Origin of the sequence: Streptomyces sp. NPDC059861 (assembly GCF_042731435.1) — a bacterium.
Classification (GTDB): domain Bacteria; phylum Actinomycetota; class Actinomycetes; order Streptomycetales; family Streptomycetaceae; genus Streptomyces.
Genome location: NZ_JBHWJQ010000014.1, coordinates 112545 through 163183 on the forward strand (window position 1 = coordinate 112545; position 50639 = coordinate 163183).

43 protein-coding genes and 1 pseudogene (1 of these 44 only partly in view) are annotated in these 50639 nt (G+C 70.8%); 17 read left to right on the forward strand and 27 right to left on the reverse strand.

Annotated features, from left to right (window positions below; translation table 11 throughout):
• From ACFV6X_RS15325 to hemL, 4 genes are all read right to left on the reverse strand, one after another.
• Positions 1–464, reverse strand: the 5' portion of a protein-coding gene (locus ACFV6X_RS15325; protein WP_385382958.1) for a TlpA family protein disulfide reductase. Its footprint begins 142 nt before the window's first position; 464 of the gene's 606 nt are visible here — the first part of the coding sequence; its start codon is at positions 462–464; its stop codon lies off the left edge, out of view.
• Between the two features lie 66 nt (positions 465–530).
• Positions 531–1817, reverse strand: coding sequence for a hypothetical protein (locus tag ACFV6X_RS15330; RefSeq protein WP_385382961.1), 1287 nt, complete (start codon positions 1815–1817; stop codon positions 531–533).
• A gap of 117 nt (positions 1818–1934) precedes the next feature.
• Positions 1935–2615, reverse strand: coding sequence for a histidine phosphatase family protein (locus ACFV6X_RS15335; RefSeq protein WP_385382964.1), 681 nt, complete (start codon positions 2613–2615; stop codon positions 1935–1937).
• Positions 2612–3928 (reverse strand): glutamate-1-semialdehyde 2,1-aminomutase, encoded by a 1317-nt coding sequence (gene hemL / locus ACFV6X_RS15340; protein ID WP_385382966.1) that lies wholly within the window; start codon positions 3926–3928, stop codon positions 2612–2614. Before hemL ends, ACFV6X_RS15335 begins: the two co-directional genes overlap by 4 nt.
• Positions 3929–4209: 281 nt before the next feature.
• Between hemL and ACFV6X_RS15345 the strand changes: the two genes are divergently transcribed.
• A complete protein-coding gene (locus ACFV6X_RS15345) occupies positions 4210–4815 on the forward strand; it encodes a hypothetical protein (protein ID WP_385382969.1) in 606 nt (201 codons plus the stop codon).
• A 416-nt stretch (positions 4816–5231) separates the two neighbouring features.
• Here ACFV6X_RS15345 and ACFV6X_RS15350 read toward each other — a convergent pair whose 3' ends face one another.
• Together ACFV6X_RS15350 and ACFV6X_RS15355 are read right to left on the reverse strand one after the other, a co-directional pair.
• Complete coding sequence (locus tag ACFV6X_RS15350; protein WP_385382972.1) at positions 5232–7784, reverse strand: tachylectin-related carbohydrate-binding protein; 2553 nt, start codon at positions 7782–7784, stop codon at positions 5232–5234.
• Positions 7785–7862: 78 nt separating this feature from the next.
• Positions 7863–8357: a hypothetical protein gene (locus ACFV6X_RS15355; protein ID WP_385382975.1), complete on the reverse strand. Its 495-nt coding sequence runs from the start codon at positions 8355–8357 to the stop codon at positions 7863–7865.
• A gap of 356 nt (positions 8358–8713) precedes the next feature.
• On the opposite strand from ACFV6X_RS15355, the gene ACFV6X_RS15360 reads away from it, so the two are divergent.
• Together ACFV6X_RS15360 and ACFV6X_RS15365 are read left to right on the forward strand one after the other, a co-directional pair.
• Positions 8714–12637: a polymorphic toxin-type HINT domain-containing protein gene (locus ACFV6X_RS15360; RefSeq protein WP_385382977.1), complete on the forward strand. Its 3924-nt coding sequence runs from the start codon at positions 8714–8716 to the stop codon at positions 12635–12637.
• Positions 12634–13113 carry a hypothetical protein gene (locus ACFV6X_RS15365; RefSeq protein WP_385382980.1) on the forward strand — a complete coding sequence of 160 codons (480 nt, stop codon included), beginning with the start codon at positions 12634–12636 and terminating at the stop codon, positions 13111–13113. The genes ACFV6X_RS15360 and ACFV6X_RS15365 overlap by 4 nt, the downstream gene beginning before the upstream one ends.
• A gap of 146 nt (positions 13114–13259) precedes the next feature.
• Here the strand turns inward: ACFV6X_RS15365 and ACFV6X_RS15370 are convergent, their stop codons facing one another.
• The 4 genes from ACFV6X_RS15370 to ACFV6X_RS15385 all read right to left on the reverse strand — a co-directional run bounded on the left by ACFV6X_RS15370 (position 13260) and on the right by ACFV6X_RS15385 (position 17409).
• Positions 13260–14618 carry an ATP-binding protein gene (locus ACFV6X_RS15370; RefSeq protein ID WP_385382982.1) on the reverse strand — a complete coding sequence of 453 codons (1359 nt, stop codon included), beginning with the start codon at positions 14616–14618 and terminating at the stop codon, positions 13260–13262.
• 156 nt (positions 14619–14774) lie between these two features.
• Positions 14775–15482, reverse strand: a complete 708-nt coding sequence (locus ACFV6X_RS15375; RefSeq protein ID WP_385382985.1) for a response regulator transcription factor — start codon at positions 15480–15482, stop codon at positions 14775–14777.
• Positions 15483–15649: 167 nt separating this feature from the next.
• A complete protein-coding gene (locus tag ACFV6X_RS15380) occupies positions 15650–16300 on the reverse strand; it encodes an FMN reductase (protein ID WP_385382987.1) in 651 nt (216 codons plus the stop codon).
• Positions 16297–17409, reverse strand: coding sequence for an LLM class flavin-dependent oxidoreductase (locus tag ACFV6X_RS15385; protein ID WP_385382990.1), 1113 nt, complete (start codon positions 17407–17409; stop codon positions 16297–16299). Before ACFV6X_RS15385 ends, ACFV6X_RS15380 begins: the two co-directional genes overlap by 4 nt.
• Positions 17410–17710: 301 nt before the next feature.
• Here ACFV6X_RS15385 and ACFV6X_RS15390 point away from each other — a divergent pair.
• The 3 genes and pseudogenes from ACFV6X_RS15390 to ACFV6X_RS15400 form a co-directional block, all read left to right on the forward strand.
• Positions 17711–18073 (forward strand): annotated as a pseudogene (locus ACFV6X_RS15390) (helix-turn-helix domain-containing protein); the annotation flags it as partial.
• A 98-nt stretch (positions 18074–18171) separates the two neighbouring features.
• Positions 18172–18507, forward strand: a complete 336-nt coding sequence (locus ACFV6X_RS15395; protein WP_365446664.1) for a YnfA family protein — start codon at positions 18172–18174, stop codon at positions 18505–18507.
• A 265-nt stretch (positions 18508–18772) separates the two neighbouring features.
• A complete protein-coding gene (locus tag ACFV6X_RS15400) occupies positions 18773–19531 on the forward strand; it encodes an SDR family NAD(P)-dependent oxidoreductase (protein ID WP_385382993.1) in 759 nt (252 codons plus the stop codon).
• Between the two features lie 7 nt (positions 19532–19538).
• Here ACFV6X_RS15400 and ACFV6X_RS15405 read toward each other — a convergent pair whose 3' ends face one another.
• On the reverse strand, positions 19539–20732 hold the full coding sequence (locus ACFV6X_RS15405; protein ID WP_385382996.1) for an RtcB family protein: 1194 nt from the start codon (positions 20730–20732) through the stop codon (positions 19539–19541).
• Positions 20733–20900: 168 nt separating this feature from the next.
• Between ACFV6X_RS15405 and ACFV6X_RS15410 the strand changes: the two genes are divergently transcribed.
• From ACFV6X_RS15410 to ACFV6X_RS15420, 3 genes are all read left to right on the forward strand, one after another.
• The gene (locus ACFV6X_RS15410; RefSeq protein WP_385382999.1) at positions 20901–21779 is read left to right on the forward strand and encodes a DUF3558 domain-containing protein; all 879 of its coding nucleotides are present in this window, start codon (positions 20901–20903) and stop codon (positions 21777–21779) included.
• 109 nt (positions 21780–21888) lie between these two features.
• Entirely contained in the window at positions 21889–22728 is an 840-nt protein-coding gene (locus tag ACFV6X_RS15415) for a DUF3558 family protein (RefSeq protein WP_385383002.1), read from the forward strand.
• Positions 22729–22867: 139 nt separating this feature from the next.
• Complete coding sequence (locus ACFV6X_RS15420) at positions 22868–24169, forward strand: DUF2637 domain-containing protein (protein ID WP_385383005.1); 1302 nt, start codon at positions 22868–22870, stop codon at positions 24167–24169.
• 84 nt (positions 24170–24253) lie between these two features.
• On the opposite strand, the gene lysS is transcribed toward ACFV6X_RS15420, so the two are convergent.
• The gene (gene lysS / locus ACFV6X_RS15425) at positions 24254–25996 is read right to left on the reverse strand and encodes a lysine--tRNA ligase (RefSeq protein ID WP_385383008.1); all 1743 of its coding nucleotides are present in this window, start codon (positions 25994–25996) and stop codon (positions 24254–24256) included.
• A gap of 219 nt (positions 25997–26215) precedes the next feature.
• Between lysS and argS the strand changes: the two genes are divergently transcribed.
• From argS to ACFV6X_RS15445, 4 genes are all read left to right on the forward strand, one after another.
• Positions 26216–27982, forward strand: a complete 1767-nt coding sequence (gene argS / locus ACFV6X_RS15430) for an arginine--tRNA ligase (RefSeq protein WP_385383011.1) — start codon at positions 26216–26218, stop codon at positions 27980–27982.
• A 230-nt stretch (positions 27983–28212) separates the two neighbouring features.
• Complete coding sequence (locus ACFV6X_RS15435; RefSeq protein WP_385383014.1) at positions 28213–28965, forward strand: DUF4253 domain-containing protein; 753 nt, start codon at positions 28213–28215, stop codon at positions 28963–28965.
• Positions 28966–28996: 31 nt separating this feature from the next.
• Positions 28997–29251, forward strand: coding sequence for an EF-hand domain-containing protein (locus tag ACFV6X_RS15440; protein ID WP_365459493.1), 255 nt, complete (start codon positions 28997–28999; stop codon positions 29249–29251).
• A 62-nt stretch (positions 29252–29313) separates the two neighbouring features.
• On the forward strand, positions 29314–30789 hold the full coding sequence (locus ACFV6X_RS15445) for a glutamate--cysteine ligase (protein ID WP_385383017.1): 1476 nt from the start codon (positions 29314–29316) through the stop codon (positions 30787–30789).
• On the opposite strand, the gene ACFV6X_RS15450 is transcribed toward ACFV6X_RS15445, so the two are convergent.
• On the reverse strand, positions 30755–31099 hold the full coding sequence (locus ACFV6X_RS15450) for a hypothetical protein (protein ID WP_385383020.1): 345 nt from the start codon (positions 31097–31099) through the stop codon (positions 30755–30757). The genes ACFV6X_RS15445 and ACFV6X_RS15450 overlap by 35 nt on opposite strands.
• Positions 31100–31132: 33 nt before the next feature.
• Between ACFV6X_RS15450 and ACFV6X_RS15455 the strand changes: the two genes are divergently transcribed.
• A complete protein-coding gene (locus tag ACFV6X_RS15455) occupies positions 31133–31339 on the forward strand; it encodes a hypothetical protein (RefSeq protein WP_385383023.1) in 207 nt (68 codons plus the stop codon).
• A 345-nt stretch (positions 31340–31684) separates the two neighbouring features.
• Here the strand turns inward: ACFV6X_RS15455 and hemB are convergent, their stop codons facing one another.
• From hemB to ACFV6X_RS15485, 6 genes are all read right to left on the reverse strand, one after another.
• A complete protein-coding gene (hemB, locus tag ACFV6X_RS15460) occupies positions 31685–32683 on the reverse strand; it encodes a porphobilinogen synthase (RefSeq protein ID WP_385383026.1) in 999 nt (332 codons plus the stop codon).
• A 444-nt stretch (positions 32684–33127) separates the two neighbouring features.
• Positions 33128–34831, reverse strand: a complete 1704-nt coding sequence (locus ACFV6X_RS15465) for a uroporphyrinogen-III synthase (RefSeq protein WP_385383029.1) — start codon at positions 34829–34831, stop codon at positions 33128–33130.
• The gene (gene hemC / locus ACFV6X_RS15470; RefSeq protein WP_385383032.1) at positions 34828–35787 is read right to left on the reverse strand and encodes a hydroxymethylbilane synthase; all 960 of its coding nucleotides are present in this window, start codon (positions 35785–35787) and stop codon (positions 34828–34830) included. The genes ACFV6X_RS15465 and hemC overlap by 4 nt, the downstream gene beginning before the upstream one ends.
• Positions 35784–37502 (reverse strand): glutamyl-tRNA reductase, encoded by a 1719-nt coding sequence (locus ACFV6X_RS15475; RefSeq protein ID WP_385383034.1) that lies wholly within the window; start codon positions 37500–37502, stop codon positions 35784–35786. Before ACFV6X_RS15475 ends, hemC begins: the two co-directional genes overlap by 4 nt.
• Positions 37499–38266: a redox-sensing transcriptional repressor Rex gene (locus ACFV6X_RS15480; protein ID WP_385383036.1), complete on the reverse strand. Its 768-nt coding sequence runs from the start codon at positions 38264–38266 to the stop codon at positions 37499–37501. Before ACFV6X_RS15480 ends, ACFV6X_RS15475 begins: the two co-directional genes overlap by 4 nt.
• 290 nt (positions 38267–38556) lie before the next feature.
• Complete coding sequence (locus tag ACFV6X_RS15485) at positions 38557–38865, reverse strand: glutaredoxin family protein (RefSeq protein WP_385383039.1); 309 nt, start codon at positions 38863–38865, stop codon at positions 38557–38559.
• Between the two features lie 106 nt (positions 38866–38971).
• On the opposite strand from ACFV6X_RS15485, the gene ACFV6X_RS15490 reads away from it, so the two are divergent.
• From ACFV6X_RS15490 to ACFV6X_RS15500, 3 genes are all read left to right on the forward strand, one after another.
• Complete coding sequence (locus ACFV6X_RS15490) at positions 38972–39892, forward strand: HAD family hydrolase (protein ID WP_385383041.1); 921 nt, start codon at positions 38972–38974, stop codon at positions 39890–39892.
• Between the two features lie 1201 nt (positions 39893–41093).
• On the forward strand, positions 41094–41864 hold the full coding sequence (locus tag ACFV6X_RS15495; protein ID WP_385383044.1) for an ECF subfamily RNA polymerase sigma factor, BldN family: 771 nt from the start codon (positions 41094–41096) through the stop codon (positions 41862–41864).
• A gap of 246 nt (positions 41865–42110) precedes the next feature.
• The gene (locus ACFV6X_RS15500; protein WP_385383047.1) at positions 42111–43346 is read left to right on the forward strand and encodes a DUF5667 domain-containing protein; all 1236 of its coding nucleotides are present in this window, start codon (positions 42111–42113) and stop codon (positions 43344–43346) included.
• A 79-nt stretch (positions 43347–43425) separates the two neighbouring features.
• On the opposite strand, the gene ACFV6X_RS15505 is transcribed toward ACFV6X_RS15500, so the two are convergent.
• The 8 genes from ACFV6X_RS15505 to ACFV6X_RS15540 all read right to left on the reverse strand — a co-directional run bounded on the left by ACFV6X_RS15505 (position 43426) and on the right by ACFV6X_RS15540 (position 50533).
• Positions 43426–44514, reverse strand: a complete 1089-nt coding sequence (locus ACFV6X_RS15505; RefSeq protein WP_385383050.1) for a lysophospholipid acyltransferase family protein — start codon at positions 44512–44514, stop codon at positions 43426–43428.
• Between the two features lie 14 nt (positions 44515–44528).
• A complete protein-coding gene (locus tag ACFV6X_RS15510) occupies positions 44529–45590 on the reverse strand; it encodes an NAD-dependent epimerase/dehydratase family protein (protein WP_385383053.1) in 1062 nt (353 codons plus the stop codon).
• 279 nt (positions 45591–45869) lie between these two features.
• The gene (locus ACFV6X_RS15515) at positions 45870–45968 is read right to left on the reverse strand and encodes a 30S ribosomal protein bS22 (RefSeq protein ID WP_003948845.1); all 99 of its coding nucleotides are present in this window, start codon (positions 45966–45968) and stop codon (positions 45870–45872) included.
• Between the two features lie 154 nt (positions 45969–46122).
• Positions 46123–46338: a helix-turn-helix domain-containing protein gene (locus ACFV6X_RS15520; RefSeq protein WP_141316280.1), complete on the reverse strand. Its 216-nt coding sequence runs from the start codon at positions 46336–46338 to the stop codon at positions 46123–46125.
• Positions 46339–46472: 134 nt separating this feature from the next.
• Complete coding sequence (locus ACFV6X_RS15525) at positions 46473–47300, reverse strand: phosphatase (protein WP_385383056.1); 828 nt, start codon at positions 47298–47300, stop codon at positions 46473–46475.
• 166 nt (positions 47301–47466) lie between these two features.
• Entirely contained in the window at positions 47467–48642 is a 1176-nt protein-coding gene (locus ACFV6X_RS15530) for an acetoin utilization protein AcuC (protein ID WP_385383060.1), read from the reverse strand.
• Positions 48593–49810 (reverse strand): MFS transporter, encoded by a 1218-nt coding sequence (locus tag ACFV6X_RS15535; protein ID WP_385383063.1) that lies wholly within the window; start codon positions 49808–49810, stop codon positions 48593–48595. The genes ACFV6X_RS15530 and ACFV6X_RS15535 overlap by 50 nt, the downstream gene beginning before the upstream one ends.
• A 78-nt stretch (positions 49811–49888) precedes the next feature.
• Positions 49889–50533, reverse strand: coding sequence for an HAD family hydrolase (locus tag ACFV6X_RS15540; RefSeq protein WP_385383066.1), 645 nt, complete (start codon positions 50531–50533; stop codon positions 49889–49891).
• Positions 50534–50639: the final 106 nt, after the last annotated feature.

Below are 50639 nucleotides of genomic sequence, written 5' to 3' on the forward strand. Positions count from 1 at the left end.
AACCGGAGCATCAGCCTGCCCGTCGGGTCGTAAAGGCTCGGATAGGTGACGCCGAACTCCTTCTCGAAGGCGAGCGCCGGACCGGTGCTGGTGTCGCGGGTGTTGATGCCGACGAACTGGACGCCCTGGTCCTTGGTGTCCCGGTAGACCGTTTCGAGGTTCTTGGCCTCGGCCCGGCACGGGGCGCACCACGAGCCCCACACGTTGAGGACGACGACCTTGCCCTTGTAGTCGGCGAGGTCGAGCTGCCCGCCGTCGATGGTCTTGCCCGACAGGTCGGGCGCGGCGGCCCGGTCGCCCTTGCCGGCGGTGTCGATGCCGTCGGCGCCCGCGACGAAGTTCGTTTCGCCGCCGCCCCCGGACGTACCGCCGGATCCGCACGCGGACAGCAGCAGCGCGGCGACGGCGGCGCCGGAGGTGGCGAGCAGGACGGTACGGCTACGGGCGCGACGGGCGGCACTCATGTGAAAAGTTTCGCATGCCCGTTCTGGGGATCTTGCGCACCCCCCTTGGGGGCGGACACCCGCATTTCAGGCAGCGTCCTGGGACCCCGCGGTGCCGGTCGCGGGCGCCGTGACGAAGCCCTTCCAGCCACCGGCCGGCGCCTGCCCCACGTCCAGCGTGCGCAGCTGGTCGAGCACCTCCGGCCGCTGCACGTCCAGCCAGTCCACGAACTGCCGGAAGGAGACCAGCCGTACGTCCTCGCCCTTCTCCTTCTCCCGCGCGATGCGCTTGAGGGTCTCCTCGACGGCGTCCATGTATATGCCGCCGTTCCACTGCTCGAAGTGGTTGCCGACGAAGAAGGGTGCGCGATTTGTCTCGTATGCCCGCATGAAGCCCTGGATGTAGGCCTGTGCCGACTGCTCACGCCAGCCCGGATAGTTGTGCGCGGGGGCGTTGGTGGAGTTCACCGACTGGTTGGCGAGCATGTTGTAGTCCATCGAGAGGACCTCGAAGGAGCGCCCGGGGAAAGGTATCTGCTGGAGCGGAAGGTCCCATATGCCCTGTTTCTTCTGCGGCCAGACCTGCCGGCCGCCCGGCGACGAGGCGTCGTAGCGCCAGCCCAGCTCACGCGCGGTGGGCAGCAGGTTGTCCTGGCCGAGCAGACAGGGCGTCCGGCCGCCGACGAGCTCCTTGTCGTAGTCGAAGGGCAGCGACGGCAGATCGGTCCAGCCGGAGTTGGTCCGCCACTCCTTCACGAACGACTTGGCCTGGTCGATCTCGCTGCGCCACTGCTGCGGCGTCCAGTTGCCGACCGAGCCGGACCCGGCGCAGAAGTGGCCGTTGAAGTGGGTGCCAATCTCGTGGCCCTCCAGCCAGGCACGGCGGACGCCCGCCAGCGTCTCCTTGATGTGCGCGTCCGTGAGGTAGCCGATGTCGGAGGCGCCCCGCAGGTTGTTCGGCGGGTCGTAGAGCCGCTTCTTCGACTCGGGCAGCAGATACAGCCCCGAGAGGAAGAAGGTCATGTGCGCCTCGTGCTCCTTGGCGAGGTCGAGGAAGCGCGGGAAGAGCCCGTTGCCCACCTCGCCGGCGCCGTCCCAGGAGAAGACCACGAACTGCGGCGGGGTCTGACCGGGCTCCAGCGGCACGGGCCGGTCCGGCTGCATCGGCTGCTTGCCGGTGAAGGAGGTCGAACCGTCGCCGATCGGACGGACGGTGGGGGGCTTGGGCTTCGGGCTGCTTTCCGGTGTCCGCCCGGAACCGCCGGCGTGGCTGGGGCCGTCCGAGGAGGTGAGGGTTCCGCATCCCGCGAGCCCGAGGGCGGCCGCGGCCCCGGCGCCGAGTCCCATCGCTCCCCGTCGACTGATGTGAGGCATGCCATCCCCGTCCGTTGCGCTCTGATGTCACCAAGTCAGACAGCGCGACGTACGGGGAGGTTCCCCCTATCGGTTAACGATTCGGAACAACAGCAACGAATTCGTCACACAGGACGTCTATGCCCCGAAGGCCTTGTCCTGGCCCTTCACCGGTTTGGCACCGGCGAGCAGATGCGGCGGGACGAGGTCACGCGCGGGCTCGCTGTAGCCGACGGAGACGATCCGGTCCCCCTCGTACGTGAAGGACGTCAGCGAGGCGAGCGTGCACTGCCTGCGGCGCGGGTCGTGCCACAGCCGGCGCTTCTCGACGTACGAGCGCACGATCCAGATCGGCAGCTGATGGCTCACCAGCACCGCCTCGTGCCCCCGCGCCGCGTCCTTCGCCGCGTCCAGCGCGCCCATCATCCGGATGACCTGCTCGACGTACGGCTCGCCCCACGACGGGCGGAAGGGGTTGACCAGGTGCTTCCAGTTCCCGGGGCTGCGCAGCGCGCCGTCGCCCACGCCGAAGGTCTTGCCCTGGAAGACGTTCTCGGCCTCGATCAACCGGGGGTCGGTCGCCAGGTCCAGCCCTTGCGCCTTGGCGATCGGCGTCGCCGTCTCCTGCGCCCGCTCCAGCGGGGAGGCGACGACGTACGTGACGTCACGGGGGGCGAGGTGCTCGGCGACCCGGTCGGCCATCTGCCGGCCCAGCTCCGACAGGTGGTACCCGGGCAGCCGTCCGTACAGGACCCCGTCCGGGTTGGCGACCTCGCCGTGCCGCATCAGATGGACGACCGTGATGTCCCGCGCGCTCATGCCGTGGCCTCCGCCGTCGCGCGGGCCGCCGCCGGAAGGGCGTCGGCGATCCGCTGCACCGCGCGCTCGTCGTGCGCGGTGGACACGAACCAGGACTCGAAGGCGGAGGGCGGCAGATAGACGCCGTTCGCCAGCATGGCGTGGAAGAAGGCGGTGAAGCGGTACGACGCCTGCGCCTTGGCGGCCTCGTAGTCGCGCACGGCGCGGTCGGTGAAGAACACCGAGAACATGTTGGAGGCGCTCTGCACGGTGTGCGCGACGCCCTCCTTGGTGAGCGCCTCGCCGACCAGCGCCTGGATCTGCCGCGACACCTCGTCGATCTCGGTGTAAGCGGCGTCGTCCAGGAGCCGCAGCTGCGCGAGGCCGGCGGCGGTCGCGACCGGGTTCCCGGAGAGGGTGCCGGCCTGGTAGACGGGGCCGGCCGGGGCGAGGTGCGCCATGACGTCCGCGCGCCCACCGAAGGCGGCGGCGGGGAAGCCACCGCCCATCACCTTGCCGAAGGTCATCAGGTCGGGCACGACACCGTCGACGCCGAACCACCCGGAGCGGCTGGTACGGAAGCCGGTCATCACCTCGTCGGAGATGAAGAGGGCCCCGTTCTGCGCACACGCGTCCTTGAGGCCCTGGTTGAAGCCCGGCGCCGGCGGCACGACGCCCATGTTGCCGGGGGACGCCTCGGTGATCACGCACGCGATCTCGCCGGGGTGAGCGTGGAAGGCGGCGTGCACGGCTTCGAGGTCGTTGTACGGCAGGACGATGGTGTCGCCGGCCTGGGCGCCGGTGACGCCCGGCGTGTCCGGCAGCGCGAAGGTCGCCAGACCGCTGCCCGCGGCGGCGAGGAGGGCGTCGACGTGGCCGTGGTAGCACCCGGCGAACTTGATCACCTTGGACCGCCCGGTGAACCCACGGGCGAGGCGGATCGCGGACATGGTCGCCTCGGTGCCGCTGGACACCAGCCGCACCTGCTCGACCGGCCCGACCCGCCCGACGATCTCCTCGGCGAGCGCGACCTCACCCTCGCCGGGCGTACCGAAGGACGTACCGCGCGCGACCGCGTCCTGGACGGCGGCGATCACCTCGGGGTGGGAGTGCCCGAGGATCATGGGCCCCCAGGAGCACACGAGGTCGACGTACTCGCGCCCGTCGGCGTCCGTCAAATACGGCCCGCTGCCGGACACCATGAAGCGGGGCGTACCGCCCACGGCGCGGAAGGCACGCACCGGAGAGTTGACGCCGCCGGGCGTGACGGCGGCCGCACGGTCGAATAGAGCCTGCGAGACAGGCGCTTCGTATGAATAGGGCAGTTCGCTCATGACGTGCGACTTCTCCGACTTCTCGGACTTCGGGTTGCCACTGACCTACTCAGGGTAGGCCGCGGCACCTCGTGATCGATCCTCCTCCACCCCGTCCGTCTGCGAAACTGAGACCTGATACACACAGCTCCTGCGGGGCATGGTGATCAGGGGCTGCGAAGATCCTGCGGACAGGTGTTTCACCGCACGTTTCGGCGCGCGGCCGTGGGGGAGGTCACTGACACGATGATCGGGTTGCGCGGCGGGGTCCCCGCGTCCTAGAAAAGCAGTCGGGTGGAGATATGCATCGCGGTGGTGGACTGGGCGAGGGGACCGATGACCTGGGTCCTCGGCGCGCCCGGCGGGGAAAGCACCGGCGCGACGCGGAGGAATCGACCGAAGCACGTCAGACACAGGGTGTGCCGAGTGAGTCCGAGCGACTTCGGGCCGGGAGCAGGAATGGTGGTCGGGTGGGGGTGACGTACAAGTACTTCGGCGCGCCGGACGGTGCCACGGCGGCCCGCGTCCCGATCTCGATGCGCCCCGAGGAACTCGGCGGCGACGAGCTCGGCATGAACGGCATGTTCACCAAGATCAAGCCGGAGACGATGGCCGCGATGGTGCTGACCGGCATCGAAGGCGTCCCCCTCAACAAGGTCCCCCCGCTCGAACTGGTCGTCCTGCACCCCGACTACGCCGTGGTCAAACTCCCCATGACCGTCGTCGACCCCCTGCGCGGCATCGGCGAGGAGGCGGTGGGCGCGGCGGCCTTCATCTGGTCGACGGTCCCGGACCGGGGTGGCCCACGGGACGCCTTCAACGTGTACCAACTGCTGCACGAGTGGCAGGACTTCTCGAAGCGGTTGCACGAGGCGGGGCATCAGCCGTACTGCCTGGTGTGGCCCTGAGCCGCGGGTTCAGGGCGCCGTGACGGGCAGCGCGTCCGTGTAGCCGTTCGCGCCTTCGGGATCCGCTCGACCGTGTGGGCGTCCAGGGCGGCCGGGGCAGGCTTCGTGCCCAGCGTGTCCGGACGGGTGCCAGGTTCCGGTCGGCGTCACCCACTGGTCGGCCGGCGGTGCCTGCACGCCTTGGACGCGGACCCGCACCGACTGGGCGTCCGCCGCGCAGCAGCTCGGCATCAGCCGGGTCAGGTTGCAGCCGTCCCCTGCCGGGGTGACGAAACCCGTCAGCCGGACCGTAAGGCCCTTGACCGAGCGACGACAACGGGCGCAGGGCGTCACCGGCCGCCCGGTGTCGCCCTGCGCGGGCCGCACGACCGGTACCGCTGCACCCCGGTCATGCGGCCGTCGCCGTACCAGCCGTACTAGGTGCCGGACGGCCCCTGCTGAATCCGGGCCACATCGGCATCGGTCCGGAACACGTACGCCCAGCCCGACCCCGTACCGGTGGTGTAGGCGAACGCCGCGGGATCGGTGGCCGACCGCTCGGTGCCGATCTGCTCCCACGGACGCCACGTACCGAAGGAGGCCTGGACGGTCTCCCGAGTGCTGTGAATCGTCCCGTCCGCGGCCCGTGCGACGACCTCGGTGTAGCCGGAGACCGGGTCGACGACGGCGGACGGGGCGCCCGCCGAGGTCAGGTCGCCGACCTGGGTCCAGCCGGCCGGGAACGCTGCACCCCCGCTCGTCTGCACCATGCTGACGATCTTGCCGCCGGTGCTGCGGGCGTAGACGCCGAGTCGGTAACCGGGGTAGACCACCACGGAGGGCGCGTGGCTGATCTTCTGGTCGCCGAGATCGGTCCAGCCGCCGACCACCCCGTCCCGGAAGGTCGCGGTGCGCAGCTGCCCTGTGCTGTCGGCGCCGAAGAGCTGGATGCCGTCGCGGACGGTCACGGCCGTCAGCGGACCGGCGAGACCCTCGCCGTCGAGCCTGATCCAGCCCATGAAGTCCACGTTGGGCCGCTGCTGGGCGCGGTACCAGGGCTTGCCCTCGGCGTCGACGGCGAACTGCACCAGCACGCCGTCGGGCCGCTTGGCGGTGACCGGGTGCCCCTTCATCGCGCCGGCGAGGTCGACCCAGTTCCCCCAGGACGAGCTGTCCGCGCCGTGGCGGCGCCACCACGTCTGGCTGTTGACGTTCTGGACGGTCAGTGCCACCGCCCCGTCGGGCTGCTCGGCGAGCTGCGGCGTGCCGGAGAACGACTCGGTGCCCGGGCCCGTCGTCCACTGGACGGAGGCGAAGTCGGCCGGGTCGGCCTGCCGGCCGTGGACGAGGCGGCCCTGGTTGTCGGTGTAGGCGTACTCGATCGCACCGGTGGACGTCTGCAGGACACTGGCGGGACCGGTGCGGTCGGCGTCGGTCGCCGGGAACTCGGGCGTGTGGTCGGCCCGCAGACCGCAGGCGTCCGGGGCACCGCTCACGCTGCTGTAGCCGGCCCAGTGGGTGCCGGAACCGATGAGGAGGTTGTAGACGCCGTCGAAGTCCCCGGACGGCTCGTGATAGCGGTAGTGACGGACCTCGCCGTTGGCCTTGACCCGCACGATCACGTCCCCGCCGAAGGACGTGATGTTCTTCGAGTCCCGCCAGTCGGCCCAGCTGACCGTGACGTGGCGCTGGAGCCAGCGCTCGCTCTCGAAGTCGTAGCGCGAGCGCAGCAGATGACCGGTGGCCGCGTCGATGCCGTACAGCACGCCGTCGTCCGTGGCGACGATGTGGCTGTAGCGGCCCCAGCCGGAGTCGATCTTCTTGTTGCCTGCCGGGTTCCAGGTGTTCGTGGAGCTGGTGTACTGGACCCACCGCAGGTCGCCACCGCCGTCGACGTGCCAGATGTGGCCGCCGCGGTCGATACTGATCTCGTTGCGGTTCTCGGGCAGTCGGTACGTCGTGAACCCGGTGCTGATCTTTCGGTGGTGGATGTCCCACACGCCGGTGGAGCCCACGCGGTGGCTGAAGTAGAGGCCGTCGTCCTTGATGCCGTAGAAACTGGCGCTGGGTCCTGCCAGGAGGCGGGGGTACTGGTCCCAGCCGGAGTCGATGGTGGAGGCCTCGGGGACGGTGGCCGTGCCGTTGGCGGGGTCGCCCACGTTCCGGCGCAGGAGGCTGCCGGCCGTGGTGACGGAGTAGAGGGCGCCGGTGGAGGTGCAGGCCGGGCCGACGTTGGCGTTGATCCAGTTGCGCACCTTGTCGATGCGGATGCCGATCGCGCCGGTACGGGTCTCGGTCTCGTCGGTTCCGAAGCAACCACCCTGCCAGGAACGGCTGTTGACGCCGACCAGCTGCACTGTCCCGCCGGACTCACGGAAGGCGGGGCCGCCGGTGTCGCCCTTGCAGACGGCGGCGCCGTCCTTGCCGGTGATGCCGACCTCGGTGGCGCTCAGGGAATCCACCGTGAAGGTGCCGGTGTGCAGGCGCAGCGGGGCCCACTCGGTCTTGGTGCGGCCGTATCCGGCGACCCGCAGCTCCTCCCCGGCTTCGGGCGCGGTGGCGCCGAGGGTGACGGGGGTGATGCCGGTGACCGGGGTGGCGAGCTTCGCCAGTACGAGGTCCTGGTCCGGGTGGGGGACAAGCTGGACGACGCCGCGCACCTGCCCGGTCGTGGTGGTCAGGTCGGTGCGGCCGATGGTGGCGGTGGTCGGCAGCGCGGGCGCCCCTGCGGGCACGTTCAGGCCGGCGGCGGGGTCGTCGACGAAGCAGCTGGCGGCGGTGAGCAGCCACTGCGCGTACACCAGCGTGCCGGAGCAGGCGCGTTGGCCGTCGCCGATGTCCAGGCGGGCGGTGAAGGCGTGGGCGTTGTCGGCGGCGGCCGCGCCGGTCACGGCCTGGGCCGGGGCGGCGGACGCCAGCATCGGGGCGGCCGTCAGAGCCGCGCTGAACGCGGCCAGCGTGGAGAGGCGAGTGCTACGAGGTCTGGGCATGTCCGTTTCCTTGAGGCGGGTTCGCGGGACCGGGCGGCTCGGGAGCGCCCGCTTCGTGAAGGGGTCGGGTCGAGGGGCTTACTTGGAGGTGACGATCTCCACGAGCATGTGCCGGCGCCCGTCCGGGTCGACGCCCTCCCCGACCGGCGTCCAGGTGTCCTCGTCGATCTGGTACGTCTTTTCCTCGCTGTCGACGGTCATGCTGACCTCGGTCTGGTAGCTGTTGCCCTTGATGGCGTAGACCGCGGGCACCTCCAGACTCAGATAGCCCTCGTTCCCGGTGACCCGGAAGCAGATCTTTTCCTGGTTGCGCGCCGACACCTCCAGCAGTCCGGCCGGACCGCAGTCGGCGAGGACGATGTGCCCGTCACCGCGCTTGAGGACGAATCCCCGCTCCTGCTGGATTTTGTCGGCTTGCGGATACGCGAAATCCTCCACCGCGTATCCCGGGGCTTCATCGGCCACCGTGTGCACCGGGACGGTCTCCGTTTCGCCGGGGGCACCGACCGTGAGAGCCGGCACCGCGAGACCGACCGCGGCACCGGCGGCCACCATCCGGGAAAGCAATCGCATAAATGTCCCTGCCTTGAGTTCATGACGCAGCCGGACCAGCAACCCACCTTCGCGACATGGCAAGTTGACGGCCAGTGAGCCGGACCGGCCCGCAATCCTGACACCCGCGCACGCCGCAAACAACAGTGATCCGGGCCACAATCTTTTGCCCCGGAAAGCTATTAGACGCCCAGGATGAACATCCGATGAAAACGGAATTCCCCATTCAGACATTCGAAAGGAAACTGAAGTTGGCCAAGTGTCGATGGTGAAAGTCGTGACGCGCCGGTGAGGATCAATTCGACCGCGCGGACCTGGCCACCACTGAGGGTCAGTCAAGTTTGGGAGAAAACGCGTTGAATGCCAGATTGCGAACCGTGCCGTCGTGGCGCGGCGTCGTGGCGACGCTGATAGCCCTGGCGATGGTGCTGGGCATCGATCTGCGTCCCGCCACGGCGGCCGACAGCCCCCCGGAGTACTCAAGAGCCGACGTTCTCCTGCAATGGGAGTACGGCGGCCCGGGCGTACGGCGGGCGGCCGAGGCCGTCCTGCTGGGTTCGGAAGCCGACATCGAGACCTTCATGGACGTGGATCTGCCGGCCCTCCAGGTGGAGGACATGCGGGTCGAGGTGGCGCAGGTCATGGCCCTGGGCGGTCCCGGTGTGCGCGAGGCGGCCGACGTCGCCCTGAGCGGCGGGGCCACGGAGCTGCAGGCCTTCCTGGACGGCGGTTTCACCAGGCCGTACGAGGACGATCTGCGGGTATCGGTGGCGCAGGTCATGGCGGTCGGCGGTCCCGGCGTCAAGGAGGCGGGCAGTGCGGCGCTGAACGGCACGCCCGACGACTGGGACGCGTTCCTCAAGGAGGGTCAGTATCAGGCCCGCGATGACGACAACCGGGTGCAGGTCGCCCGCCTGATGGCCACGGGCGGCCCGAATGTGAAGCTGCTCGCAGGCCAGGCCCTGGACGGCACGGCCGAGGACGTCCAGCACTTCCTGGACCACGGGTGGGAGGTCGCCGCCGCACGCGACCAGGAGTCGCTCACCGTCACCCAGCTGGCCCAACTCGCCGACAAGGCGCAGAAGCAGGCGAAGGAGCTGACCGAGACCGCCAAGGAGGAGGCGGCCAAGGCGGAGGCGGCCACCAAGGCGGCCAAGGCGGCGGCGCAGGTCGCGGCCCAGGAGGCGCTGGCGGCCAAGGACTCGGCGGGCAAGGCGGCGGCTGCCGCGTCCCGGGCGGCGGCGGCCGCGAACCGGGCGGCCCAGTCGGCCCGTACGGCGGTGTCCGCTGCCGCGGCCGCGAACGCGGTGGCACGGGTGGCCGCCAGCGCCGCGGCCCAGGCGGCCTACGCCGCGAGCCAGGCCGGAAACGCGGCGTCCACGGCCAGGTCCGCCGCTGCCTCGGCAGCGGGCGACGCCACCCGGGCCCAGCAGGCACGGGAGGCCGCGCAGAAGGCGAACGCCGCCGCGTCGGGCGCCCGGAAGGCAGCCGACGCCGCCGACCAGGCCGGCATCGCCGCCGAGAACGCCGCGAAGGCCGCCGGAGCCGCGGCCAGCGCGGGCGCCAACGCGGCCGCGGCGGCAGCTGCGGCGGCCGACGCCGGCCGCTGGGCCCATGAGGCGGGCGCCAAGAGCGACGAGGCACAGACGGCGGCGGCCCAGGCCAAGCGTCTCGCCGACCAGGCCACGCGGGCGGCCAACGCCGCGCAGACCAACGCGAACCAGGCCGCCACCGCCGCACGTCAGTCACGGGACGCGGCCAACGACGCCGCCGCGCACGCGGAGGCAGCGGCGATCGCGGCGAACAAGGCCGCCGACGAGGCGGGCAAGGCGGTGGACGCCGCCAAGGAGTCCACCGCCGCGGCGAACGCGGCCACCCAGGCCGCCAACAACGCGCTGACCGCGGCCACGCAGGCTTCGAACGTGGCGGAGCTGGCCCGCAAGGCCGACGCCGAGCGGCTGGCCCAGCAGCAGGACGAGGCGGTTTTCGCGGCCGAGGAGGCCAACCGGGCGCACGAGGCCCGTGGGGCCGCCGCCCAGTGGGAGGTCGGCCGTCTCCAAGAGCTCAACTCGCAGACACGGACACTGCTGGCGGAGGCCGCGGCGGCGTCCGACCCCGCCGTCACCGCCGCCAAGGGCCGGCAGGCCGCCGTCAACATGCTCGACAGCGGCGGGACCTGGGTGAAGGACGCCGCTGAGGCAGCGCTGTCCGGCACCGACGCGGACGTGGCCGAGTTCGTGCGCACCAGGCTGGCGGTGGCCCTCGCACAGGACGACCGGGCCAGCGTGGCGCACATCGCCGCGACCAGCCAGATCCCCGCGCAGCGGCAGGCCGCGCTTGACGTGCTGGACAAGCCGATCGAACAGGTGCGGGAGTTCCTGCGCACCCGCGCCTACCCGGGCAAGGAGGACGACGACCGGGTCGCCGTCGCCAGGATCGCGGCGGAGGGCGGTCCGGGTGTGAAGACCGCGGCCGGCGAGGCGCTGGACGGTACCGCGGCCGACGTGGCGGAGTTCCTGGAGGTCGGGCAGTACAGGGCCCGCGAGGACGACGACCGCGTGGCGGTCACCCAGGCCCTCGCCACCGGTGGTCCGGAGGTCCGGGCCGCGGCGCAGGCCGTGTTGTCCGGTCCACCCTCCGGGCTACGCCCCTTCTTGGAGATCGGGCTCCACAAGGCGCGGCAGCGGGACGCCAACGCAGCCGCCCACATCGCCGGGATCAACACCCTGCTGCAGGCCGCCTACAAGTCGGCGTCGCTCGCCCACAAGAACGCCGCCGAAGCCCAGAAGGTGGCCGCGGAAGCCCGCAAGGACGCCGCGAAGGCCGTCGAGTGGGCGAACAAGGCCAAGGCGTCCTCCGACCAGGCGAACGAGTACGCCCGGCAGGCCGACGCGTCCGCGGACGAGGCGGCCGAGTCCGCCGAACGCGCCGCGGAGTCCGCGAAGACGGCCAGGGAAGCGGCCGCGGCGGCGCGGCAGGACGCCCAGTCGGCGGCCCGCTCCGCGGAACGCGCCCAGCACTCCGCGAGCGTCGCCTACGGCTATTCCCTCGAAGCCAATACCTCCGCCTACAGCGCCGGTGTCTCCGCCGAGGCCGCGGGCAAGGACGCCGACGCCGCGGCGAGGGCCGCGACCGAGGCCATGAAGACCGCGGCCGACAAGCTGGTGGCGGAACTGAAGGCGCAGATTCAGCAGGAGGCGCAGGAACCCAGCAAGCCGCTTTCCGACGAGGAGCTGCGCAAGGCTCTCGAGAAGCGCTTGGTCCAGTACCGCGGCGATCTCCTGGAGGACGGTGACCTCAAGCCGGGCGAGGTGCTCCTGGTCTGCGGCGGTGACGGCGCCGGTGGCATGGGATGCGTCAGCAGCACGTATCTCGACCGTCTGATCGCCTGGTACGTGGGTGCCGAGGAGATCGAGAAGTGCCTCACGGACAAGAAGCCCTCGTGTCTGAAGGGCCTCGCCCTGAGCGCGCTGAAGCTGAAGATCCTGAAGAAGACGACCTGCGGCAAGAGCAGCTTCACGCCGGGCACCCGAGTCCTGGTGGCCGGCAACCGGACCAAGGCGATCGAGGACGTCCGGGTCGGCGACCGGGTCATGGCCACGGACCCCGGGACCGGCCGCACCGAGGCGAAGGCCGTCCGGGCCACCATCACCAGCACGGGCCGGAAGGACCTCATGGACGTCACCGTCGCCGGTCCCGGCGCACGGACCAGCGGCACGGTCGTCACCACCGACAACCACCCCTTCCGGGTGACCGGCGAGAAGAACGTCTGGCTCGACGCCGCGCACCTCACACCCGGGGACCGGCTGCGGACCGCCGTCGGTACCCAGGCACGGGTCAGCGGGGCCAGAGCGTGGACCGCGCCGGAGCAGCGCGTCCACAACCTGAGTGTCGCCGACTTCCACACGTACTACGTGCTGGCCGGCGCCACGCCCGTCCTGGTGCACAATTCGAGTTGCCCGATCGGCTTCACGGAAGACACGGTCGGGGACGCCTTCACGGGTATGAACAAGGGAGGCGGCCATGCCATCCGGTACCTGATCAAGGACGGTCTGATCCCCAACAAGGGAAGCGTGGCCTCCCAGGTCAAGTACCTTCAGGACAACTTCTCGCAGATTCTGACGTCGCCGGATAAGACGTTCGACTGGAAGGTCGGTGGCACGCAGGCCAAGGGATTCGCCAAGAGGGTGAACGGCAAGGTGGTGGTGATGTTCGTGGCGAAGGAAGGGCCGTACCAGGGCAAGCTCCTCACCGCGATGGTGCCCGGTGCCAAGAACATGACGAAGTGGGGTCTGTGGTGACTTCCCTCAAGGACGCCCTCTCCTGGAGCGGCCCCGCGGTCGTCGTCCTCTTCACGCTGGGGCGCTCCGAAGCCCGCCTGGAACGGCACGAGTTCGAGGTGGCGGGTCCGCGCCCGGACGAGGTCGAGTTCTTTCCGATCTCCCCCGAGCCAGGGGGGAGACGGGCGGTCATCCGGGAGTACGACCTCACCTTCCAGGACGCCGACCAGGACTTCGCCCCCTACCTGCGGCAGTGCCTGCGGAAGGCTGCCGCGCACGCCGAGGGCATCGCATGGGTGGCGTTCGAGGGCGCTTTCCACTTCGATCACCTCTTCACCGACGACATCGCGGACCAGATCTACGGCTACTGCGTGGCCGGAGGCGACCCGGTTGTCGCGTGGGATCCCGCGACCTTGAAAAGCGACGGCTGGAAGCGGGAGATCAGGGAAGTGCGAACTGTCCTGGACCAGGATTTCCCGAGGGACGAGACCGAATGACCGGCAGCCCTGAGATCCCTGTCCCGCACGCCTGACGACAACGCGTCCGGACGCCGGTGCCTCCCCATGAGCTCTCTCAAGGGGAGGCACCGGCATTCCGGGACGACATGACGGGACAGCGACCATTCGATCGCGTTCGTCGAGAGCTACCCGCCCCCCACCGTGAACCCGATCACCGCCCCGCCCCCCTCCCGCCGCCAGGCGAACGGCGCGCCCCCGTGGGCCAGCGCCACCTCCCGCACGATCGACAGTCCCAGTCCCGAACCCGGCAGTGACCGGGCGTCCGCGGCCCGGTAGAAGCGGTCGAAGACGCGGTCCCGGTCGCAATCGGCGACGCCGGGCCCCCGGTCGTGCACCTCCACCCGGACCGTCCCCGGCCGCGCCGGGCCGGAGACCACGATCTCGATCGGGGCGGTGCCGTCGGCGTCGAACTTCGCCGCGTTCTCGACCAGGTTCGACAGCGCCCGTGTCAGCATCCCGGGCCGCCCCTCCGTCGTCGTGTCGCCGCTCGCGCGCACCTCGACACGTCGCCCCGTACGCCGCCGTGCCAGGCCCGCGACGTCCTCCGCGAGGTCGGCGACATCGACCCGCTGCGGCGGCTCGGCGTCCGACTGCCCGGCCGCCAGGTCCACCAACTCGTTGACCAGGTCGGTCAGTTCGCGTGCCTCCTGCCCCAGGTCGGCGACCAGCTCCTCGCGCGTCCCGGGCGGCAGCTCGTCGATCCGGCGCAGCAGGGAGATGTTGGTACGCAGGGAGGTCAGCGGCGTACGCAGCTCGTGCCCCGCGTCCTGCACCAGCCGCCGCTGGTCCTCCTCCGACTGGGCCAGCCGGCCCAGCATGCGGTCGAAGGCCCGGCCGAGCCGCCCCACCTCGTCGCTGCCGGTCACGGGCACGTCGATACCGAGCCGCCGGGTTCGTGCCACCGCCTCCGCCGCCGACGTGAGTATCACCAGCCGCCGGGTGATCCGGCGCGCCAGCCACCAGCCGAAGAGGCCCGCGCCGACCACCACCGCCACCATCAGCAGCAACGTCCGCTGCTGGAGCGCCCGCAGGAGATCCTCGGTGTCGCTGAACTCCTGCGCCACCTGCACCGCGCCCCGGCCGCCGCCCAGGGAGACGGTCACGACCCGGTAGACGTCGTCCCCGACGTCGACGTCCTTGTGCTGGGCCAGCCGTCCGGCGCGCGCCGCGCCCGCGACGTGCCGGTCGGCCGCGGTGACCGGCAGCCCGGGACTGCCCGGGTCGACGACACGACCGTCCGGGCCTAGGACCTGCACGTCTGTACGGGCGGGCCGGACGAAGTCGTGACCCGGCGAGGAGGAGAAGTCCTCCGGGGCCATCCGGCGCTCGCTCACCTCGACCCGCAGATCCTGGACGACCTCGTCGAACACCGACTGCTGGTCGACGCGGACCAGCCGCGCGGCGGCACCGTAGGACAGGATCCCGACGAGCACGGTGACGACGGCGGTCACGATCGCGAAGGACACGGCGAAGGTCGTCCGCAACGACCCGAGCCGCGGCCGCCACCACTCGACGCCCCCGGGCCCTCTCCGGCGTCGCCCCCGCCCGTCGGCCGCGGACCCGGCGGCCTCGGCCCCGGCCCTTCCGCTGAGCCGAACCGAAGCTTTGGCCCTGGAACCGACCCCCCGCAGCCGCGCCACTCAGTCCTCCCGCAGCACGTAACCCACCCCGCGCACGGTGTGGATCAGCTGCGGTGCCCCCGGCTCGTCCAGTTTCCGGCGCAGATAGCCGACGTACACGGCGAGGTTCTTCGACCCCGGCCCGAAGTCGTAGCCCCAGATCCGGTCGTAGATCGTGGAGTGGTCGAGCACGATGCCCTCGTTGCGCACCAGCAGCTCCAGCAGCTCGAACTCGGTGCGCGTCAGCTCCAGCTCGCGCTGACCGCGCCAGGCCCGCCGCGCCTGCGGATCCATCCGCAGCCCTGCCGCCTCCAGATGCCGCGCGGGCGGCGGCACCCGCTCCGGTGCGTCGACGGCCCCGTTCGCCGTACGCCGCAGCAGGGCCCGCAACCGCGCGAAGACCTCCTCGACGTCGAACGGCTTCACGACATAGTCGTCGGCGCCCGCGTCCAGCCCCGCGATCCGGTCGGCCGTCTCCACGAGCGCCGTCAGCATCAGGATCGGCGTGCGGTCCCCCTCGGCCCGCAGCACCCGGCAGACCTGGAGACCGTCGATCCCCGGCATCATCACGTCCAGCACCAGCGCGTCCGGCGGCGTGCGATGGGCCTGCGCCAGCGCCTCCACGCCGTCGGCGACCGCGGTGACCCGGTAGCCCTCCAGGGTCAGGGCCCGTTCCAGGGCGTTGCGGATGGCGCGGTCGTCCTCGGCGAGCAGAACTGTCTGGGGCACCCGTCCAGTGTGGCAAAGCGGGGCGGTCGTACGACCGGGCGGGCGAGCGGCACCTGATCCTCTTACTGGCCTCTCACCCGCCCGAAACGCCCTCTACGGGCACGCCCTCGGCCGAAGCGGCCCTGGCGGGCACGCCCCCCCGGGGGCACCCCCTCGGCGCGCACGCGCTACCCGGCCGGCCGCAGCGCGGCGAGCTGCTGCTCGAACGGAACCACCTCGAACCCCTCGAAGCCGCCACCGGCCGCACCGGCCGAAGCGCCCACGGAGGCGCCCGCCGGTACCGGCCTGCCCAGCGACAGCCCCGTCACCAGGCGGACCAGCTCCCCCGCCGCCCGCTCGATACGCCCGTCCAGCCCCTCGGCACCCCAGTCCTCCGAGGCGGCGTACACACCGGTCGGAACGACGACGGCCTTGAGATAGGCGAAGAGCGGGCGCAGCGCGTGCTCCAGCACCAGCGAGTGGCGGGCCGTGCCACCGGTCGCCGCGACCAGCACCGGCTTGCCCGCCAGCGCCTCGGGGTCGATCACGTCGAAGAACGACTTGAAGAGCCCGCTGTACGACGCCGCGAACACCGGCGTGACCACGATCAGCCCGTCCGCCCCGGTCACCGCGTCGATCGCGGCGGACAGGGCCCGGCCGGCGAACCCGTTGGTGAAGTTGTGCGCGATCTCGACGGCGAGCTCGCGCAACTCCACGACCTGTACCTCGACGGGCGCGTCGGCCGGCGCCTGCCGCTCCGCGGCCACGGCCAGCCGGTCGCCCAGCAGCCGTGTGGACGACGGCACACTCAGCCCCGCCGAGACGACGACGAGCTTCATGCCGCGCTCACCCCTTCCTCGGAACCTTCCCCGGCGCCTTCCTGCGCCTTGAGCAGCGACGCGTGGACGGGAGCATCCGGCACGTTCGCCGGGCGCCCCTTGGCGAACTCCTCGCGCAGCACCGGCACGACCTCCTCGCCCAGCAGGTCGAGCTGCTCCAGCACGGTCTTGAGCGGCAGGCCGGCGTGGTCCATCAGGAACAGCTGGCGCTGGTAGTCACCGGCGTACTCGCGGAAGCTCAGCGTCCTCTCGATCACCTGCTGCGGCGAGCCCACGGTGAGCGGGGTCTGCTCGGTGAAGTCCTCCAGCGACGGCCCGTGCCCGTAGACCGGCGCGTTGTCGAAGTACGGCCGGAACTCGCGCACCGCGTCCTGCGAGTTCTTCCGCATGAACACCTGACCGCCGAGCCCGACGATCGCCTGCTCGGGCGTGCCGTGCCCGTAGTGGGCGTACCGGGTCCGGTACAGCTCGACCATCCGCTTGGTGTGCTCGGCCGGCCAGAAGATGTTGTTGTGGAAGAAGCCGTCGCCGTAGTAGGCGGCCTGTTCCGCGATCTCCGGCGAGCGGATGGAGCCGTGCCAGACGAAGGGCGGTACGCCGTCCAGCGGGCGCGGCGTCGAGGTGAACCCCTGGAGCGGCGTGCGGAACTTGCCCTCCCAGTTCACGACGTCCTCGCGCCACAGCCGGTGCAGCAGGGCGTAGTTCTCGATGGCGAGGTTGATGCCCTGCCGGATGTCCTGTCCGAACCAGGGGTAGACCGGGCCGGTGTTGCCGCGCCCCATCATCAGGTCCACCCGGCCGTCGGCCAGGTGCTGGAGCATCGCGAAGTCCTCGGCGATCTTCACCGGGTCGTTGGTGGTGATCAGCGTGGTCGAGGTGGACAGGACCAGCCGCTCCGTGCGCGCCGCGATGTAGCCGAGCATGGTCGTCGGCGACGAGGGCACGAACGGCGGGTTGTGGTGCTCGCCGGTCGCGAAGACGTCCAGGCCGACCTCCTCGGCCTTCAGAGCGATGGCGACCATGGCCTTGATCCGCTCGCGCTCGGTCGGCGTACGGCCCGTGGTCGGATCGGGTGTGACGTCCCCGACGCTGAAGATCCCGAACTGCATGGTCGCTCATCCTCCAAGTTGTTGATGCTTCAACTATACCTGGAGAACTCCGACCCCCGGCTCCCTATTCCCCCTGTGCCCGCGCACCCGTACTCAGCCCACCAGGAGACGCCCACCGCGGATCCCGCCCGGTCTGCGCGAGCAGCCGCTCGAACGGCGGGGCGTCCGGTGCCGGTGGCGTCGGCGCCGGCTCGGCGACGGTACGGATGAGCTCCTCCACGACCACCGCCGCCGCCTCGTCGTCGTTGTCGTCGTCGTTGTCGTCGTTGTCGTTCTCGTTGTGACGCCCACGGAGGACGAGACCCGGCGGGCCGCGCTCGACGCCTTCCTGCGCGCCCTCGCCCCCGCGCCGGACTCCCAGGCCGACCTCGCCATGGACCTCGTCCAGCGCATCCGCGCCGACCGCACCGTGCGCCGGGTGCGGGACTTCGCCCGCGCGCAGGGCCTGTCGGTACGGGCGCTGCAACGGCTCTTCTCGGAGTACGCCGGGGTCGGCCCGAAGTGGGTGATCCTCCGCCACCGCATCCACGAGGCACTGGAACTCGCCGGCACCCGGCACGACGTCGACTGGGCGGCCCTCGCCGCCGACCTCGGCTACGCGGACCAGGCCCACCTGGTACGGGACTTCACCAGCACCGTGGGCACGACACCCACGGCGTACGCGGCGAGCGCAGGGGGGAGACGGCACCGGCCGCGCCGCCGTGAGCCAGGCACCCCGGACGCCGCTGCCGCCCTCCGACCGAGGCATGCGAAGCTGCCGTCATGCTCGTCCTGCGCTCCGCCGCCCTCTTCCTCGTGGCCGCCCTGTTCGAGATCGGCGGCGCCTGGCTGGTCTGGCAGGGCTGGCGGGAACAGCGCGGCTGGCTCTGGATCACCGGCGGCGTGCTCGCCCTCGGCGCCTACGGCTTCGTCGCCACCTTCCAGCCGGACGCCCACTTCGGCCGCATCCTCGCCGCGTACGGCGGCATCTTCGTCGCCGGTTCGATCGCGTGGGGCATGGTCGCGGACGGCTACCGCCCCGACCGCTGGGACATCACAGGCGCCCTGATCTGCCTGGCCGGCATGGCGGTCATCATGTGGACCCCCCGAGGGAACTGACCCACCCTTCAGGGGCACGGGGACCTCCGCGCCCTCCAGGGGCGCGGGGACCTCCGCGCCCTCCAGGGGCGCGGGGAACTGCGCGAACACCCCACCGGCCATCAGCCACCCCACTCCGCCCACCCCCTCAGGGGCGCGGGGAACTGCGCGAACACCCCTCACCCACCCGCAGCCACCCCCGATCCGCACCACCACGACGCATATCCTTGACCCACAAGGCCACACCCGGCCCCCACCGCCCCCGCCCCCGCCGAGGAGACCCCCCATGGCCCCGTCCCGCATCGCAGTAGTCACCGGCGCGAGCAGCGGAATCGGAGCCGCAACGGCCCGGCAACTGGCGACCGCGGGCTACCGAGTAGTCCTCACCGCCCGCCGCAAGGACCGCGTCGAAGCACTGGCCGAGGAGATCATCGCGGCCGGCGGCCAGGCCACCGCCTACACCCTGGACGTCACGGACCGCACGGCGGTGGACGAGTTCGCGACCGCCTTCAAGACGATCGCCGTGCTGGTCAACAACGCGGGCGGAGCCCTGGGCCTGGACCCGGTGGCCACCGGCGACCCGGCGGACTGGCGGCAGATGTACGAGACGAACGTCCTCGGCACCCTCAACCTGACCCAGGCCCTGCTCCCCAAGCTGATCGCGAGCGGCGACGGCACCGTGGTCGTGGTCTCCTCCACGGCCGGCCACGGCACCTACGAGGGCGGCGCCGGCTACGTCGCCGCCAAGCACGGCGCCCACGTACTCGCCGAAACCCTCCGCCTGGAGATCCTCGGCGAGCCCGTCCGGGTCATCGAGGTCGCCCCCGGCCTGGTCAGGACCGAGGAGTTCGCCCTGACCCGCTTCGGCGGCGACGAGGAGCGGGCGGCCAAGGTCTACGAGGGCGTCCCCGCCCCACTGACCGCCGACGACGTGGCCGACACCATCACCTGGGCGGTCACCCGCCCCAGCCACGTCAACATCGACCTCCTGGTGGTCCGCCCCCGAGCCCAGGCCTCCAACACGAAGCTGCACCGGGAGCGCTGAGCCCGGGTCAGCCCTTCACGCAGACGACCTGCTTCAGCTTGGCGACGACCTCCACCAGGTCCCGCTGCTGGTCGATGACCTGCTCGATCGGCTTGTAGGCACCCGGGATCTCGTCCACCACGCCGGAGTCCTTACGGCACTCCACGCCCCGCGTCTGCTCCTCCAGGTCCTTGGTGGAGAAGCGCCGCTTCGCGGCGTTGCGGCTCATCCGCCGGCCGGCGCCGTGCGAGGCCGAGTTGAAGGACTTGTCGTTGCCGAGGCCCTTCACGATGTACGAACCCGTGCCCATCGAGCCCGGGATGATCCCGTACTCGCCGGACCCGGCCCGGATCGCGCCCTTGCGGGTCACGAGCAGGTCCATGCCCTCGTACCGCTCCTCCGCCACGTAGTTGTGGTGGCAGGAGATCTCCCGCTCGAACGTGGGCTTCGCCTTCTTGAACTCCTTGCGGACCACGTCCTTCAGGAGCGCTATCATGATCGTGCGGTTGTACTTGGCGTACTCCTGCGCCCAGAACAGGTCGTTGCGGTACGCCGCCATCTGCGGGGTGTCCGCGACGAAGACGGCGAGGTCGCGGTCGACCAGGCCCTGGTTGTGCGGGAGTTTCTGGGCGACGCCGATGTGGTGCTCGGCGAGCTCCTTGCCGATGTTGCGGGACCCCGAGTGCAGCATCAGCCACACCGCACCGGTGGAATCCACGCATATTTCCACAAAGTGGTTCCCACCGCCCAGCGTCCCCATCTGCTTGACGGCCCGCTCCTCACGGAACTTCACCGCCTCGGCCACGCCCCCGAACCGCGCCCAGAAGTCGTCCCACCCGGCGGTGGCGAGCCCGTGGAAGCGTCCCGGCTCGACGGGGCTGTCGTGCATGCCCCGGCCCACCGGAATCGTCGCCTCGATCTTCGACCGCAGCCGCGCCAGGTCCCCCGGCAGGTCGTTCGCCGTCAGGGACGTCCGCACCGCCGACATGCCGCAGCCGATGTCGACGCCGACCGCGGCCGGGCAGACGGCGCCGCGCATCGCGATGACCGAGCCGACCGTCGCGCCCTTGCCGTAGTGCACGTCCGGCATGACCGCGAGCCCCTTGATCCAGGGCAGGGTCGCCACGTTCCGCAACTGCTGGAGCGCCCCCTCCTCGACCGTGGCGGGGTCGGTCCACATACGGATGGGTACCTTCGCGCCCGGCATCTCTACGTACGACATATCGCCCTCATTCCCCCGGAAGATTTCAGAAGCCGCGAAACGCAAAACCGTCGCCAAGGTCGACGTAAAGGACAACGGACCGGCGTTCACGGCAGTGCGTGCGATACACATTGTCTCCAGGGGGAGACCGGCGACGGCAAGCGATTAACCAGCGAGAGGAGCCTGACCGTGCAGCGGAAGGCGTACGTATCCGGCGTCGCCGCGGTCCTCGCGGCCCTGCTGGCCGGCTGCACCGGGGGTTCCGAGGGCGGCGACACCACCGACAGCTCCAACTCCGACAGCGCCGGTACGGCGACGGCGGCCGCCGAGCCCGGCCGTTACCGCAACCTCCCCGACCCCTGCGGCGCGGTCGGCAAGGACACCCTCGACTCCCTCCTCCCCGGCATCCGGCAGATCGCCGACGAGGAGCAGCGCGAGCAGGCCTACGAGGGCGAGCCCACGCTCACCTACGACAACGACCGCAAGGTCGGCTGCCGTTGGAAGGTCGAGTCCGCCTCCGCGACGGACCACCTGTTCGTCGACTTCGAGCGAGTGGTGTCGTACGACAACGCGGTGAGCGACGACGACCAGGCGCGGGAGCTGTTCGCGACCAGCCGGACGGCGGCGGACCTGCCGGAGCCGACGGCGACGGAGACGCTCTCCCCCACCGGCACGCGGTCCCCCTCCGGGAAGCAGTCTCCCTCCGGCACGGGCGCTCCGTCCGGGAGCGGCGCCCCGAGCCCCGCCGGAACCCCGTCCGGCACCGCCTCGGGCACTCCCTCCGGCACCCCCGGCGGCACGTCGGGCCCGACGGCCACGCCGACCGCCCTCCAGCCCCGCGTACTCGACGACCTCGCGGACGAGGCCTTCCTCGACGACGAGCTGAACAGCTCCGGTTCGACGGCCAAGCAGCGCACGGTGACTGTGGCGTTCCGCACGTCCAACGTCATCGTGACCATCGAGTACGAGGAGCAGCCGGCGACCGTCGGAGTCGTCCCGGACAGCGAGGAAATGCAGGACAGGGCCCGGAAACTGGCCGCGCAGCTGGCTGGCTCGCTCGCCGAGTAGCGCTTCTTCGCGCCCCGCGTGAAGCGGCTGAACCGAGTCCGCACAGTTCCCTCACCGCGTACCGTGACCCCTCGGACCCGTAACCCGAGCGTCATTGAGTGAAGGAACCATGCAGCGACGAGCACAGCGAGCCGAGCAGCGTAAGCAGCGACCCAGCCGCATCAACCGCGTCCTTGCCGGCGCGGCGGCCGTCCCCGTGATGCTGATCGCCGCCGGCTGCTCCTCGGACTCCGGCTCCGGAGCCGACGCCAAGCAGGCGTCCGAGAGCCCGGCGGGCGCGTCCGCGAGCCTCTCGCCCACCGTGGAGGCGGCGGCGTACGCGAAGCTGCCCGAGCCCTGCTCGGTGCTGTCGAAGAAGACACTGGAGGAACTGGTCCCGGAGGCGGGCAAGTCGGGCAAGGAAGGCAACTCGGACGATGTTTCGGTCCGGGCCGGCTGCTCCTGGGACAGCCTCGACAACAACGGCGTCAAGGGCTCCCAGTTCCGCTGGCTGAACGTCTCGCTGTTGCGCTTCGAGTCCGACGCGACGCGCGGCGCCGGCGAGCAGCGGGCGCAGGAGTACTACGAGAAGCAGGTCGCCGACGCCAAGGCGGTAGAGGGCGCCAAGAACACCAAGACCGAGCAGGTCACCGGCACCGGCGACCAGGCGGCGGCCGTGCGCTACGACCTGAAGAAGAAGGAAGGCGCCTTCAAGCAGCAGACGGTCGTGACGCGCGTCGAGAACGTCGTCGTCACCGTCGACTACAACGGCGCGGGCCTGGCCGGCGAGAAGTCGCCCGACGCCGACGACCTGATGAAGGCGGCGCGGAAGGCGGCCAAGGAGGCGGTGGCCGCGGTCACGAAGGCGAACGGGGCGGACACCTCGGCGGCCCCGGACAGTCCGCGGTCTCCGTCCAAGTCGCCCTCGAAGTCGAGCAGTTCGACCAAGTCGCCGACGAAGAAGAGCTGACCGGGGGACTCCGGAGGATCACCGGAAGCCACCGGAAGAGTCACGGATGGGCTGACGTACACGGTCCGGCCACCTGTTGCCCGTACGCATGTGCCACCCTGTTGGGCGCGCAACAACACGCAGTGGGAGGGGAATACGGGTGGCCGCGCCACTACAGCTGACACGGATGCACCGCGTTCTCATCGGCGTGGTCGTCTTCGGTGCCGTGATCATCGCGGGCATCGGTTTCGCGGGGTCGTACGCAGCCGTACGCACTCTCGCCCTGAAGAAGGGCTTCGGGGACTTCAGTTATGTCTTCCCGATAGGCATCGACGCGGGTATCTGCGTCCTGCTCGCCCTGGATCTGCTCCTCACCTGGATCCGCATCCCCTTCCCGCTGCTCCGCCAGACGGCCTGGCTGCTGACGGCGGCGACGATCGCCTTCAACGGCGCGGCGGCCTGGCCGGACCCGCTGGGCGTCGGCATGCACGGCGTCATCCCGATCCTGTTCGTGGTCTCGGTGGAGGCGGCCCGGCACGCGATCGGCCGGATCGCGGACATCACGGCCGACAAGCACATGGAGGGCGTGCGCCTCACCCGCTGGCTGCTCTCCCCGGTCCCGACCTTCCTGCTCTGGCGCCGCATGAAGCTGTGGGAGCTCCGCTCCTACGAGCAGGTGATCAAGCTGGAGCAGGAGCGCCTCGTCTACCAGGCCCGCCTTCGCTCCCGCTACGGCCGCGCCTGGCGCCGCAAGGCCCCGGTGGAGGCCCTGATGCCGCTGCGCCTGGCCAAGTACGGCGTCCCGCTCGCGGACACGGCCCCGGCGGGCCTGGCGGCGGCGGGCATCGAACCGGCCCTGATACCCCCGGCGCCGCAGCCCGCCCTGGAGCCCGCCGACACGGCCGCGAGCAGTCGCGCCGCCGGGGCGGCACAGGTGAACCCGGCGCCACCTCACGGCGAGCAGCGCCCCCGGGGCGACGGCCACCCGGACGCGGATCAGCTCGACCACAGCGAGTCCCAGAACCAGTGGCTGCACGCCCGCGACCCGCAGTCCATCGAGTACCACGGCGGCTACGACCCCACGTACGACCCGGAGGCCGCGTACGCCCAGTGGTACGAGGAACAGCAGCGGGCCGAGCAGTACCAGCAGCAGTACGAGGAGCCCCCGCCGCCCGCCGAGCCCTCCCCTGAGGACACCGGCACGTTCCCCATCCCGGTCGGCCCGGGCCGCACCCGCGAACTCGGCGAGGGCGGCGGCACCCCGCAGCCTGACCTGACCGAAGAGGACTACTACCTGGTCTTCAAGAAGTCGATCGACGGCAGCTACCCGACCTCCGGCCAGTTCCGGGACGACGTGGAGGCCACCTACGGCACCACGCTCCCGCAGCGCGAGGCCGAGCGCATGGTCAACCGCTTCACCAACCGCCACACCGCGGAGCTGCAGGAAGACCACATCGCCTGATCCCGTACGACGACCTGATCCGCGTACGACGATGGGGGCGCCCGGCGATCGCCGGGCGCCCCCATCGTCATGGAAGCGCCGTCACTACTCCCCGAGCAGGCGCCGCACCCGCTCCTGGCCCACCGCCAGCAGCAGGGTGGGCAGTCGCGGCCCGGTGTCCCGGCCCACCAGCAGGTGGTACAGGAGCGCGAAGAACGTCCGCTGCGCGGTCTTGATCTCCGGCGGCAGCTCCTTCGGCGTGGCGTCGGCGGAGAACCCGGCCTGGACCTTGGGCACGCCGTAGACCAGGTGGGTCAGCCCGTTGAGCGACCAGTGCTCGGCCAGTCCGTCGAGCAGCAGCCGCACCGACTGCTGGGACGGCTCGTCGAGCGACTTGAGCAGCTCGGCGTCGGGCTCCTCGCGCACGATGGTCCGCTGGTCGGCGGGGACCTGCGTGTTGATCCACGCCTCGGCCTTGTCGTAGCGCGGCCGCACCTCGTCGAGCGAGCCGAGGGGCTTGTCGGGCTCCAGTTCGCTCAGGATCCGCAGCGCCTGGTCCGCGTGCCCGGCGGTGATGTCGGCGACGGACGCGAGGGTCCGGTACGGCATCGGCCGCGGGGTCGCGGGCAGCTCACCGGCGGCCGTGCGCACCGCGCGTGAGTGCGCGGCGATGTCGGCCGGCAGCGCGGAGCCGTCGGCCACCTTGGCGCCGAGCTTGTCCCACTCGTCGTACAGCCGCTGGATCTCCTGGTCGAAGGCGATCTTGAACGACTGGTTGGGCCTGCGCCGGGCGTACAGCCAGCGCAGCAGCTGCGGCTCCATGATCTCCAGCGCGTCGGCCGGAGTGGGCACCCCGCCCCGGGAGGACGACATCTTCGCCATCCCGGAGATCCCGACGAACGCGTACATCGGGCCGATCGGCTGCTTGCCGCCGAAGATCCCGACGATCTGGCCGCCCACCTGGAAGCTGGACCCCGGGGATGAGTGGTCGACACCGCTGGGCTCGAAGACGACGCCCTCGAAGGCCCACCGCATCGGCCAGTCGACCTTCCAGACCAGCTTGCCTCGGTTGAACTCGTTCAGCCGGACGGTCTCGGAGAAGCCGCAGTTCGTGCAGGCATACGTCAGCTCGGTGGTGTTGTCGTCGTAGGAGGTGACGGTGGTGAGGTCCTTCTCGCAGTTGCCGCAGTAGGGCTTGTACGGGAAGTACCCGGCGGAGCCGGAGCTGCCGTCGTCCTCGTTCGCCGCCCCGGACCCCTCCGTGGCCTCGATCTCGGCCTCGTCGACGGGCTTCTGCTGCGGCTTCTTCCCGCCCTTGGGCTTGGTCCGGTACTGCGCGAGCACGGCGTCGATGTCGCCGCGGTGCCGCATGGCGTGCAGGATCTGCTCGCGGTACACCCCGGAGGTGTACTGCTCGGTCTGGCTGATCCCGTCGAACTCGACGCCCAGCTCGCCCAGCGCCTCGACCATGGCCGCCTTGAAGTGCTCGGCCCAGTTCGCGTGCGGCGAGCCGGCGGGCGCCGGCACGGAGGTCAGCGGCTTGCCGATGTGCTCGCCCCAGGACTCGTCGACCCCGGTGACACCGGCGGGCACCTTCCGGTACCGGTCGTAGTCGTCCCACGAGATCAGATGCCGGACCTCCAGTCCCCGCCGCCGGATCTCGTCGGCCACGAGGTGCGGGGTCATGACCTCCCGCAGGTTCCCCAGGTGGATGGGGCCGGAGGGCGAGAGCCCGGACGCGACGACAACGGGTTTGCCCGGGGCCCGACGCTCCGACTCCTCGATGACCTCATCCGCGAAACGGGAGACCCAGTCGGTGGTCTCGGTGCTCAGAGCCACGATCGGCACGTCCTTCTTTCTGCGTCGGGCAGCCGGTACGGTCAAAGCGGCTGCGCCCCCAGTCTAGGCGGCGGAGCCGCCTCTCCAGGGGCGCGGGACCGTACCTCTGTGCGGCTCCGCCGCGTGGGCCCGATCAGCCCCCACCGCTCGCGGCCGAAAAACCGCTTCACCCCCCATGGGATACTGACCGTGTCTATCTGAACCCACGAGGAGAACGGCACCCACTCCATGGCCTCGGTCACGTCCCTCAGCGCCTCCGTCGAACAGCAGCTCACCTCCGCCGTCTCCGCCGCCCTGCCGGAGACGGACGCGGACCCCCTGCTCCGACGCAGCGACAGGGCCGACTTCCAGGCCAACGGGATCCTGGCGCTCGCCAAGAAGGCCAAGGCCAACCCGCGCGAGCTGGCCGCCCAGGTCGTCGCACAGATCCCCACCGGCGACGTGATCAAGGAAATCGAGGTCTCCGGCCCCGGCTTCCTCAACATCACGATCACCGACAAGGCGATCACGGAGATCCTGGCCGCTCGGTACGCGGACACCGCGCGCCTCGGTGTCCCCTACGCGGACGCGCCCGGCACGACGGTCATCGACTACGCCCAGCCGAACGTGGCCAAGGAGATGCACGTCGGTCACCTGCGCTCCGCGGTGATCGGCGACGCGGTCGTCCAGCTGCTGGAGTTCACCGGCGAGAACGTCGTCCGCAGGCACCACATCGGTGACTGGGGCACCCAGTTCGGCATGCTCATCCAGTACCTCGACGAGCACCCGCACGAGCTGGACCACGAGGCCTCCGAGGTCAGCGGCGAGGAGGCGATGTCGAACCTCGACCGCCTCTACAAGTCCGCCCGCAAACTGTTCGACTCCGACGAGGAGTTCAAGACGAGGGCGCGCCGCCGCGTCGTCGACCTCCAGGCCGGCGACCCGCACACGCTCGCCATGTGGCAGAAGTTCGTGGACGAGTCGAAGATCTACTTCTTCTCGGTCTTCGAGAAGCTGGACATGGAGGTCCGCGACCCGGACATCATCGGCGAGTCCGGCTACAACGACATGCTCGCGGAGACCTGCCGCCTTCTGGAGGAGTCGGGCGTGGCGGTCCGCTCCGAAGGGGCTCTCTGCGTCTTCTTCGACGACATCAAGGGCCCGGACGGCAACCCGGTCCCGCTGATCGTGCAGAAGTCGGACGGCGGCTACGGCTACGCGGCGACCGACCTCTCCGCGGTGCGCGACCGCGTCTTCAACCTGAAGGCGAACAGCCTGCTCTACGTCGTGGACGCCCGGCAGTCCCTGCACTTCAAGATGGTCTTCGAGACGGCCCGCAAGGCCGGCTGGCTGAACGACGAGGACGTGAAGGCGTACCAGCTGGCCTTCGGCACGGTCCTCGGCAAGGACGGCAAGCCCTTCAAGACCCGTGAGGGCGAGACGGTCCGCCTGGTCGACCTCCTGGACGAGGCGATCGACCGCGCCACGGCGGTGGTGCGGGAGAAGGACACCCAGGACCAGCTCTCCGAGGAGGAGATCGCCGAGCGCGGCGCCCAGGTGGGCATCGGCGCGGTGAAGTACGCCGACCTGTCCACCTCGGCGAACCGTGACTACAAGTTCGACCTGGACCAGATGGTCTCGCTGAACGGCGACACCTCGGTCTACCTCCAGTACGCGTACGCCCGTATCCGGTCGATCCTGCGCAAGGCCGGCGAGACCCGCCCGCAGCCCCACCCGGAGCTGGCCCTCCACGAGGCGGAGCGCGCACTCGGCCTGCACGTGGACGCGTTCGCGGAGACGGTGGCGGAGGCGGCCACGGAGTACGCCCCGCACAAGATGACGGCGTACCTGTACCAACTGGCGTCGCTGTACACGTCGTTCTACGACAAGTGCCCGGTCCTGAAGGCGGAGAGCCCGGCACAGATCGAGAACCGCCTGTTCCTCTGCGACATCACGGCCCGCACCCTCCACCAGGGCATGGCCCTGCTGGGCATCAGGACGCCTGAGCGTCTCTGAGACCTGTCCCGTCCCGGACTCGCACCACCACGTTGCGGCGGCACGCGGCACTTCGGTGCCGCTGTCGTGCGCTTCAAACACGCGGCAGCGGGGCGCACACATATGCGATGCTGCGGACGCAGTCCCTGACCGCCTCAGGATTCCGTGGGCCTGCTGGATCGCCTGCCAGGAGAGCAATGAGCACCCGAGCGCTTCAGTGGTTCACGTCGAGCCGGGGGAGTCGCTGACCGATGGCCACCCTCCCGAACGCGCTGCCGAAGCTCGCCGCCGACCCCACCGGTCGCGCCCTCGGTCTCGACCTCCCGCCCGGCAGGCTGATCGGCACCCTCCTCTGGCACGCGGACACGGCCGCGGCCCCGGGTGACTGGGCGGCGTTCGGCAAGGCCCGCGCCGCGGGGCTCCTCCCGCTCCTCATCGACGTCGGCGGCAGCCAGGGCGGTCCCGAGCGCTGGGAGCTGGTGCCCGACGAGACCTCGTACCCCGGGGATCACGACCCGGAGGAGGTGCTGGCCGAGTACTGGGAGGACCAGGCGGACGACGACTGGCCGGGCCTGGCACCCGAGCCCGAACCCGCCGTCCCCGACCCCGACGCAGTGGCCACGGACCTCGCCGAGCACCTGCTGACGGACGGGACCTGGCTCAAGGAGCCCCGCCTCGCTCTGGTCCCCGCCCGCCGCAGCGCGGACATCGCGGCGGCGATCGGCTGGTCGGGCCCCGTGAACCACGAGGACGACGTGGCCCGCCTCTGCGCGGTGCTCCGCTCCTGGGAGGACCGCTTCGGCATACGCGTCGTCGCGCTCACCTTCGACCAGCTGATCGTCTCCGTCGCGGCACCGCCCACCACCCCCGACGCGGCGCGGGCGGTGGCGGCCGAGCACTACGCCTTCTGCCCGGACCACGTCGACCGGAGCGGCTTCCCCGCCTCGGATGCTTACGCCGAGCAACTCATCGACCGGGAATTCTGGTCCTTCTGGTGGGACTGAGCCACATCCGGCACGAGAACGGGGCGACATGATGAGCGACAAGGCCAGGAAGCTGTTCGAGGCGCTTGACCTGGACCGGAACGGCACGCTGACCCGCGAGGAGGTCATCACCGCCCTGCGGACCAAGGGACCGACGCTGGCCGCCTCGGGCGTGCTGCCGTTCTGGGGCGTGCGGGACGCCGACGCCTCCTCCGCGCTGTTCGACGCGGCCGACCAGAACGGGGACTCCGTACTCACCCTGGAGGAGTTCTCCGTGGTCGTGGACCGCCTTTTCGGCTGGCGCTGACATCTCCCGCACCTGGTGCGACGCTGGATACAGCACGTGACCGAGGGAACTCGGGAGGGTCGATGGGACGAGATGTCCCGGCGGTCGTCTTCACCCGTGAGGACCGCCGCCGGTACCGGATCAAGGTGCAGCAGTGCCTCGATGCGTTCGCCGTGATGCTCCGCGAGGCGCGGTTCGAGTCGGAGCGTCCGCAGGTCGGGCTGGAGATCGAGCTGAACCTGGTGGACGACGACGCCGAGCCGGCGATGCGCAACAGCGACGTACTGGAGGCGATCGCGGATCCCGCGTGGTCCACCGAGCTGGGCCGCTTCAATCTGGAGATCAACGTTCCGCCCCGCCGTCTGACCGAGGGCGGCCCGGACTCCTGGGAGACCGAGGTCCGCGCCGCGCTCAACCACGCCGATGAACGCGCCAGGTCGGTCGGCGCTCATCTGATCATGATCGGCATCCTCCCCACGCTCCAGCAGGAGCACGCCGGTGAGCGCGCGCTGTCCGAGAACCCGCGCTACCGGTTGCTCAACGACCAGGTCTTCGCGGCCCGGGGCGAGGACCTGCGGATCGAGGTCGACGGCGTCGACCGGCTGCGGACGTACGCCGACACAATCACTCCGGAAGCCGCGTGCACCAGCACCCAGTTCCACCTCCAGGTCTCGCCGGAGGAGTTCCCCGGCTACTGGAACGCTGCGCAGGCCATCTCCGGCATCCAGGTCGCGCTGGCTGCCAACGCGCCGTTCCTGTTCGGCAAGGAGCTGTGGCACGAGACCCGTATCCCCCTGTTCGAGCAGGCGACCGACACCCGTCCGCAGGAGATCAAGGTGCAGGGGGTACGCCCCCGGGTGTGGTTCGGCGAGCGGTGGATCAACAGCGTCTTCGACCTCTTCGAGGAGAACCTGCGCTACTTCCCCGCCCTGCTGCCCCTGTGCGAGGACCAGGACCCGCTGGAGACGCTGGAGCAGGGCGACATCCCCGACCTCGGCGAGCTCACCCTGCACAACGGCACCGTCTACCGCTGGAACCGTCCGGTCTACGCCATCGCCCACGACAAGCCGCACGTGCGGGTGGAGAACCGGGTGCTGCCCGCCGGCCCCACCGTCGCCGACACCCTCGCCAACGGCGCGTTCTACTACGGCCTCACCCGTGCCCTGGTGGAGGAGGAACCGCCCGTGTGGTCCCGGATGTCCTTCGCGGCCGCCGAGGAGAACCTGCACACGGCGGCCCGGCACGGCATCGACGCACGGCTGTACTGGCCCGGGATGGGCGAGGTGCCGGTGACCGAACTCGTCCTGCGGCGGCTGCTTCCCCTCGCCCACCGCGGCCTGGAGCTCTCCGGCATGGACGACGCCTGGCGCGAGCCCCTGCTCGGCATCATCGAGCAGCGGTGCGTCACCGCCCGCAACGGCGCCCTCTGGCAGAAGGAGATGTTCCACCGGATGACGGCCTCCGCCGCCGGCCGTCACGAGGCCCTGCGCCGGATGACAGAGCTCTACATCGACTACATGCATCTCAACGCCCCGGCCCACACCTGGCCGGTCGACTGACGCCGCCGGGCGCCCAGCCCGTCACGGCCGTGTCCCAACTTCTCGGCGCCGGCGGGAACTGGTACCCCGGACGCCCGTTGTCGCCACTCGTGCGGAGCGGCTTGCCGCCGTCGTCGACGACCAGCGTGCCCTGCCGGTTCCCGCTGGTCCAGGTCAGCTCCAGGTACCACCGCACGTCGTACGAGGCGTCGGCGGTGATCCGCAGGACCTCCGGGTCCGACTCGCTCACCTTGAGCGGGAAGTCCCGCTGCCCGGCCCCGGCCACCACCTGGGGCCGCGCCCCGTCGAGGGCCACGGTGAACGGCCGCATCGGCACGTCTCCGCCGCAGCCGACGCCCATCGTGTGGTCGTTCCACGCGAGCGGGGTGTCCTTGCCGACCACCCGGCCTTCAGCCCGTCCAGGACCACCGTCTCCGCCCCCGCGCCCTGCACGGTCAGCGTCACCAGCTGCTCCCCCGCCGACACCGCGCCGTACGCCGAGACCCAGGCCGGCGCGTCCTTCTCCACCGGCGGCGGCCCGCCCTCACCGGCCGGCCGGTCGATCAAGTAGTGCTGCGAGCAGGGGCCTTCCCAGGTGTACGGCCGTACCGCCACGTTCAGCGGCGGCTCGGCATCCGCCTCCTGGGCGCCACCACCGGTACCGCCGGCGCTCGGCGTCGCGCGGAAGCACCGGGAGGTGCCGAAGTCCTCTCCGCGGGCTTGGCGTCCCGCTCGCCGCGGCCGACGGCAGCGGCGACGGCAGCACCGGCAGCCGGCTCACGGTCGCCTTCCAGGGCAGGACCCCGAACAGCTCCGGCGGCGCCGCCGCGACGCCGTCCCTGCCGGCCAAGGGCGTCTGCTACGACAGCTCCCTGCGGGTCGCCTACTGGCAGTCGACGGCGGACGCCGCTCTCTACTAGGCCCTGCTCAACCGCTGGGCCACCTCGGTGGCCCAGTAGGTGAGGATGTTCCGCGCCCCGGCCCGCTTGATACCGGTCAGCGCCTCCAGGATCGCCCGCTCCCGGTCGATCCAGCCCTTCTCGGCGGCGGCCTCGATCATCGAGTACTCACCGGAGATCTGATACGCGGCGACCGGCACGTCCACGGCGTCCGCGACGCGCGCCAGAATGTCCAGGTAGGGCCCGGCAGGCTTCACCATCACCATGTCGGCCCCCTCCTCCAGATCGAGGGCCAGCTCCCGCAGCGACTCCCGGACGTTGGCGGGATCCTGCTGATACGTCTTCCGGTCCCCCTGCAACGACGAGCCGACGGCCTCGCGGAAGGGCCCGTAGAAGGCCGACGCGTACTTGACGGTGTAGGCCAGCACGGCCACGTCCTCGCGCCCGATCTGGTCCAGCGCGTCCCGGACGACCCCGATCTGCCCGTCCATCATCCCGCTCGGCCCCACCACGTGGGCCCCGGCGTCGGCCTGGACCTGAGCCATCTCGGCATACCGCTCAAGGGTCGCGTCGTTGTCGACGCGTCCGAACTCGTCCAGCACACCGCAGTGTCCGTGATCGGTGGTCTCGTCGAGACACAGATCGGACATCACGAGCAGCTCGTCCCCCACCTCGGCCCGCACATCCCGCAGAGCCACCTGGAGAATGCCGTCGGGATCGGTCCCCGGCGTACCGAGCGCATCCTTCTTCGACTCCTCCGGCACCCCGAACAGCATGATCCCGGAGACCCCGGCGGCCACCGCCTCGGCGGCGGCCTTCTTCAGACTGTCCCGGGTGTGCTGCACCACCCCGGGCATGGCCGCGATGGCCACCGGCTCACTCACCCCCTCCCGCACGAACGCGGGCAGGATGAAGTCGGCCGGATGCAGCCGAGTCTCGGCAACCATGCGCCGCATGACGGGAGAAGTCCGCAGCCGCCGCGGCCGCGCACCGGGAAAGGAACCGTACTTCGTCATGCGCTCTACGCTACGCCCGCCGCCCGACCGCCTTTGCCGACGCGACGTCGGACAAGAACCACCCGCCGACACCGCGCCACACCCGCCCCAAGACGGGAACGGACCGTGCCGGACAAGAACCACCCGCCGACACCGCGCCACACCCACCCCAAGACGGGAACGGACCGTGCCGGACAAGAACCACCCGCCCACACGGCGCCGCACCCGCCCACGGCGGGAAGGGGCCGTGCCGGGGGGTGTCCGCCCGCAGCGGTTGGCGCGTCAGCACGGGTGAGTTGGTAAGGGACCGATTCCGCGCCGTTCCGAGGACGGACACCCCCCGGCACGGCCCCGCACCACGCACAGCCTGCAGGCGCTACAGCAACCCGGCACCACCCGCACAGGCCGCCGCAGGCATGACGGCGCGCCACCCCAAGAGGCGGCGCGCCCAATCACCCAGCAGCCCTACGTGGTGCGCCTCCGCCGAGCCCCCGGCCGCCGCTCACTGGGCCGCGTCACCGGATCCCCGGCCTCCAGGGCCGCGGCCCGACGCCGCGTCCCGAAGTCGGCCAGCGCCTCCGCCAGCTTGTGCACGGACGGCTCCGGAGCCATCACATCCACCCGGAGCCCATGCTCCTCGGCCGTCTTGGCCGTGGCGGGCCCGATACACGCGATCACCGTGACGTTGTGCGGCTTACCGGCGATCCCCACCAGGTTCCGCACGGTGCTGGACGACGTGAAGAGCACGGCGTCGAACCCGCCGCCCTTGATCGCCTCCCGCGTCTCGGCCGGCGGCGGCGACGCCCGCACGGTCCGGTAGGCCGTGACGTCGTCGACCTCCCACCCGAGCTCGATCAGCCCGGCGACCAGCGTCTCCGTGGCGATGTCGGCCCGAGGCAGGAACACCCGGTCGATCGGGTCGAAGACGGGGTCGTAGGGCGGCCAGTCCTCCAACAGCCCCGCCGCCGACTGCTCCCCCGTGGGCACCAGATCCGGCTTCACACCGAACGCGACCAGCGCCTTCGCCGTCTGCTCCCCCACCGCGGCGACCTTGATCCCCGCGAAGGCCCGGGCATCGAGCCCGTACTCCTCGAACTTCTCCCGCACGGCCTTGACCGCGTTCACCGAGGTGAAGGCGATCCACTCGTACCGCCCGGTCACCAGCCCCTTGACCGCCCGCTCCATCTGCTGAGGCGTCCGCGGCGGCTCGACGGCGATCGTCGGCACCTCGTGCGGCACGGCCCCGTACGACCGCAGCTGGTCGGAAAGCGAAGCCGCCTGCTCCTTGGTCCGCGGCACGAGCACCTTCCAGCCGAACAGCGGCTTGGACTCGAACCACGACAACTGCTCGCGCTGAGCCGCGGCGGAACGCTCTCCGACCACGGCTATCACGGGCCGCCCGCCCTCGGGCGAGGGCAGCACCTTCGCCTGCTTCAGCGTCTGCGCGATGGTCCCCAGCGTCGCGCTCCACGTCCGCTGTCGCGTCGTGGTACCCGCGACCGTCACGGCCATCGGGGTATCGGGCTTGCGCCCGGCCGACACCAGCTCGCCGGCGGCGGCGGCCACGGAGTCGAGCGTGGTCGACACGACCACGGTCCCGTCCGACACCCCGACCTCGGTCCAGCACCGGTCGGAGGCGGTCCGGGCGTCGACGAACCGGACGTCCGCCCCCTGCGCGTCCCGCAGCGGCACACCGGCGTACGCCGGCACCCCGACCGCGGCCGCGACACCGGGCACGACCTCGAACGGAACACCCGCCGCGGCGCAGGCGAGCATTTCCTCGGCGGCGTACGTATCAAGTCCCGGGTCCCCGGAGACCGCACGGACGACCCGCCTGCCGCCCCGCGCGGCCTCCATGACAAGATGTGCGGCATCCCGCACCGCGGGGACGACCGTTGCTGACGTACCGTCAACAACCGTCAGCTGAGGCGTGCCTGAGCCCGGATTGAGGTCCGAAGAAGGACCCGGCTCCGTGTTCACGACGGCGACGCCCGGCCGGGCGTGTGTACGTACCACGTCGAGCACCTCGTGCTCGGCGACGAGTACGTCCGCACGCGCCAGCGCTTCGACAGCGCGCAGAGTCAGCAGTCCCGGATCCCCGGGTCCGGCACCGAGAAAGGTGACGTGCCCGTGTTCCGGACCGGCGGCGGAAAGGGTGGTGGGGCTCACTGTGCTCGCTCCCCCATCAGACCGGCCGCGCCCTGGGCGAGCATCTCGGCGGCGAGTTCGCGGCCGAGTGCCACTGCCCGGTCGTGCGTTTCGGGCACGGGACCGGTGGTGGACAGCTGCACCATGCGAGAGCCGTCGGTCGTGCCGACGACGCCCCGCAGGCGCATTTCCTTGACAATCTGCCCGTCGGCCAGCAGGTCGGCGAGCGCGCCCACGGGGGCACTGCAACCGGCCTCCAGGGCGGCGAGCAGGGACCGCTCGGCGGTCACGGCGACCCGGGTGAACGGGTCGTCGAGCTCACCGAGCACGGCGATCAGGTCCGCGTTGTCCGCGGCGCACTCGATCGCCAGGGCCCCCTGGCCGGGGGCGGGCAGAACCGTGTCGACCGACAGGAAGTCGGTCACCTCGTCGATCCGGCCGATCCGCTGCAGTCCGGCGGCGGCCAGTACGACGGCGTCGAGCTCGCCCTTGTGGACGTACCCGATCCGGGTGTCGACGTTGCCGCGGATCGGCACCGTCTCGATGTCCAGCCCGTGCCCCCGCGCGAACGCGTTCAGCTGCGCCATCCGGCGCGGCGAACCCGTACCGATGCGGGCCCCGCGCGGCAGGTCGGTGAACTTCAGCGCGTCCCGGGCGACGATCACGTCCCGCGGGTCCTCGCGCAGCGGGACGGCGGCCAGCGCCAGGTCCTCGGGCTGCGTGGTCGGCAGGTCCTTCAGCGAGTGCACGGCGAAGTCGACCTCGCCCCGCAGCAGCGCGTCGCGCAGCGCGGTCACGAACACACCCGTGCCGCCGATCTGCGCGAGGTGCTCGCGCGAGACATCGCCGTACGTGGTGATCTCGACGAGCTCGACAGGCCGTCCGGTCACCTGGCTCACGGCTTCCGCCACCTGCCGGGACTGGGCCATGGCGAGCTTGCTCCGCCTCGTCCCCAGTCTCAGTGCCTTCTCAGTCATGCCGGCCCTCGGTTCTGTGCGTTCTTCTCCATGCTTTCCTCGGCGCGGGAGACGGAGGCCACCGTCTCGGGGTCGAGGTCGAACAGGGTGCGCAGCGCGTCCGCGTACCCGGCACCGCCGGGCTCGGCCGCGAGCTGCTTCACCCGTACGGTCGGCGCGTGCAGCAGCTTGTCGACGACCCGGTGCACGGCCTGCCGGATCTCGCCACGCTGTTTGTCGTCCAGACCGGGCAGCCGCCCGTCCAGGCGGGCGATCTCACCCGCCACGACGTCGGCGGCCATCGTCCGCAGCGCGACCACGGTCGGCGTGATGTGCGCGGCGCGCAGGGCGGCTCCGAACGCCGCCACCTCGTCGGAGACGATATGGCGGACCTGGTCGACGTCGGCCGCCATCGGGGCGTCGGCGGACGCCTCGGCCAGCGACTCGATGTCGACGAGCCGCACGCCGGCCAACCGGTGCACGGCCGCGTCGATGTCACGCGGCATCGCGAGGTCGAGCAGGAAGAGGGACGGCTCGGGGCGCGGCACCTCGGCCACCGGCTCGGGCTTGCGGTGCTCGGCGATCCGGCCGGCGGTGGCCACGGTCGCGGCCAGCGCGGTGATCAGCTCGGGCGTCACCTCGGGCGCCTTGCGCGCCGCCTCCCGCCGCTCGACCGCGCTGCCGGCGGCCCACGCTGCGTGCTGCTCCAGCGTCGCCGCGTCCATGCCGGCCACGGCGGCCTCACCCATCACGGAGAAGCCGGGCGCGGTCAGGTCAAGGGGGCAGTTCTCGTCGGCGCCCACGGAGGTGGGCGGCAGCGGCGTCTGCCGTACGTCCGTCCTCGGCGTCGTACGGGACTCCGCGGCGCTCTCCCCGACGTGCGCGGGGCGGCCGGTGCGGCCCTCGACCGCGGCCGCGATCTCCTCCGCCTGCAGCACCAGTCCGGTGGCGCCGGTGCAGGAGACCGCGATGTCGGCACGTGTCAGCTCGGCCCGCACCGCGTCCATCGGTACCGCCCGGGCCACCACGTCCGTGTCGTCGGCCTGGTTCAGGATCTGGGCCAGGCGCTCGGCCCGGTCGAAGGTGCGGTTCGCGACGACGATCTCGCCGACCCCGGCCCGCGCCAGCGTCGCGGCGGCCAGCGAGGACATCGAGCCGGCGCCGATGACCAGCGCCCGCTTGCCCCGCGCCCACTTCTCCACGGCCGCGCCGGAGGTCAGCTGCTCCAGGCCGAAGGTGACCAGGGACTGCCCGGCCCGGTCGATGCCGGTCTCGGTGTGGGCGCGCTTGCCGACCCGCAGCGCCTGCTGGAACAGGTCGTTCAGCAGCCGTCCGGCGGTGTGCAGTTCCTGCGCGCGGGCCAGCGAGTCCTTTATCTGGCCGAGGATCTGCCCCTCGCCGACGACCATCGAGTCCAGCCCGCAGGCCACCGAGAACAGGTGGTGGACGGCCCGGTCCTCGTAGTGCACGTAGAGGTACGGCGTGAGCTCGTCCAGGCCGACCCCGCTGTGCTGGGCGAGCAGCGTGGACAGCTCGGCGACACCGGCGTGGAACTTGTCCACGTCGGCGTACAGCTCGATGCGGTTGCAGGTGGCGAGCACCGAGGCCTCTGTGGCCGGTTCGGCGGCGACCGTGTCCTGCACCAGCTTGGCCTGGGCGTCCGCGCTCAGTGCGGCCCGCTCCAGCACGCTCACCGGAGCACTGCGGTGACTCAGTCCGACGACGAGCAGACTCATGCCGGCATCACGGCGGGTACGTCCCCGTCAGGTCCCTTGTCGGCGGACTGCTTGCGCGCGACGGCGGCCGGGACGCCGTCGTCGCGCGCCGACGCGGCTTCCTCACCGGCCTTGCGCTGCTCGTGGAAGGCGAGGATCTGCAGCTCGATGGAGAGGTCCACCTTGCGCACGTCGACGCCGTCCGGCACGGACAGCACGGTCGGCGCGAAGTTCAGGATGGAGGTGACGCCGGCGGCGACGAGCCGCTCGCACACCTGCTGGGCCGCGCCCGCGGGGGTCGCGATCACGCCGATCGACACGCCGTTGTCCTGGATGATCTTCTCCAGGTCGTCGGTGTGCTGGACCGGGATGCCCGCGACCGCACGGCCGGTGAGCGCGGGGTCGGCGTCTATGAGCGCGGCGACCCGGAAGCCACGGGAGGCGAACCCTCCGTAGTTGGCGAGGGCGGCGCCGAGGTTACCGATACCGACGATCACAACCGGCCAGTCCTGGGTGAGGCCGAGTTCGCGGGAGATCTGGTAGACGAGATACTCGACGTCGTAACCGACACCACGGGTGCCGTACGAGCCGAGATAGGAGAAGTCCTTACGGAGCTTCGCGGAGTTGACCCCGGCCGCGGCTGCCAGTTCCTCGGACGAGACCGTGGGTACCGAGCGCTCCGACAGTGCGGTGAGGGCGCGGAGGTAGAGCGGAAGACGGGCGACGGTGGCCTCGGGAATCCCTCGGCTACGGGTCGCCGGTCGGTGAGTTCGGCCAGTTGCCACGGTGCTCCTGCGGGTAGAGCGGGGCTGCAGGCGGTCATACGTTCCCGGACCGCCCCGTCGAATGCAGGCTATGTCTTTGTGAACGCGTGCACAAAGATGGTGTCCGATTTGCCCGGCCAACGTGACCGGGGTCACGCGCGCTCCGTGAGGGGGCGAGAAGGGGGCCACAATCGAACACTCTCCTGAAAAGTTCCCGCCCCCGAGACCAGGTCGCCGTCGATCCTAAGCCAGACCGAGCGCCCGGTTATGCCGCTGGCTACTCGGGAGTCAGCCGGGGGGCTACTCACCGGTCACCCGGTGAGCGCCTTGCGGAGGCGGTCCTCGTTCACCCGCCAGAACGTGTGCTGCACGCCGTCCACCAGGACGACGGGGATCTGTTCCCAGTATGTGTCGTGGAGTTCCTTGTCCTCGGTGATGTCCTTCTGCTCCCACGACACACCGAGGTCGGCACAGACCTTCTCGATCACGATCTGTGCGTCATCACACAGATGGCAGCCGGGCTTGCGGATGAGCGTGACCAGGCGCTCCCGGGGCGTGACCGCGGGTACTGGGCCCGAGGTGGCGGGCTTGCGGCGGAAAATCGGGCTCATGCCGGTCATTGTCGCGCCACGCGGGGTCGTTGTTTAACGGCACGGACGCGGAGAGTTCACGGCGTTCCAACCTCTCGACTCCGGAACCTCCGAATGCAATGGCTATGCTCACGCCATGGCCGCTCTCGGATGGCTCACTCCCCGTAGGCGCTCCGCCACGGCGCGGAGCGTGTTGGCAGGCGAGGCCGCGGCGGAGGCCGCGCGCAAGACACAGGACACCTCCGTCGTCGCCGGCGGCGACGAGCCGGAGTTTCCCGTGCGCGGCGACGCGCAGGCCGCCGCCTTCTTCGACCTCGACAACACCGTGATGCAGGGTGCCGCGCTGTTCCACTACGGGCGCGGGCTGTACAAGCGGAAGTTCTTCGAGACCCGTGATCTCGCGAAGTTCGCGTGGCAGCAGGCGTGGTTCCGGCTGGCCGGGTTCGAGGACCCGGACCACATGCAGGACGTGCGGGAGTCCGCGCTGTCGATCGTGAAGGGGCATCGGGTCGCCGAGCTCCAGTCGATCGGCGAGGAGATCTACGACGAGTACATGGCCGAGCGGATCTGGCCGGGGACCCGGGCGCTGGCGCAGGCGCATCTGGACGCCGGGCAGAAGGTGTGGCTGGTGACGGCCGCGCCGGTGGAGATCGCTCAGGTCATCGCACGGCGGCTGGGGCTCACGGGGGCGCTCGGGACCGTGGCGGAGTCCGTGAGCGGCGTGTACACGGGCAAGCTCGTGGGCGAGCCGCTGCACGGGCCGGCGAAGGCGGAGGCGGTGCGGGCGCTGGCCGCGGCGGAAGGACTGGACCTCTCGCGCTGCGCGGCGTACAGCGACTCGCACAACGACATTCCGATGCTCTCCCTGGTGGGGCATCCGTACGCCATCAATCCCGACAGCAAGCTGCGCAAGCACGCGCGGGAGAAGGACTGGCGGCTGCGGGACTACCGGACCGGGCGCAAGGCGGCGAAGGTCGGCATCCCGGCGGCCGCCGGGGTCGGTGCCGTCGCAGGCGGCACGGCCGCGGCCATCGCCCTGCACCGCCGCCGCCGGTAGCGGCCCCGCCCGCCGGCTGTGGGCGGTCGGCATTCCGGCGGTCGCCGAGGTGAGCACAGTCGCGCACACCGCCGCCGGTAGCGGCCCTGCCCGTCGGCTGTGGGTGGTCGGCATTCCGGCGGCCGCCGAGGTGGGCGCGGTCGCGCACTGCACCGCCGCCGACGGTGGCGGCCCGCGGAGCGCCTTCCGGCTGTGGGTGGGTCGGGGCCGTGTCGGGGGGTGTCCGTCCTCGGAACGGCGCGGAATCGGTCACTTACCGACGCACCCGTCTTGACGCGCCAACCGCTGCGGGCGGACACCCCCCGACACGACCCCTTCTCGCCGTACGCGGCTGCGGCTCCGCGTGCGCCCGACTCCGGACATGCCCCCTTCTCGCCGCACACCGGTGCGGCTTCGCATACGCCCAGTTCCGGGCCGCCCCCCTTCTCGTCGTGGACGGCTGCGGGTCCGTGCGCCCGGCTCCGGACATGCCCCCTTCTCGCCGTACGCCCGTGCGGCTCCGCGTACGCCCAGTTCCGGGCCGCCCCCCTTCTCGTCGTGGACGGCTGCGGGTCCGTGCGCCCGGCTCCCGGGGGGGGACCCCCTGCTCGCTGTGGCCGACTGCGGGTCCGCACGCCGGGGCTCCGGCACGGCCCCACCTCGCGGCGAGCGGGTGCGGCTTCGTACGCCCGGCCCCCGGCACGCCCTTCTCGCCGTGCGCCGGTGCGGCTTTGTGCGCGTGCCGCGCCATCCGCCTAGCGGCCAGCCAGGTCCGCGTACGTCGCGGGCAGCCGGGTCCGCGTAAGCCGGGCATGCGTGCCGCCTGGGGCGGCACGGGTGGGCGCTGGCGGTACCCCGTTGCGCCAGGGTGCGCGGCACCTCGGCCTCAGGAGCAACGCCGAGCACATTCGAAACGCCGGGCAATCCAGTCCCCGTACCCACGCGACGCCACACCCAGTCCTCCGTCCTGCACCCGGCCACAACACGCCCCGTACCGACCCCGAAGTCGAGCCCATTCGATCAACAACCGGTCACTCTCCGGCACTTGATCAGCCGTCAATCGGTTACGGAAGCGACGTAATCGATGATTTGAGCAACTGGGCGTAGCAGTGCCTGTACGAAGCGTTATTCTCCTCAGACGCAAACCGGTACCCCTCTCGTCGCTACGTCGAGTGAAAGGTCCCGCACTGCTCGTGATGGAAGCTCTGCCTCTGGGAGTCCCGTGTACCCACACGTCGGGGTTGACGCCTCGGGCCTGGCTACGCTGCGCGCAACGGTCCGAGACCTGTTGCGCGGCTTCGTCCCCACCGCGTACGCCGCCCCCGCATTCACCACCGCCGCGCCGGTCGGCCCGTGCTACGCACTGGCCGACGGCAGCGCCGCGGTCGGCAGACGAGGCCGCGCCGCCGGTGCGGCCACCGCACGGCGTCCGGCCGCCGACAGCGACAGCGCCCGGATGATGGACCTCGTGGAGCGCGCCCAGGCCGGCGAGGCCGATGCGTTCGGCCGGCTCTACGACCAATACAGCGACACCGTGTACCGCTACATCTACTACCGGGTCGGCGGCAAGGCGACCGCCGAGGACCTGACGAGCGAGACCTTTCTGCGCGCACTGCGCAGGATCGGTACGTTCACCTGGCAGGGGCGCGATTTCGGCGCCTGGCTGGTCACCATCGCGCGGAATCTGGTCGCCGACCACTTCAAATCCAGTCGGTTCCGGCTGGAAGTGACCACCGGAGAGATGCTCGACGCCAACGAGGTCGAACGCTCGCCCGAGGACTCGGTCCTGGAGTCCCTCTCCAACGCCGCGTTGCTGGACGCGGTGCGCCGGCTCAACCCCCAGCAGCAGGAGTGCGTGACGCTCCGCTTCCTCCAGGGTCTCTCGGTCGCCGAGACGGCCCGCGTGATGGGCAAGAACGAGGGCGCGATCAAGACGCTGCAGTACCGCGCCGTGCGCACCCTCGCCCGTCTCCTTCCCGAAGACGCCCGCTGAGCGCCACAACCGAAGGCATACGCTCAGCTATCCCCAACTCACCCTCGGTGAAAGACTGTTGACTTCGCCGCCCGTTCCTCCGCCGTCCGTAACCCAAGTGCCGCGCCGCTCGTTGTGCGGGATGCAGGCTCCCTGTGGTCACTCCCTGGCCGACTCCGATCCGCCGATCGTGTGGTTGTGGCCGGGGCGTGCAACCCTCAGGACCCCCTGGGGAGTCGACCGTCATGACGAGAGGAGGTGCCGCCAGTGATCGCGAACGTATCGGCGCACCGGCGGGCGAACGCCTTCGCCCAGGCCCTGGAGGAGCAGTCCGATCGGGGCACGGCGGCCGAGCAGTCCGAGGAATCGGCCCCGGCTGCTGCGGAACAACCGACCGAGCAGGGCCGCTTGCTGGCCCTGTCGGCCGGCCTTGGCGAGTTGCCGAAGCCGAAGCTGGATCCCGAGGTCAAGGTCGTCCAGCGGGCACAACTGGTGGCTCAGTTCGAGGCGATGCTCCAGGGAGGCGGCGAGGCATCCGATCCAGCCGTCCCCCAGCAGCGCTCCGTGCGGAGCCGTGGCGCCCACAGGGCCACACCGCTGGGCAAGTTCCGTCCGCGTACGCGCCTGGCCAAGGGCCTCACCGCCGGCGGCCTCAGCGTGGGCGTCGCCGCGAGTGCCTTCGGCGGAGTGGCCGCCGCCAGCGGAGAGGCCCTGCCCGGGGACTCGCTCTACGGGCTCAAGCGCGGCATCGAGGACTTCAAGCTCGGTCTGGCCGACGGCGAGGACGAACGCGGGCAGGTGTATCTCGACCAGGCGTCCACCCGGTTGAGCGAGGCCCGTCGGCTGATGGAGCGTGGCCGCAGCGGCCCTCTCGACCACGAGTCGCTCGGGGAGATCCGCCGTGCCCTGTCCGGGATGACGCACGACGCCTCCGAGGGCCACCGACTGCTGACCGCGGCGTACGAACGCGACCCCGAGTCGCTGGGCCCGATCCAGGCCCTCTCCGCGTTCTCCGACTCGCACCGGGACGCCTGGGGCGCCCTGCGCGAGCGGCTGCCGGTGCAGCTCGGGGACGTCAGTGAGCAGGTGTCGTCGGTCTTCGACGCCATAGACCAGGAAGTCGCCCCGCTGCAGTCCCTGCTTCCGCAGCCCCCCGTCCAGGGCGGCAGCAGCGAGGACAGCAAGAGGCGCGGCCCCGGCAGCGGGCCCGCCACGGGCGCCACCGAGTCCGGGCGCGGCTCGACGGCACCCAGCAGCGGCAGCGGCTCCTCGGACAGCGGCGACACCGGCAGCGAGGGCCCCAGCCGGTCCGCCGAGACCGGCGACGAGTCCGAGGGCCTGCTCGGTGGCAACACCGGCGGGCTGCTCGACCCGCCGAAGGACATCGGCAGCGCCTCTCCGTCGCAGAGCAGGCCCCCGACGACCGCGCCCGACGTCACGTTGCCGCCGCTGCTCCCGGGTCTCCTGCCCGGGCTCGGCCTCGACGCCGAGGATGCCGAGTAGGTTTCGGGTCGTACGACCGTGGGGCGTCCCTCGTGAGAGGGGCGCCCCCGTCGTCGTGTCCCTGCCCTTTGCGGTGCGGTCAGAAGAAGACCGAGCGGCGCTGCACCAGCAGCTTGTACAGGGTGTGCTGGATCTGTTCCCTGACCTGGTCGGTCAGGTTGAACATCAGCATCGGGTCCTCGGCCGCCTCCGGCGGGTAGCCGTCCGTGGGGATCGGCTCACCGAACTGGATCGTCCACTTGGTGGGCAGGGGGATCGCGCCGAGCGGGCCCAGCCACGGGAAGGTGGGCGTCAGCGGGAAGTACGGGAAGCCCAGCACGCGCGCGAGCGTCTTCGCGTTGCCGAGCATCGGGTAGATCTCCTCCGCGCCCACGATCGAGCACGGCACGATCGGGGTGCCCTGGCGCAGCGCGGTGGAGACGAAGCCGCCCCGGCCGAAGCGCTGGAGCTTGTAGCGCTCGCTGAAGGGCTTGCCGATGCCCTTGAAGCCCTCCGGCATCACGCCGACGAGTTCACCCTGCCCGAGGAGCCGTTCGGCGTCCTCCGCGCAGGCCAGGGTGTGGCCGAGCTTGCGGGCGAGTTCGTTGACGACCGGGAGGACGAAGACCAGGTCGGCGGCGAGGAGACGCAGATGGCGGCCCGCCGGATGGTGGTCGTGCACGGCGACCTGCATCATCAGGCCGTCCAGCGGGATCGTGCCGGAGTGGTTGGCGACGATCAGGGCGCCGCCCTCGGACGGGATGTTCTCGATGCCCTTCACCTCGACCCGGAAGTACTTCTCGTACACCGGGCGCAGCAGGGACATCAGGACCTGGTCGGTGAGTTCGGCGTCGTAGCCGAAGTCGTCGACCTCGTAGTCGCCGGTCAGGCGGCGACGCAGGAAGGCGAGGCCGGCGGCGACGCGCCTGTCCAGGCCGCCCTCGTCCAGGGGCCGCTGTTCGTCCGGCTCGTCCGGCCGCTGTTCCTCATGGGGCACGGGAACATCATCCTGCGCACGCGACCGACTGGGCAGGGGCTGGACCTCGCCCACCTCGCCCGTCTCACGGACCCGCGCGGACTCCCCGCCGGGCCGTCGGCTTCCCCCGCTCCGGCCGCGGCGCGGCGGCCGCTGCGCGGCGCTTCCGCGGGACCGGTCGTCGTCGAACGGAATGACCTTGGCGTCCGCCATCGTTGATGCGCTCCTCAGTTGGCGCTCTGAGTCGGGGGGTGGCCGCCGCCCGCGACGGGCAGCGCGGCGATCCGGTCGACGGCCTCCGCGAGGGCCTCGGGCGGCAGGAGGCCGGGGCCACGGCTGCGCGCGAAGTCCGCAAACGTTTCCGCAGTCGTGTACTTCGGCTGGAATCCCAGCGTCTCGCGCATCTGGGTCGTGTCCACCACCCGGCCATGGGTCAGCAGTCGGATCTGCTCCGGTGAGAAGTCCGTCATACCCAGGGTACGCACCAGCGAGCCGGCCCACGTGACGGCGGGCAGCAGCAGCGGCATGGTGGGGCGGCCGAGCCGCCGGGAGCACTGGGAGAGCAGCAGGACGCCGTCGCCGGCGATGTTGAACGTGCCGCTGTTGAGGGTGCCGCGGCGCGGCTCGTGCGAGGCGATCCGCAGCACCTCGATCACGTCGTCCTCGTGCACGAACTGCAGCCGCGGGTCGTAGCCGAGGACGGTCGGCAGGACGGGCAGCGAGAAGTACGAGGCGAGCGGCGAGTCGGCGCTGGGACCGAGGATGTTGGCGAAGCGCAGCACGCACACCGCGACGTCCGGTCGACGGCGCGCGAACCCGCGCACGTACCCCTCGACCTCCACCGTGTCCTTGGCGAAGCCGCCGCTGGGCAGGGACTTGGGCGGGGTCGTCTCGCTGAAGACGGCCGGGTCGCGGGGCGCGGAGCCGTAGACGTTGGTGCTGGACTTCACCACCAGCCGCCGTACGGTCGGGGACTTCTGGCAGGCGCCGAGCAGCTGCATCGTCCCGATGACGTTGGTCTCCTTGACCGTGGCCCGGTTGCCGCTGCCCAGGGCGGTCGCGGTGACGTCCATGTGGACGACGGTGTCGGCGGCCGTCTCGGCCAGCACGCGCGCGATGGTGGGCTGGCGGATGTCGGCCCGGATGAAGTCCGCGCCGCCCAGATGGTGCTCGGGCGGTACCGCGTCCACGGCGACGACCCGCTCCACTTCGGGGTCACGCTGGATCCGTCGTACGAACCGGCCCCCCAGCTGACGGGCCACTCCGGTCACGAGCACGACCTTGCCCACGATCCGCGCCTTCCTTCCAGCCCTCGTACCGCTGCCGAGTTCCCCGTCTGCGGCCAACCTAGCGGTTACGTGTTGCGCTGTGATGACCGCCCACTGCACCAAGTGACGGGAAATCACGGTCGTACGACCAGAGTCTCGCGATCGCCGAGTGGGCATACGCGAGGGGCCTGTTTCCCCGGATATGCGTGCGGCCCCCCACCGGACGGGGTGGGGGGCCACAGCCACGCTTTCGCGGCGTTGCGGTGCGTCGATCTACCGCTTGTGCTGCTTTTTCAGCGGCTACTTCTTGTTACGACGCTGAACGCGCGTGCGCTTGAGCAGCTTGCGGTGCTTCTTCTTGGCCATCCGCTTGCGCCGCTTCTTGATAACAGAGCCCACGACTACCCTCGCTCACTTCTCATCACTCGGTGTTTGGGCGCCATGGGCCCACACGACCTACGAGGGGCTAGCCTACCCGCCCGAGCGCTGAGGTCGTAATCGAGGTGCTCGGGGAGATCGGAAAGTGCCCTGAACCGATCTCCCCGGGTCGCCGTCAGGCGGTTTCCACCCCCACATAGCTGTCGCGGAGGTACTCGTGAACCGCGTTCTCGGGGACACGGAAGGACCGCCCCACCCTGATCGCGGGCAGATGACCGCTGTGCACCAACCGGTACACGGTCATCTTCGACACTCGCATCACCGAGGCGACCTCCGCCACGGTAAGGAACTGAACCTCACTCAGAGGCCTCTGATCTCCAGCTGCAGCCATGACACACCTGAACCTTCCGCACTCGACTCGACGGCCACCGGCTTCCCCTTCCGGTGACTCTTCGTCGCTGCGTGCTCACTCCCCAGACTAGGGGCGGGTGATGCGAGTGGGGAAGAGGTGCACCCATCGGCGGCCTACTGTGACAGACACGCCCGATTGAGTACGTAGCGGGTAAGCGGCCGGTAGTAATCGGACCGCACAGCGTCATCAAGTGGAACGGCCACGGCCACTCGCCCCTCCGCCTCGCCGACAAACGGAGCCGGGTCGTCCGTATCGGCCAGGCCGATGGCATCGAACCCCAGCTGACCTGCGCCGCAGACCCATCCGTGGTCCCCGACGACCAGCTCGGGCAGGGCCCCGCCGGCCTCGGCGATGGCGTTCAGAACGGTACGAACCGGGAGGGGGGAATGGGTGTGTGCGCCGGTCGCACCACCGCGGCCGGGCACGCCGGGTTCCCGCACCATCGCAACGCCTCGTACGTAATCAAGGCTGTACGTGCGTAGGCCGAACCTAGTCGTTATGTCGACAGAGCGACCCTGCGCCGGAGTGAGGACGGCACATCCGGCCGCCGACATGGCGTCCGCCAGGGCGCCGTAGAAACCGAGCAACCGGTGCGGGTGACCGGTCCCGAACAACACGGGTGCACCACGCTGCGCGACGACCGCGAGCCGCTCGGAGAACGCCTCCAGGGCGGCGAGGGTCAGTTCCGGGTCAATCACATCCTGGCCGGAAACACACCCCGGATCAGCGGATACCCCGCACTTGTCCGCCATCAGTCCGACCAGATCCCGCTCGGTCCAGGTCCATTCAGGATCGATCCCGATCAACAACCGAGGATCGCGCGCCGCGAATCCCCGATAACTCCGCAGGCTCACTTCCCGAGAGGTCGCCACGACCCCGGCCAGCCGAGCAGCGAGAAGGTGTGCGCGGAGGCGGGATCGAAGGGCGGTGGGGGTGGGCATGGAGGGATGGTGACGGACGGAGGCGGGGGATGGGGGCGGGAACGGGGATACGGGGCTCGGTTGGCGTAACGGCGCAGCCGTGGGAGGGGTGACGGGGCCCGGGGTCCCGACCGGTCTCGCGAGACCGAGCCCGTGGGCCGGGCAGCCTCACTTGACAGGGGCGCCCCTACGCCAACAACCCCCGCAACGGAAACACCGCCCGCCGAGTGGCCAGTACAGCCTGATCCAACCGATCCGCGGGGTCGTACCCCGACTCCCAGTCCCCCCACTCCACGGGCCACCGCCCATCAGTCATCCGCCCCGGCGCCAGCTGCCGCGTCCGAGCGAAGACCTCCTGCCGCCACCCCTCGGGAATCATCGCCTCGGGCGCCACCTCCCGCCCCGCGGCGATCCCCACCAGGTGGGTCCAGGACCGCGGCACCACATCCACCACCGCGTAGCCACCTCCACCCAAGGCCACCCAGCGCCCCCCGGCGTACTCGTGCGCCAGTTCGTGACAGGCCACCTGCACGGCCCGCTGCGCGTCCAGGGAGACCGCCAGATGCGCCAACGGATCCTCGAAATGCGTATCGGCCCCGTGCTGAGTCACCAGCACCTGCGGCCGGAACGCGGCGACAAGTTCCGGCACCACCCCGTGGAAAGCCCGCAACCAGCCGGCATCCCCCGTCCCCGCCGGCAACGCGACATTCACCGCCGACCCCGCTGCGGCCCCGTCCGCTCCCGTCTCCTCCGGCCACCCGGTCTGCGGGAACAAGGTCCGGGGATGCTCATGCAGCGAAATCGTCAGAACCCGCGGATCCTCCCAGAACGCCGCCTGCACCCCGTCCCCGTGGTGCACATCGACATCCACATAGACGACCCGCTCCGCACCCAGCTCCAACAACCGCGCCACGGCCAGCGCGGCGTCGTTGTAGATGCAGAACCCCGACGCCGCCGCCGGCATCGCATGATGCAGCCCGCCCGCGAAGTTCACCGCGTGCAGCGCGTCCCCCCGCCACACGGCCTCCGCCGCCCCCACCGACTGCCCGGCGATGAGCGCCGACGCCTCATGCATCCCGGCGAACGCCGGATCGTCCAGCGTCCCCAGCCCGTACGACTGATCGGCCGCCCGCGGGTCCATCGACGCCGCCTTCACCGCCGCGATGTAGTCCTCGCGGTGGACCAGCCGCAGCGTCGACTCCCCCGCCGCCTTCGCCGCCACGACATCCATCTCGCGATCGAGCCCGAACGCCTCGACCAGCCTCCGGGTCAGCGCCAGCCGGACCGGATCCATCGGATGGTCCGGGCCGAAGTCATAGCCCGTTACTGCCTCGTCCCACATCAGCTGTGCGCGGCCGCTCATGCCCGCCACCGTATCGGTCCGGTTGAGCGGCGAACGACCGGGCGTACACGAGTGTCACCAGCACCAACACCATCGGCACGAGCATCGCCCCCCGATAGCTCCAGGCATCCCCCAAGGCCCCCACCAAAGGCGAACCGATCAAAAACCCCACATAGTTGAAGACATTGAGCCGCGCCACGGCCGCATCCGAAGCTCCCGGAAACAACCTTCCCCCCGCCGCGAACGTCTGCGGAACCAGCACACACAACCCCAGCCCCAGCAACGTGAACCCGACCATCCCGACCCACGCCCCGGACGCCCCCGCCACCACCGCGAACCCCACCGCGGCGACCACCGCCCCACCCCGTACGACCCCCACGGCCCCGAACCGCCGCACCCCGAAGTCCCCCAGGGCCCGCCCCACCAGCGTGGTGACCATGTAGACGTTGTAGGGAACCGTCGCCATCTGCTCCGAGCTCCCCAGCACGTCCTGCAAGTACTTCGCGCTCCAGTTGGAAACGGTCGCATCCCCGATGTACGCGAAGGTCATCACCAGACACAACGGCAGCAACGCCCGGAAGACGACACCCCCCGCCTCACCCGCGCCCTCGCCTTCGACCGCCTTCGTGCGGCCGCCGTCGACGTACCACCGGCTCCCCACCAGCGCGGCCGGCAGCAGCACCCCCACCACCGGCAGATACGACACGACCAGCGCCAGCTCCCAGTGCGCACCCACCCACGCCAGCGAGGCTCCCACGATCCCCCCGAGGCTGTACGCGGCGTGGAACCCGAGCATGATGCTCCGCCCGTACGACCGCTGAAGGCTCACCCCGAGCATGTTCATCGAGGCATCCAGCGCCCCCACGGCAAGCCCGAACGCGGCGAGCGCCACCGCCAGCTCCACCATCCGCTCCCCGGCACCCACCCCGAGCAGCGCCAGCAGTACCACGGGCTGGGACCACCGCAGCACCGAACTCGGCGGTACGCGCTTCACCAGCCGCTCGGTCGCCACGCTTCCGACCCCGGCCAGCACCGGCACCGCGGCCAGAAACGCCGGCAGCAACGCATCGGAGACCCCGTACCGGTCCTGGATCGCCGGAATCCGGGTCACCAGCAGGGCAAAGGCCACGCCCTGGGTGAAGAAGCCGAACGCCAACGAGGCCCTACCGCGCCGCAGCACACGAGTCATGGCGGCGAGCGTAGGGCCCCGGCGTACCGCTGGGTACATCCAGCCAAAGATGAATTTCCCTCAGCTTCAAGCCTCTGGTCAGACCAGCAGCTCAGCCAACTCCCCCATGTCCTCGAAGAGTCGCGTCGCCCCGCTCAGCCTGGCCGCCGGGGTCATGGCGGTGAACCCGTACACGTCCATCCCGGCCGCGACCGCCGCCTGCACGCCCAGCCGACTGTCCTCGACGACGACGCACCGCTCCGGTGCGATCCCCATCCGCTCGGCCGCGTGGAGAAACAGATCGGGTGCCGGCTTCCCCCGCCCCACATCCTCGGAACTGAAGATCCGCCCGTCATCGAACCACCGCTCCAGCCCGGCCGCCCGATGCCCGACCCGGATCCGCTGATGACTCCCCGACGAGGCCACGCAGTACGGCACCCCCTCGGCCGCCAGCTTCCCCAGTACGTCCGCGGCGCCGGCCACCGCCTTCAACTCCCGCTCGAACGCGGCGAAGACCCGCCCGTGAAAGACGTCGTCGAAGTCGCCCGGCAACCGCTGCCCGGTCCGCTCCGCAACCAGGTCGTGCACGCGGTGCATGGCGGCGCCCATGTAGTCACGCAGGGAGTCCTCGTAGGAGGTCGGATGCCCGAGTTCGGTGAGGTACGCCGCCAGGAGCCGGTTGGAAATGGGCTCACTGTCGACGAGCACACCATCGTTGTCAAAGATCACCAGGTCATAGCGCATAACTGAACCCTAAACGCAGAAAACCCCGCATCCGAAGATGCGGGGTTTTCATCAAAAATTGTTCGGCGGCGTCCTACTCTCCCACAGGGTCCCCCCTGCAGTACCA

Excerpts from the sequence above, each read along its gene's own strand:
- ACFV6X_RS15330 (WP_385382961.1), bottom strand. The coding sequence starts at position 1,817 with ATGCCTCACATCAGTCGACGGGGAGCGATGGGACTCGGCGCCGGGGCC.
- ACFV6X_RS15335 (WP_385382964.1), bottom strand. The coding sequence starts at position 2,615 with ATGAGCGCGCGGGACATCACGGTCGTCCATCTGATGCGGCACGGCGAG.
- hemL (WP_385382966.1), bottom strand. The coding sequence starts at position 3,928 with ATGAGCGAACTGCCCTATTCATACGAAGCGCCTGTCTCGCAGGCTCTA.
- ACFV6X_RS15345 (WP_385382969.1), top strand. The coding sequence starts at position 4,210 with ATGCATCGCGGTGGTGGACTGGGCGAGGGGACCGATGACCTGGGTCCT.
- ACFV6X_RS15350 (WP_385382972.1), bottom strand. The coding sequence starts at position 7,784 with ATGCCCAGACCTCGTAGCACTCGCCTCTCCACGCTGGCCGCGTTCAGC.
- ACFV6X_RS15355 (WP_385382975.1), bottom strand. The coding sequence starts at position 8,357 with ATGCGATTGCTTTCCCGGATGGTGGCCGCCGGTGCCGCGGTCGGTCTC.
- ACFV6X_RS15380 (WP_385382987.1), bottom strand. The coding sequence starts at position 16,300 with ATGAAGCTCGTCGTCGTCTCGGCGGGGCTGAGTGTGCCGTCGTCCACA.
- ACFV6X_RS15385 (WP_385382990.1), bottom strand. The coding sequence starts at position 17,409 with ATGCAGTTCGGGATCTTCAGCGTCGGGGACGTCACACCCGATCCGACC.
- ACFV6X_RS15395 (WP_365446664.1), top strand. The coding sequence starts at position 18,172 with ATGCTCGTCCTGCGCTCCGCCGCCCTCTTCCTCGTGGCCGCCCTGTTC.
- ACFV6X_RS15400 (WP_385382993.1), top strand. The coding sequence starts at position 18,773 with ATGGCCCCGTCCCGCATCGCAGTAGTCACCGGCGCGAGCAGCGGAATC.
- ACFV6X_RS15405 (WP_385382996.1), bottom strand. The coding sequence starts at position 20,732 with ATGTCGTACGTAGAGATGCCGGGCGCGAAGGTACCCATCCGTATGTGG.
- ACFV6X_RS15415 (WP_385383002.1), top strand. The coding sequence starts at position 21,889 with ATGCAGCGACGAGCACAGCGAGCCGAGCAGCGTAAGCAGCGACCCAGC.
- argS (WP_385383011.1), top strand. The coding sequence starts at position 26,216 with ATGGCCTCGGTCACGTCCCTCAGCGCCTCCGTCGAACAGCAGCTCACC.
- ACFV6X_RS15435 (WP_385383014.1), top strand. The coding sequence starts at position 28,213 with ATGGCCACCCTCCCGAACGCGCTGCCGAAGCTCGCCGCCGACCCCACC.
- ACFV6X_RS15440 (WP_365459493.1), top strand. The coding sequence starts at position 28,997 with ATGAGCGACAAGGCCAGGAAGCTGTTCGAGGCGCTTGACCTGGACCGG.
- ACFV6X_RS15445 (WP_385383017.1), top strand. The coding sequence starts at position 29,314 with ATGGGACGAGATGTCCCGGCGGTCGTCTTCACCCGTGAGGACCGCCGC.
- ACFV6X_RS15450 (WP_385383020.1), bottom strand. The coding sequence starts at position 31,099 with ATGCGGCCGTTCACCGTGGCCCTCGACGGGGCGCGGCCCCAGGTGGTG.
- hemB (WP_385383026.1), bottom strand. The coding sequence starts at position 32,683 with ATGACGAAGTACGGTTCCTTTCCCGGTGCGCGGCCGCGGCGGCTGCGG.
- hemC (WP_385383032.1), bottom strand. The coding sequence starts at position 35,787 with ATGACTGAGAAGGCACTGAGACTGGGGACGAGGCGGAGCAAGCTCGCC.
- ACFV6X_RS15475 (WP_385383034.1), bottom strand. The coding sequence starts at position 37,502 with ATGAGTCTGCTCGTCGTCGGACTGAGTCACCGCAGTGCTCCGGTGAGC.
- ACFV6X_RS15485 (WP_385383039.1), bottom strand. The coding sequence starts at position 38,865 with ATGACCGGCATGAGCCCGATTTTCCGCCGCAAGCCCGCCACCTCGGGC.
- ACFV6X_RS15490 (WP_385383041.1), top strand. The coding sequence starts at position 38,972 with ATGGCCGCTCTCGGATGGCTCACTCCCCGTAGGCGCTCCGCCACGGCG.
- ACFV6X_RS15505 (WP_385383050.1), bottom strand. The coding sequence starts at position 44,514 with ATGGCGGACGCCAAGGTCATTCCGTTCGACGACGACCGGTCCCGCGGA.
- ACFV6X_RS15520 (WP_141316280.1), bottom strand. The coding sequence starts at position 46,338 with ATGGCTGCAGCTGGAGATCAGAGGCCTCTGAGTGAGGTTCAGTTCCTT.
- ACFV6X_RS15525 (WP_385383056.1), bottom strand. The coding sequence starts at position 47,300 with ATGCCCACCCCCACCGCCCTTCGATCCCGCCTCCGCGCACACCTTCTC.
- ACFV6X_RS15530 (WP_385383060.1), bottom strand. The coding sequence starts at position 48,642 with ATGAGCGGCCGCGCACAGCTGATGTGGGACGAGGCAGTAACGGGCTAT.
- ACFV6X_RS15535 (WP_385383063.1), bottom strand. The coding sequence starts at position 49,810 with ATGACTCGTGTGCTGCGGCGCGGTAGGGCCTCGTTGGCGTTCGGCTTC.
- ACFV6X_RS15540 (WP_385383066.1), bottom strand. The coding sequence starts at position 50,533 with ATGCGCTATGACCTGGTGATCTTTGACAACGATGGTGTGCTCGTCGAC.